The 56,455-nt window shown below is 62.0% G+C and carries 52 protein-coding genes and 1 tRNA gene (2 of these 53 only partly in view); 33 read left to right on the forward strand and 20 right to left on the reverse strand.

What is annotated here, in order from left to right:
* Both A4A58_RS06635 and A4A58_RS06640 read right to left on the reverse strand, forming a co-directional pair.
* Positions 1-906 carry the 5' portion of a polysaccharide deacetylase family protein gene (locus A4A58_RS06635; protein ID WP_068730662.1) on the reverse strand. The gene continues 393 nt to the left of window position 1, outside the view, so 906 of the gene's 1,299 nt are visible here — the first part of the coding sequence; its start codon is at positions 904-906; its stop codon lies beyond the left edge, outside the window.
* Positions 907-1,023: 117 nt separating this feature from the next.
* Entirely contained in the window at positions 1,024-1,836 is an 813-nt protein-coding gene (locus A4A58_RS06640) for a polysaccharide deacetylase family protein (RefSeq protein ID WP_433993612.1), read from the reverse strand.
* A 136-nt stretch (positions 1,837-1,972) separates the two neighbouring features.
* Here A4A58_RS06640 and mgtE point away from each other — a divergent pair, with 136 nt between their 5' ends.
* Together mgtE and A4A58_RS06650 are read left to right on the forward strand one after the other, a co-directional pair.
* A complete protein-coding gene (mgtE, locus tag A4A58_RS06645; protein WP_068730663.1) occupies positions 1,973-3,403 on the forward strand; it encodes a magnesium transporter in 1,431 nt (476 codons plus the stop codon).
* 247 nt (positions 3,404-3,650) lie between these two features.
* Positions 3,651-4,874 (forward strand): CaiB/BaiF CoA transferase family protein, encoded by a 1,224-nt coding sequence (locus A4A58_RS06650; RefSeq protein ID WP_068730664.1) that lies wholly within the window; start codon positions 3,651-3,653, stop codon positions 4,872-4,874.
* An 89-nt stretch (positions 4,875-4,963) separates the two neighbouring features.
* On the opposite strand, the gene A4A58_RS06655 is transcribed toward A4A58_RS06650, so the two are convergent.
* Positions 4,964-5,359, reverse strand: a complete 396-nt coding sequence (locus tag A4A58_RS06655) for a hypothetical protein (RefSeq protein WP_068730665.1) — start codon at positions 5,357-5,359, stop codon at positions 4,964-4,966.
* 562 nt (positions 5,360-5,921) lie between these two features.
* Here A4A58_RS06655 and A4A58_RS06660 point away from each other — a divergent pair.
* The 5 genes from A4A58_RS06660 (at position 5,922) to A4A58_RS06680 (ending at position 9,676) form a co-directional block, all read left to right on the forward strand.
* On the forward strand, positions 5,922-6,407 hold the full coding sequence (locus A4A58_RS06660) for a lysozyme inhibitor LprI family protein (RefSeq protein WP_068730666.1): 486 nt from the start codon (positions 5,922-5,924) through the stop codon (positions 6,405-6,407).
* A 245-nt stretch (positions 6,408-6,652) separates the two neighbouring features.
* Positions 6,653-7,258 carry a hypothetical protein gene (locus A4A58_RS30200; protein WP_139069793.1) on the forward strand — a complete coding sequence of 202 codons (606 nt, stop codon included), beginning with the start codon at positions 6,653-6,655 and terminating at the stop codon, positions 7,256-7,258.
* Between the two features lie 292 nt (positions 7,259-7,550).
* Complete coding sequence (locus tag A4A58_RS06670; protein WP_081421759.1) at positions 7,551-7,871, forward strand: helix-turn-helix domain-containing protein; 321 nt, start codon at positions 7,551-7,553, stop codon at positions 7,869-7,871.
* A 96-nt stretch (positions 7,872-7,967) separates the two neighbouring features.
* A complete protein-coding gene (locus A4A58_RS06675) occupies positions 7,968-8,786 on the forward strand; it encodes an aldo/keto reductase (protein ID WP_068730743.1) in 819 nt (272 codons plus the stop codon).
* Between the two features lie 86 nt (positions 8,787-8,872).
* Positions 8,873-9,676 (forward strand): YdcF family protein, encoded by an 804-nt coding sequence (locus A4A58_RS06680; RefSeq protein WP_068730669.1) that lies wholly within the window; start codon positions 8,873-8,875, stop codon positions 9,674-9,676.
* Between the two features lie 4 nt (positions 9,677-9,680).
* On the opposite strand, the gene A4A58_RS06685 is transcribed toward A4A58_RS06680, so the two are convergent.
* The gene (locus A4A58_RS06685) at positions 9,681-9,995 is read right to left on the reverse strand and encodes a DUF3253 domain-containing protein (RefSeq protein ID WP_081421760.1); all 315 of its coding nucleotides are present in this window, start codon (positions 9,993-9,995) and stop codon (positions 9,681-9,683) included.
* A gap of 116 nt (positions 9,996-10,111) precedes the next feature.
* Between A4A58_RS06685 and A4A58_RS06690 the strand changes: the two genes are divergently transcribed.
* Complete coding sequence (locus tag A4A58_RS06690; protein ID WP_068730670.1) at positions 10,112-11,047, forward strand: hypothetical protein; 936 nt, start codon at positions 10,112-10,114, stop codon at positions 11,045-11,047.
* On the opposite strand, the gene A4A58_RS06695 is transcribed toward A4A58_RS06690, so the two are convergent.
* Complete coding sequence (locus A4A58_RS06695; RefSeq protein ID WP_081421764.1) at positions 11,022-11,738, reverse strand: DUF599 domain-containing protein; 717 nt, start codon at positions 11,736-11,738, stop codon at positions 11,022-11,024. The genes A4A58_RS06690 and A4A58_RS06695 overlap by 26 nt on opposite strands.
* A 128-nt stretch (positions 11,739-11,866) precedes the next feature.
* Here A4A58_RS06695 and A4A58_RS06700 point away from each other — a divergent pair, with 128 nt between their 5' ends.
* The 9 genes from A4A58_RS06700 to A4A58_RS06740 all read left to right on the forward strand — a co-directional run bounded on the left by A4A58_RS06700 (position 11,867) and on the right by A4A58_RS06740 (position 20,913).
* Positions 11,867-12,523 (forward strand): glutathione S-transferase family protein, encoded by a 657-nt coding sequence (locus tag A4A58_RS06700; protein WP_068730672.1) that lies wholly within the window; start codon positions 11,867-11,869, stop codon positions 12,521-12,523.
* 178 nt (positions 12,524-12,701) lie between these two features.
* Positions 12,702-13,655: a hypothetical protein gene (locus A4A58_RS06705; RefSeq protein WP_068730673.1), complete on the forward strand. Its 954-nt coding sequence runs from the start codon at positions 12,702-12,704 to the stop codon at positions 13,653-13,655.
* A 50-nt stretch (positions 13,656-13,705) separates the two neighbouring features.
* Entirely contained in the window at positions 13,706-14,143 is a 438-nt protein-coding gene (locus tag A4A58_RS06710) for a DUF1489 family protein (protein WP_068730674.1), read from the forward strand.
* Positions 14,144-15,201: 1,058 nt separating this feature from the next.
* Positions 15,202-16,350: a thiolase domain-containing protein gene (locus A4A58_RS06715; RefSeq protein WP_068730675.1), complete on the forward strand. Its 1,149-nt coding sequence runs from the start codon at positions 15,202-15,204 to the stop codon at positions 16,348-16,350.
* Complete coding sequence (locus A4A58_RS06720) at positions 16,350-16,739, forward strand: Zn-ribbon domain-containing OB-fold protein (protein WP_068730676.1); 390 nt, start codon at positions 16,350-16,352, stop codon at positions 16,737-16,739. Before A4A58_RS06715 ends, A4A58_RS06720 begins: the two co-directional genes overlap by 1 nt.
* A gap of 236 nt (positions 16,740-16,975) precedes the next feature.
* Positions 16,976-17,836, forward strand: a complete 861-nt coding sequence (locus tag A4A58_RS06725) for a MaoC/PaaZ C-terminal domain-containing protein (protein ID WP_068730677.1) — start codon at positions 16,976-16,978, stop codon at positions 17,834-17,836.
* 200 nt (positions 17,837-18,036) lie between these two features.
* Positions 18,037-18,915, forward strand: a complete 879-nt coding sequence (locus A4A58_RS06730; protein WP_068730678.1) for an SDR family oxidoreductase — start codon at positions 18,037-18,039, stop codon at positions 18,913-18,915.
* Between the two features lie 79 nt (positions 18,916-18,994).
* On the forward strand, positions 18,995-19,951 hold the full coding sequence (locus A4A58_RS06735) for a dihydrodipicolinate synthase family protein (RefSeq protein ID WP_068730745.1): 957 nt from the start codon (positions 18,995-18,997) through the stop codon (positions 19,949-19,951).
* A 161-nt stretch (positions 19,952-20,112) separates the two neighbouring features.
* Positions 20,113-20,913, forward strand: coding sequence for an NUDIX hydrolase (locus A4A58_RS06740; protein WP_068730679.1), 801 nt, complete (start codon positions 20,113-20,115; stop codon positions 20,911-20,913).
* 9 nt (positions 20,914-20,922) lie between these two features.
* Here the strand turns inward: A4A58_RS06740 and A4A58_RS06745 are convergent, their stop codons facing one another.
* Positions 20,923-22,491 (reverse strand): long-chain-fatty-acid--CoA ligase, encoded by a 1,569-nt coding sequence (locus A4A58_RS06745; RefSeq protein ID WP_068730680.1) that lies wholly within the window; start codon positions 22,489-22,491, stop codon positions 20,923-20,925.
* A 363-nt stretch (positions 22,492-22,854) separates the two neighbouring features.
* Here A4A58_RS06745 and A4A58_RS06750 point away from each other — a divergent pair, with 363 nt between their 5' ends.
* Complete coding sequence (locus A4A58_RS06750; protein ID WP_433993613.1) at positions 22,855-24,915, forward strand: PQQ-dependent dehydrogenase, methanol/ethanol family; 2,061 nt, start codon at positions 22,855-22,857, stop codon at positions 24,913-24,915.
* Between the two features lie 102 nt (positions 24,916-25,017).
* The gene (locus A4A58_RS06755) at positions 25,018-27,699 is read left to right on the forward strand and encodes a PAS domain S-box protein (protein ID WP_068730682.1); all 2,682 of its coding nucleotides are present in this window, start codon (positions 25,018-25,020) and stop codon (positions 27,697-27,699) included.
* Between the two features lie 9 nt (positions 27,700-27,708).
* Here A4A58_RS06755 and A4A58_RS06760 read toward each other — a convergent pair whose 3' ends face one another.
* Entirely contained in the window at positions 27,709-28,068 is a 360-nt protein-coding gene (locus A4A58_RS06760; RefSeq protein WP_068730683.1) for a GrlR family regulatory protein, read from the reverse strand.
* 402 nt (positions 28,069-28,470) lie between these two features.
* Between A4A58_RS06760 and A4A58_RS06765 the strand changes: the two genes are divergently transcribed.
* Positions 28,471-28,923, forward strand: coding sequence for a hypothetical protein (locus A4A58_RS06765; protein ID WP_068730684.1), 453 nt, complete (start codon positions 28,471-28,473; stop codon positions 28,921-28,923).
* Positions 28,924-28,927: 4 nt separating this feature from the next.
* Here A4A58_RS06765 and A4A58_RS06770 read toward each other — a convergent pair whose 3' ends face one another.
* On the reverse strand, positions 28,928-30,091 hold the full coding sequence (locus A4A58_RS06770; RefSeq protein ID WP_068730746.1) for an MFS transporter: 1,164 nt from the start codon (positions 30,089-30,091) through the stop codon (positions 28,928-28,930).
* A gap of 534 nt (positions 30,092-30,625) precedes the next feature.
* Between A4A58_RS06770 and A4A58_RS06775 the strand changes: the two genes are divergently transcribed.
* On the forward strand, positions 30,626-30,865 hold the full coding sequence (locus tag A4A58_RS06775; RefSeq protein WP_068730685.1) for a hypothetical protein: 240 nt from the start codon (positions 30,626-30,628) through the stop codon (positions 30,863-30,865).
* On the opposite strand, the gene A4A58_RS06780 is transcribed toward A4A58_RS06775, so the two are convergent.
* The 3 genes from A4A58_RS06780 to A4A58_RS06790 form a co-directional block, all read right to left on the reverse strand.
* A complete protein-coding gene (locus tag A4A58_RS06780; RefSeq protein ID WP_068730686.1) occupies positions 30,834-31,112 on the reverse strand; it encodes a hypothetical protein in 279 nt (92 codons plus the stop codon). The two genes, A4A58_RS06775 and A4A58_RS06780, sit on opposite strands and share 32 nt — an antisense overlap.
* Before the next feature lie 104 nt (positions 31,113-31,216).
* Positions 31,217-31,387 carry a hypothetical protein gene (locus A4A58_RS06785; RefSeq protein WP_410001792.1) on the reverse strand — a complete coding sequence of 57 codons (171 nt, stop codon included), beginning with the start codon at positions 31,385-31,387 and terminating at the stop codon, positions 31,217-31,219.
* 203 nt (positions 31,388-31,590) lie between these two features.
* Positions 31,591-31,902, reverse strand: coding sequence for a pilus assembly protein PilZ (locus A4A58_RS06790; RefSeq protein WP_068730688.1), 312 nt, complete (start codon positions 31,900-31,902; stop codon positions 31,591-31,593).
* A 275-nt stretch (positions 31,903-32,177) separates the two neighbouring features.
* Here A4A58_RS06790 and A4A58_RS06795 point away from each other — a divergent pair, with 275 nt between their 5' ends.
* Positions 32,178-33,101 carry a hypothetical protein gene (locus A4A58_RS06795; RefSeq protein WP_068730689.1) on the forward strand — a complete coding sequence of 308 codons (924 nt, stop codon included), beginning with the start codon at positions 32,178-32,180 and terminating at the stop codon, positions 33,099-33,101.
* A 46-nt stretch (positions 33,102-33,147) separates the two neighbouring features.
* On the opposite strand, the gene A4A58_RS06800 is transcribed toward A4A58_RS06795, so the two are convergent.
* Positions 33,148-33,224 (reverse strand) — tRNA-Arg (locus A4A58_RS06800).
* 104 nt (positions 33,225-33,328) lie between these two features.
* On the opposite strand from A4A58_RS06800, the gene A4A58_RS06805 reads away from it, so the two are divergent.
* Positions 33,329-34,759, forward strand: a complete 1,431-nt coding sequence (locus A4A58_RS06805) for an O-antigen ligase family protein (RefSeq protein WP_068730690.1) — start codon at positions 33,329-33,331, stop codon at positions 34,757-34,759.
* Here the strand turns inward: A4A58_RS06805 and A4A58_RS06810 are convergent.
* Entirely contained in the window at positions 34,756-35,829 is a 1,074-nt protein-coding gene (locus A4A58_RS06810) for an acyltransferase family protein (RefSeq protein ID WP_068730691.1), read from the reverse strand. The genes A4A58_RS06805 and A4A58_RS06810 overlap by 4 nt on opposite strands.
* A gap of 226 nt (positions 35,830-36,055) precedes the next feature.
* Here A4A58_RS06810 and ilvA point away from each other — a divergent pair, with 226 nt between their 5' ends.
* On the forward strand, positions 36,056-37,573 hold the full coding sequence (gene ilvA, locus A4A58_RS06815; RefSeq protein WP_068730692.1) for a threonine ammonia-lyase, biosynthetic: 1,518 nt from the start codon (positions 36,056-36,058) through the stop codon (positions 37,571-37,573).
* 148 nt (positions 37,574-37,721) lie between these two features.
* Positions 37,722-38,174 (forward strand): hypothetical protein, encoded by a 453-nt coding sequence (locus A4A58_RS06820; RefSeq protein WP_068730693.1) that lies wholly within the window; start codon positions 37,722-37,724, stop codon positions 38,172-38,174.
* A gap of 35 nt (positions 38,175-38,209) precedes the next feature.
* On the opposite strand, the gene A4A58_RS06825 is transcribed toward A4A58_RS06820, so the two are convergent.
* From A4A58_RS06825 to A4A58_RS06835, 3 genes are all read right to left on the reverse strand, one after another.
* A complete protein-coding gene (locus tag A4A58_RS06825; RefSeq protein WP_068730694.1) occupies positions 38,210-40,414 on the reverse strand; it encodes a TRAP transporter permease in 2,205 nt (734 codons plus the stop codon).
* A 45-nt stretch (positions 40,415-40,459) separates the two neighbouring features.
* Positions 40,460-41,611, reverse strand: coding sequence for a TAXI family TRAP transporter solute-binding subunit (locus A4A58_RS06830; protein WP_068730695.1), 1,152 nt, complete (start codon positions 41,609-41,611; stop codon positions 40,460-40,462).
* 178 nt (positions 41,612-41,789) lie between these two features.
* Positions 41,790-42,011, reverse strand: coding sequence for an acetyl-CoA carboxylase biotin carboxyl carrier protein subunit (locus A4A58_RS06835; RefSeq protein ID WP_068730696.1), 222 nt, complete (start codon positions 42,009-42,011; stop codon positions 41,790-41,792).
* A gap of 238 nt (positions 42,012-42,249) precedes the next feature.
* Here A4A58_RS06835 and A4A58_RS06840 point away from each other — a divergent pair, with 238 nt between their 5' ends.
* Positions 42,250-43,218: an IclR family transcriptional regulator gene (locus tag A4A58_RS06840; protein WP_068730697.1), complete on the forward strand. Its 969-nt coding sequence runs from the start codon at positions 42,250-42,252 to the stop codon at positions 43,216-43,218.
* Positions 43,148-44,704 carry an acyl-CoA carboxylase subunit beta gene (locus tag A4A58_RS06845; protein WP_068730698.1) on the forward strand — a complete coding sequence of 519 codons (1,557 nt, stop codon included), beginning with the start codon at positions 43,148-43,150 and terminating at the stop codon, positions 44,702-44,704. Before A4A58_RS06840 ends, A4A58_RS06845 begins: the two co-directional genes overlap by 71 nt.
* Position 44,705: 1 nt before the next feature.
* Here A4A58_RS06845 and fabF read toward each other — a convergent pair whose 3' ends face one another.
* From fabF to A4A58_RS06865, 4 genes are all read right to left on the reverse strand, one after another.
* A complete protein-coding gene (gene fabF / locus A4A58_RS06850) occupies positions 44,706-45,968 on the reverse strand; it encodes a beta-ketoacyl-ACP synthase II (RefSeq protein WP_068730699.1) in 1,263 nt (420 codons plus the stop codon).
* Between the two features lie 51 nt (positions 45,969-46,019).
* Positions 46,020-47,303 (reverse strand): MFS transporter, encoded by a 1,284-nt coding sequence (locus tag A4A58_RS06855; protein WP_068730700.1) that lies wholly within the window; start codon positions 47,301-47,303, stop codon positions 46,020-46,022.
* Positions 47,304-47,377: 74 nt separating this feature from the next.
* Positions 47,378-48,574 (reverse strand): acetyl-CoA C-acyltransferase, encoded by a 1,197-nt coding sequence (locus A4A58_RS06860; protein WP_068730747.1) that lies wholly within the window; start codon positions 48,572-48,574, stop codon positions 47,378-47,380.
* Positions 48,575-48,683: 109 nt separating this feature from the next.
* Positions 48,684-49,454, reverse strand: coding sequence for an enoyl-CoA hydratase (locus A4A58_RS06865; protein ID WP_068730701.1), 771 nt, complete (start codon positions 49,452-49,454; stop codon positions 48,684-48,686).
* 175 nt (positions 49,455-49,629) lie between these two features.
* Between A4A58_RS06865 and A4A58_RS06870 the strand changes: the two genes are divergently transcribed.
* The 6 genes from A4A58_RS06870 to A4A58_RS06895 all read left to right on the forward strand — a co-directional run.
* Entirely contained in the window at positions 49,630-50,325 is a 696-nt protein-coding gene (locus tag A4A58_RS06870; RefSeq protein WP_068730702.1) for a TetR/AcrR family transcriptional regulator, read from the forward strand.
* 162 nt (positions 50,326-50,487) lie between these two features.
* Entirely contained in the window at positions 50,488-51,984 is a 1,497-nt protein-coding gene (locus A4A58_RS06875) for a CoA-acylating methylmalonate-semialdehyde dehydrogenase (RefSeq protein WP_068730703.1), read from the forward strand.
* Positions 51,985-52,071: 87 nt separating this feature from the next.
* On the forward strand, positions 52,072-53,217 hold the full coding sequence (locus A4A58_RS06880) for an isobutyryl-CoA dehydrogenase (RefSeq protein WP_068730704.1): 1,146 nt from the start codon (positions 52,072-52,074) through the stop codon (positions 53,215-53,217).
* Positions 53,214-54,284 carry an enoyl-CoA hydratase/isomerase family protein gene (locus A4A58_RS06885; protein WP_068730705.1) on the forward strand — a complete coding sequence of 357 codons (1,071 nt, stop codon included), beginning with the start codon at positions 53,214-53,216 and terminating at the stop codon, positions 54,282-54,284. Before A4A58_RS06880 ends, A4A58_RS06885 begins: the two co-directional genes overlap by 4 nt.
* 66 nt (positions 54,285-54,350) lie before the next feature.
* Positions 54,351-55,238 (forward strand): 3-hydroxyisobutyrate dehydrogenase, encoded by an 888-nt coding sequence (mmsB, locus tag A4A58_RS06890; RefSeq protein WP_068730706.1) that lies wholly within the window; start codon positions 54,351-54,353, stop codon positions 55,236-55,238.
* 14 nt (positions 55,239-55,252) lie between these two features.
* Positions 55,253-56,455: the 5' portion of an AMP-binding protein gene (locus A4A58_RS06895; protein ID WP_068730707.1), read on the forward strand. 540 nt of this gene lie beyond the right edge of the window; the window shows 1,203 of its 1,743 coding nt (coding positions 1-1,203); the start codon lies at positions 55,253-55,255; its stop codon lies off the right edge, out of view.

Here is a 56,455-nt window from a genome sequence, read left to right on the forward strand (position 1 = left end):
GGCAAAGGCGAATGTCGGCACCTTGTGCCAGCGCGTGACGGCCACGGTCTCCGACACCGGATGCAACTGCCACTGCTGCGGCTCGGTCGGCGTCTTCGGTTTGTCGGGCGTCGCCGCCTCGACATGGACGATGCGATAGCCGCCGGCCTTGAGGTCGCGCAGGATGCCGGGCAGGGCGGCCACGGTGCGCGGCTGGATATCATGCAGCAACAGGATGCCCTTGCCCTTGGCGGCGATGCGCGAGATCGCGAGGTCATGGACCTTCTGCGGCGACACATGGCGCCAGTCGTCGGCCGGGAAATCGGCGCTCCAGGTCTGGATCCCGCGCGAGGCCAGATAGTCCTCGACGACGCTCGCGCGCAGCAGGCCGGGAATGCGGAAGAACGGCGACAGCAGCGCGGGATCGCCGAGCGCTGCGGTGGTGTTGGCGATGCCGTCCTCGATTTCCTGCTGCGCCTTCTCGATCGGCATGCGGTTCATGCTGAGCGGATGGTTCTGGCTATGGGTGCCGACGGTGTGGCCGAGCGCGATCAGCTTGCGCACGCCTTCGGGATGCTCCTTCGCCATCCGGCCGATGATGAAGAACGTCGCCTTCACGCATTCGGAGGCCAGGATATCCAGGATCGCGTTGGAGTGTTTCGGGATTGGGCCGTCGTCGAAGGTCAGCACGACCTCCTTGTCCTGGAGCGGCAACGTCTCGGCATATTGCATGGTGCCGATCTTGGGATGTTCGCGGGGATCGACCACGATGGTGCGCGAGGTGCCGAGCGCGCCGGGATTGCCCGGGCACGCCTCGGCCGACAAGGCACTGGTGGTGGAGGCTGCGGCGGCGGTGAACAGGGTCAGGCCGGTGAGCAGGCTCAGGCACAGAAGGCGTCGTGCCCGGTCAGTCGTCGCCTTGTTCATTGATCGATCCGTCACTCGCTTTGATGTCGGCTGTAAAGTTACCGGGGCGGCTGTGAACGCAATGTTAATCATGTCGGCCCGCCGACGGTATTTTCCGCATCCTGATGATCGCGAGTTCTACTGGGAACTGGGGCGGGCGGAGGAGCCGGCGGCCGGTGGCACGATATGCACGACCCGGTAGCGGTTCTCCCGGAGATAGCGCAGGAAATCGGGCAGCATCGCGGCAGTCTGCGCCTTGGTGTCGTGAAACAGGATGATTCCCCGTCCGGCGGCCTTGAGCCGGCCGGTAATCAGCTCCAGTTGCTGCTGCGGGGTCATGGGATTCCAGTCGCTGGCCCAGAAATCCGCGCCGAACACCGCGATCCGGCGGGACTGCAGCAGGTCGAGCAAGGCCGGCGTCGACTCGAAATAGGGGAATCGAAAGAATGGTGTGGTCGGCACGGTGGTGGCCTTGCCATTCAGCGCCATTTCGTCGGCGCTGATGCCGCGGTCGATCTGTTCGACGGCAGCCGCATTGCTGATCTTCTTGAGGTCGGCATGGGCGAGGGTGTGATGTCCAATGGTATGGCCCTCGGCGGCCATGCGCTTCACCAGCGCCGCATTGGCCGTCGCGCTGTTGCCGATCAGGAAGAAGGTCGCGCGAACACATTCGCGCGAGAGTGCTGTGAGAATCTTCGCCGTGGTCGGCGCATGCGGGCCATCGTCGAAGGTCAGCACGACCTCGCGGTCTTCCAGCGGCAGCGTATCCGGAAAACTCTGCGTTCCGACCCGCGGGTAGGTCTTGGGATCCACAGTCAGAATGCGCGCGGTGCCCAGCGTATCCTTGCGCGGGCAGTCTTCGGCATGTGCGACGATGGTGGAAGCAATCAAGGCAAAGATGGCGGCCTTCAACACGATCACGACACTTTCCCGGCCGCTGATTTCGCGCACCGCATTTTTCCGATTGCATCAGGCATTGCGCATTGGGTAATGCCTGATGCGAGCTTCCGTTCACAGATGGATTAGCGCATTTCTTCAGGAATCGCGCTAGCTCCGTCACCCCCCAAACAAGCAGGCGAGGTGCGGCATGGCCGATGACGTCGATCTCGCCCAACCGGTCGCTCCCGAGGAATTGTCGGCGCTCGACAAGATGCCGATGCGCGACGATGCAGGCGACATTCGCCCCGAATTTGTCGAGGCGATCTCGCACGCGGTTCAGGTTGCCGATACCGCATTCCTCAAGGAGATCGTCGGCGAGCTCCACGAGGCCGATCTTGGCGACCTGATCGAAGCGCTCGATGCCGACGAGCGCGCGCCCTTGATCGAACTGACCGGCGCCGATTTCGACTTCTCGGCGCTCAACGAAGTCGACGACACCGTCCGTGAGGAACTGCTCGAGGAGCTGGAGCCCGAGACCGTCGCCGAGGGCGTTCGCGAACTCGATTCCGACGATGCCGTCGAACTGCTCGAAGGCGTCGACGAGGAGGTCCAGGACGAGATCCTCGAGAAGCTGCCGCTCTCAGAGCGCGTGGCGCTCGAGCGCAGCCTGGATTATCCGGAAAACTCTGCCGGCCGGCGCATGCAGACCGAATTCATCTCGGTGCCGCAGGATTGGACCGTCGGCCAGGCCATCGACTACATGCGCGAGACGCCGGACCTGCCGGAACGCTTCTACGAGATCTATGCCGTGGACCAGTGGCAGCGCTGGCAGGGCGCGATATCGCTCGACGCGCTGTTGCGGGCGCGCCGTCCAGTGTCGCTGGCCGATCTGGTCGACGAAGACCGCCGCCGTGTCTCCGTGGTCGATGATCAGGAGGAAGTGGCGCGGATGTTCGGCAAGTACAACCTTGTCGCGGCACCCGTGGTGGATATCGACAACCGCCTGGTGGGCGTCATCACCATCGATGACGTCGTCGATGTCATCGAGGAGGAGGCCGACGAGGACCTCAAGGCGCTCGGCGGCGTCACGTCAGACGAAGAACTGTCGGATAATTTCTGGACCATCGCCAAGGGCCGTTTCGCCTGGCTGCTCGTCAATCTCGCCACCGCTTTCATCGCGTCGTCGGTGCTGGGCCTGTTCGAGGACCAGTTGCAGCAGATGGTGGCGCTCGCGGTGCTGGCGCCCATTGTCGCTAGCCAGGGCGGCAATGCCGCAACCCAGACCATGACGGTCGCGGTGCGCGCATTGGCGACGCGGCAGCTCAACCCCAACAACGCCCTGCGCATCGTGATCCGCGAAGGCCTTGTCGGGTTGATCAATGGTCTGGCCTTTGCCGTGATCACCGGCATCGCAGCCTATGCCTGGTTCAAGACGCCCGGTCTCGGCATCGTCATCGGCCTTGCAATGATCTGCAATCTGATCGCCGGCGCACTCGGTGGCATCCTGATCCCGATGGTGCTCGAACGCGTCAAGGCCGATCCGGCCGTCGCCTCCGGTACCTTCGTGACCACGGTGACCGACGTGGTCGGCTTCTTCGCTTTCTTGGGGATCGCGACGCTGTGGTTCGGGCTGAAGTAGGGATCATTCGCGACGTTTCAGCCGTCTTGATTCATCTTATGCTCAATTGCCCTTTGCGACTGCCGTGCCATCGGGCTGCGCAAGCCCGATGTCCAGATAAGCCTCTATCTGCTTCACGAGCTGTGCCCTCTTGAATGGGATAGCCCTCATGCTCACAAAGCGGTGCACTCGGGGTGATTTTCCTGTAAGCGCTCGCTTCACACGTTCTCCGTGGCCGACGTGACGAACCAACATACAGGAGGAATACATGCCGGCTCTGCCGCTCTCGGGCATCAAGGTTATCGATATGACGCGGGTGCTTGCCGGCCCGATAGCAGGTCAGATGCTCGGCGATCTCGGCGCGGAAGTCATCAAGATCGAACGCCCTGGAACTGGCGACGATTCCCGCGCGTTCGGCCCTCCCTATCTGAACGATCCGGACGGTAGCAGGCGAGACAACTCCTTCTATCTTTGCGCCAATCGCAACAAGAAATCGGTCACCGTCAATGTGGCCAAGCCTGAAGGCCAGGAGATCGTTCGCGAACTCGTCAAGACCGCCGACGTGTTGTTGGAAAACTACAAGGTCGGCGACCTCAAGCGTTATGGCCTCGACTACGACGCGATCAAAGCCATCAACCCGCGCATCGTTTACTGCTCGGTGACGGGCTTCGGACAAACCGGTCCCTACGCCACACGCGCCGGCTATGATGCGATCCTGCAGGCGATGGGTGGTCTCATGAGCGTGACGGGCCATCTCGATGGCGAGCCGGGCGAGGGCCCCATGAAGGTCGGTCCCTCGATCGTGGACTATATGACCGGCTTGAATGCCACCATCGGCGTGATGTCGGCGCTCTATCATCGCGATGCCGGCGGCGGCGAGGGACAGCAAATCGATGCTTGTCTGTTCGATACGGTGATCGCCTCCCTTTCACATTGGCTCCAACCCTATCTCATCAGCGGAAAAGTCCCGCCGCGGCGCGGAACCTGGGGCAATGGCGGCATGCCTGCCGGTGTCTTCCGTTGCACCGATGGCGAGTTGATGCTCGTGAATGGTAATGACGGCCAGTTCCAGCGGACATGCGAAGTGCTCGGAGAGCCGGACCTGGCCAAGGATCCGCGCTTCCTGAAGAACAACGATCGTGTCCAGCATGGCAAGGAGATCATGGCCATCTTCGCCGGTCTTTTCCTGAAGCAGCCCGTCGCCTACTGGCTGGAGCGTCTGGAGGCGGTCGGCGTACCGTCCGGCCCGATCAACGACTTCGATCAGGTTTTCGCGGACCCTCATGTGAAGTCCCGCGGTATGCGCGTGAGCTCAAACCATCCCTTCGAGGCGGCGCTTTCGCTCGTACGAAATCCGCTGATGTTTTCGGGCACGCCGATCACCGAATATCACGCGCCGCCACTTCTCGGCTCCAACACGGACGAAATCCTGTCCACCATCGGCTACGACGGCGAACGGATCGCCGCGCTGAGGACGAAGGGCATCGTCTAGGCCGGTCGGGGCAGGCGATCGATGGCGTCACACCTGTATTCGCTCTCATCTCCGACCGACCGCAAGTCGGTCGGAGAGCCAATTAAACTTTAGCTGTTCGCTCGCGCGCTCATGCTTAACGTTCGGCCATCGGATAGCCACGAACACACCGCGGCTGGTAGTCCTCCGACGAGCCCAACCATCAAGATTGGCCATAAGTCGTTTGATCCTCCCCACATGAAAAGCATGATCAAGACTGCAGGGAGTGCTGCCGTCACCGCCGTTCCCATAACTCGGAGTGGCTTTGCAGAAAGCATCCAATCGACCCAAGCCAGCAGCAAGGCCGGGATAACCGCGATTGCGTAGGACTCAACCATCCAATCGAGAAGATTCTTAAACCCATCAGGCGCCGTGAATACGACCAACGCAAGAGGCGGAAAGAGAGCCGGGAAAATCAGAAAGCGTTTCATGCCACCTTCGTCAGTCTTCGTGGCGATCTTGTTCAATTTTGAAGTCTCATAGTGTTGCCAGCGGCGTAGCCGGTGGGTGCCCCAAACCGGTCCTGCCGTCGTTATCCGTCAACGTAGCAGCGTGCTCAACGCAACAATTGCAGCACCAAGGCCGGGCTTGCGGCGACAACGGCACTCAAAGCGAAGCTGACAGAGCCTAGGGCGAGAGCGCCAACAAATCCGTGCTGCTGCCAGCCATAAGGAGCACTGAAAATGTGGCCGCTCCAACTACAGATATCGTCCATACAACTTGAATTGCGATCTTCAGAGTCGCCACGTCGGCGCTCCTATTCCACATTCAGATGAACCAATGCTGGGCCTTCGATGACCAAAGTTGCATGCGTCACTTATTGTCTGAAAATCTCGTGAGCCAGGTCAAGGCATATTCAAAGGCATTGATTGAAGAGAGCGTAGCGAAAGCCGCGTACCCGCTCGTTTCGCTTTCCCACTCGACGTCCGGCCCTTCCGCCACACCCGCCGGTGTACCGGCTCGCGGGGCTTCATTTGCTCACAGTGGTATTGCGTTCCATATTTTCGATGCGCCGAACGGAGATCTCAAATGAAGCTCAAACTTTCCGCCGCGCTGCTCGCCGCAAGCCTCCCGCTCTCATCGATAGCTTTCGCCCAGGGCACCGCGCCCGCCGACGTTGCAGTGATCAATGCTTGCCTGAAGACCGCGGAGGAAACCGGCGGTTTCGGCGGCGCGTGTGTCGGGCTCGTCGCCGACCCCTGCATCAAAAAGGCGGAGGGCGTGAATGACGATGTCGCCAAATGGAAAGCCTGCGCGGCGCGCGAACTCGCCATTTGGACGCAGAAAACCAATGAGGCGCTAAAGAAGGTTGAGGCCGGCGGGTTCGCCGACAAGATCAAGGCGGTCAAGGACTCGCAGAAAACCTTCGCCGCGTCGCGTGATCGCTTCTGCGCGGTCTTCGACAAAGTCGAGTCCGGCATGTACCGGGGCGACGCGAACTACTGCCGCCTGCGCGAGACCGCGAACCGCGCGCTGAGCTTGATCAAGCTCAGCGCTGCGGTCAACGAGCACTGAGACCTCTTAGTCCCACTCTCAATTGTCTCTCGCATAGGCGTATCGTCGATGTGGGGGCAGAGCGCGAGAGCTTTCCGCTGTTTTTGCAAACGACGTGACAGCCCTTCGAACAAAACCTGAAGTATTCCTCTTTCGTCACGATTTTATTTGGTTCGACCATCCTTGTTAAACGAGAGAAGCTATTGCAGATGCGCTCAATTTCTAATGTAAGCTAATACAGAGTTGATGGTCGAAAGTCGCTCTTCTTGCTCCTGCTTTTATTTGCGATCCCCTCGGATGACTGCTCCGCGCAGACACCGCCGCCCCCAATCAACGAACGTGCGTTCGAGCGCGTGCCGCCGACAGTCGTAACGAGGTTGGCGACCCGCTTTTCGCTAGGCTCATTTGCGGGCCGCTTCGAGGAGACGCGGCTCGACGCGGTTCGCGAAGCCTTGGGCGAAGGGACCATCCAACACCGAGGGGACGCTGGAGATAGTATCTATTGGCTGTGTTATCGGCGCGCGCAGCATCGATTGTGGGTCGTGTCCGGCGGGGAGATAGGCGGCCCGGATCATCTCGTCATGGAAATCGTTGAAGAGCTCACCGAGAAAGACGCCGGGGCTTCGACCGATTGCGGCATTATCCCGGAAAAATTCTCGCCCGTCATCTTCGACGGCAAGCTGCATTTAGGTATGTCGCGTCAGGAGGTAATCACGGCGTTGGGACCGCCGTCGAAGTCGGAAGCTGCTCAGATCGTGTATTCGCACGAGGGAAAGCTCGCAGACGGTTTCGATGAGACCGCTTGGCTCATTCTCCGATTTCGTGAAAACAAGCTTGTGTCCATGCGCGGCGGCAAGACCGCAACGAATTGAAGTGGCTGTGAGCAGCGTTCGTGCTTTGCGACGGATGGGAGCGAGCCATGCCCGCTCCCGCACGACCTGCATCACATACCCGAGCCGAATGCCTATCGATGCCCGGATGGCGGCTCATGGTTCAAAGCGGCCTCGCTCGCCGAAGCATGTTTCACGCGGTTTCAGCAACAAGGGTGCCCGGCCATCCCGCATCTCTTGGGGCCGACGATCGCCAACACCGGGATCGCCGGCTCACTTGTCTTCACGGCTCCTTAACGGTAATCGACGACCATCACGCGCAATGAGGTCGAACATGCGCTTGCGGTTGAAGGCTGACGGACGGATCGTCGAATTGCGGGACGGGCACGAGGTGCCGCTGGTGCCCGATATGCCTGTCGTGCCGGAACCGGTCGCGGTGCGACCCGGCGAAGCAGAAGTTCGCGATCTGCGCCGCCGCGCGCAGCTGACCCAGATGGAATTTGCCGCGCGTCTTGGCGTTCCCGTCGAGACCATCCGCAATTGGGAGCAGGGCAAGCGCATGCCGCGCGGTCCAGCCCGTGCCTTGCTGGCGGTGATCGCACACGCACCGGAGACAGTGTTCGCGGCGCTCGCACCGGTTGCTGCGGACGCCTGAACCATCGTTGTGGATCATCGCCTGTGCTGACGCGCCGGCCATGTCCAGGAGAAGCTGGTCGGCATTCGTATCGTTCCTCTGTCAGAGGAGAAGATGATGCAGTTCGTGGAAGCAAACGGCGCCCGCATCCCGGCCATTGGCCTCGGGACATGGGAATTGCGCGGCCGCATTTGTTCACGTGTCGTCGAGCAGGCGATCCGGCTCGGCTATCGCCACATCGACACCGCACAGGTCTATGAGAACGAGCGCGATGTCGGCGAGGGCATCCATGCCGCGCGCATTCGCCGTGACGAGATGTTCGTCACCACCAAGGTCTGGACCACGCATTTCGCGCCTCACAATCTCGAACGCTCCGTGAAGGAGAGCCTGACGCGGCTGCGGATGACCGAGGTCGATCTGCTGTTGCTGCACTGGCCGAACCCGCAGGTGCCGCTGGAGGAAACGCTCGGCGCGCTGGCGCATGCCAAACAGATGGGCCTGACCAGACATATCGGCCTGTCGAATTTCACCGTGGCGCTGATCGAACAGGCGGTCGCTGCGTGTCCCGAGCCGCTGGTCTGCGATCAGGTCGAATACCACCCCTATCTCGACCAGACGAAGGTGCAGGGCGCCTGCCGGCAGAATGGTCTGGCCACGGTCGCCTACAGCCCCATCGCCCAGGGCAATGTCCGCGGCGATGAAACGCTTTCTGACATCGGCAAGGCACATGGCAAGAGCGCAGCACAGGTTTGCCTGCGCTGGTTGGTCCAGCAGGGCGCGGTGGCGATCCCGCGCACCTCCAAGGTCGAACGTCTGTCGGAAAATATCGACGTGTTCGATTTCATGCTGTCCGAAACCGAGATGTCCCGGATTTCGCATCTGGCGCATCCGAAGGGGCGGCTGACCGACTACGGCTTCGCGCCGAAATGGGATTGATCCATCAGGCCGACCGGCATTTGCCGCCTTGATCTTGCAAACGGGATGGCTCATGCAGTGACACCGTCCGGCAAGCCAAGGGCCTCATGTTCTTCATATTCTCCAAGATGCTCGGCTTCTTCACGGAGCCGTCCAATGCGATCGCCATAATCTGCGTGATCGGCATTGTGCTGGTGCTGCTGCAGCGCCAGCGTGTCGGAACATTGCTGGTCACCTTTGGCATCCTGTTGCTGCTGCTGTTCGGCTATTCGCCTGTTGGCAATGTGCTGATGCTGTCGCTGACCGAGCGTTTTCCGAAATGGCAGGACGATGGCCGTGCACCCGATGGCATCATCGTGCTCGGCGGCGCTATCGATTCGGATTCGTCCGCGGCACGCGGCTCGCTGGAGATCAATTCGGCCGGCGAGCGGATAACGGCGATGCTGGAGCTGGCGCGCCGCTATCCGCAGGCGCGTATCGTCTTCAGCGGCGGCGCCGGCAGCCTGATTGAAAAGTCGCTGTCCGAAGCGCCCGTTGCTGGCGAGCTGCTGCAGCGTTTCGGCGTGGCCCCCGAACGTGTCACGCTTGAGATCGCTTCCCGCACCACCGACGAAAATGCCGCTTTCACCGCGGGCCTGGTGACGCCGAAGCCCGGCGAGCGCTGGCTGCTGGTGACATCCGCCTGGCACATGCCGCGCGCGATCGGCGCGTTCCGCAGGGTCGGATTCGATGTTGAAGCCTATCCGGTGGACTGGCGCACGCGCGGCTGGATCGACGCCACCGAGACCTTCGATTCCGCCGGCGCCGGCCTCAGCCGGAGCGACATCGCGGTTCACGAATGGGTGGGGCTGGTGACCTACTGGCTCGCTGGCCGCAGCAGCGAGTTGCTGCCGGCGCCGAAGAAGCGGTGATGCGTCACTCCGCCTTCGGCAGCCCCAGCCGATACACGCCGCGGAAATCGTTGGGATCCTCGACCGGCTTGCCCTTGCGATAGATCACGAGGCGGTCGGCGAGCGCTAGCGTCACGGCGGCGCGGCGGATCGGCATCAGCAGCGCGTGCCAGTCGCCCTCCGGCTCGATCACATGCGCGATCTCAGGCGGGCTCAGCGTGCCCGCGCCGTTGCGGGTGAGCGCGTCGAGAATCGCCTCGTCGAGCGGCAGGGGCTTGGGCTTCGGGGCGGCCGGTTTGGCGGCTGCCGGCTTCGGTGGCTTCGAACTGGGTTTGGACATGCTCTGCCATGACCCATCGTACCGCATGACGCAAGCTGTGGCTTGGCGGACATGGCGCGGGCGAGGGCACGACGCTATGATCGCGCCAGTCGGCGTATAGAAGTCTCATTAGCCCCATGGAACCAAGGCACCTCATCCGCGCAGCGATTGCCGTCTCGGTGGTCGGCCACCTCGCTTTGGCGGCCGGGGTCTATTTCGCCGATGCGCGTCCGATGGAGCAGCATGAGGAGAGCGTTGCCGTCGATCTGGTAACGCCGCAGCAGCTCGCAGAGGCGGAGAAGAAGGCCGAGGAGACGCCGCCGGAGCCAGAGAAAAAGCCCGAACCGGAAAAGCCGGAATTTCGGCTGCCTGATTTGACCAACAAGCCGACCCTGGAAGAGCAGAAGACGCAGGCCGTCGCCGCCAAACCGCAGTCGTCGGCGCAAAACACCCCGCCGCAGCCGCAAAAGACGTCGCCGCAGCAACCCGCACCGTCACCGCAGCAACAGGCCGCCCAGCAACCGCCGCCGCCTCAGCAGCAAGCCCAGCAACAGCCGCAGGCCACTCCCGCAACGCCGCCTCAGTCACTGCCGCCCGCGGCGCAGCCTTCGCTGCAGCAGCAGGCCGCCTTGCAGGCTCAGCCGCCGGCATCGCAGCCCAGCCCACAGCAGGTGCCGCCGCAGCCCGAGGCCGATATCACCGTGAAATACGGCGTCATGCTGGGCTTACCGGAAGGCTTTGGCGGCGGGGCCGCGTCAGAGCAGGCGGATCTGTCGAAGCTGGATATCGCCGCGTTCCGGCGTCATCTGCGGAGCTGTTCGAAATTGCCCACCACCGTCGCGCGCGGCGATGACGCCAAGGTCAAGCTGCGCGCCGTGTTCTCGCCGGATGGCCGGCTGGTTGCCGAGCCCACGGTGATCGAGGTGCGGCGGCCGGCCAAGGCCGCGCTCTTGATGCAGGCAGCCAAACAGGCGCTGGAAGCCTGCCAGCCCTATGCGATGCTGCCAGCCGACAAATACGACGAGTGGAAAGTGCTCGATCTCGATTTTACGCCGCAGGATTTCGCGGGGTAACCCTGATTTCGGCATCCGGTGCCATGGCCTGCCAGGCATTGGAGGCGAACTGCCGGCGCCAGGTCACGATCACCACTGCTGCCGTCGAGACCAGAAACACCCAGGGGCTGACGAACCAGCCGAGATAGCCGAGCGCGAAGAAGAAAGCGCGCTGCCCGCGGTTGAAGTGCCGGGCCGCCGCGCCGAACATCCGCGTCGTGCGCACCACATGCGCTTCGGCCTCCGGCGTGTCGCGCTTCGAGGCCAGCGGCATCGCGCCGATCAGGATCGCGACGTAGTTGAACAACCGGTATGACCAGGCGAATTTGAAGAACGCGTAGACGAAAATCAAAATCAGCCCGAAGCACTTGATCTCCCACATGCCGGGCGTCGTGTTGAAGCCGAGCGGCAGGTTCTGCATCATCGGCATCACTTCGTTGGTGGCGCGCAGCAGCGCCAGCGAGCCGCCGATGGCGATCAGCGTCGTGGAGGCGAACCACGCGGTGCCGTTCTGCAGCGATGTCATGATATGGGTGTCGACGATGCGCGCCTCGCGCTCCAGCAGGCGGCGCATCCAGACCTCGCGATAGGCGTGCATGCGCGCCGACAGGCTGTCGCGGCCGTATTTTGTGTGCTCCAGCGTGATCGCATAGGTCGTCCACTCCAGGATGAAGAAGCCCAGCGCGAAGACGTCGACCCAGGAATAGTTGATCATGAAGCACCCATTGTATCAGTTGGCACTTCTGCCACGCATGCCGTGATGCAGCAACAAGCCTGTGCACGCGGCTTGCTTGCAGAGGCGCATGCGTGGCAATTTACCGGTCTCGCAAGGAGTGGTTGATGTCGCTGTCGCTGGTGATCGGAAACAAGAATTATTCGTCGTGGTCGATGCGGCCATGGGTTGCGCTGAAGGCTGCCGGCATCCCCTTCGCGGAGGTGTTTGTCCCGCTGTACACGGATGCTGCCGACAAGCAGCGCATTCTCGATGTGACCCCGTCCGGTAAGGTGCCGGCGCTCGTCGATGGCGAGATCACGGTGTGGGATTCGCTGGCGATCATCGAATATGCCGCCGAGCGTTTTCCGGATGCAAAGCTCTGGCCGGAAGACCAAGCTGCGCGCGCCCATGCGCGTTCGGTATCCGCCGAGATGCATTCCGGCTTCATGCCGCTGCGCAACGAATGCGGTATGAACCTGCACCGGCCGGTCCGGGCGAAGGCGCTGTCCGACGATGCCAAGGCCAATATCCGGCGCATCCAGCAGATCTGGGCCGATTGCCGCGCGCGTTATGGCAAGTATGGACCGTATCTGTTCGGCGCCTTCAGCGGTGCAGATGCCATGTATGCACCGGTGGTGCACCGGTTCCTGACCTACGACATCGATGTCGCGCCGGAAGCCCGTGCGTATATGGATACGATGCAGGCGCTGCCGGCGTTCCGGCAATGGACCGACGAGGGCCTTGCCGAAACCATCGTCATCCCGCGCTTCGAGGACGACTAAAGCGTTTTCGGTTGGAACGGGTCCCGGTTCGCGCCGCCACGATTTCGTCATGACCGGGGCCGTGCCATAACAACCGCATATTGCGGGTTCATGGCAGCCCGACTTTCTTTGGAAGCATTTTCTTCGGAAGCAGGGCTTTCTTTGGAAAATTGGCTTCCACATCTGCGGGGACGACTCGATGAACGGGGTATGGGCGAATTCGCTCGATCAAATCTGGCGCGCGCCGACGCTTCCGATGTGGCTCGCGCTGGCTGCCTCCATCTTCTTCGCCCTGATCGTGCTAGCGACGCTGCTGCGCGCCGAGAAGTCCGTCGCCAATGGCGCGTTGACCGTGATCACGCTGTTGGCGATCGGCGTTGCCGCTGCGGCGACACTGCGCAAATCCGAAACCGCAGGGCAGGACGCCTCGCACGCCGCCGTTGCGGCGCCTCAGGTGAATGCCTCGCTGCCGGCGCTGTCCTGTCTCGACGATCTCGCCGGCGATATGGTGCTCGCGGGCTGCGAGAAGGTGCTGTTCGGCTCGGCGGATTCGGTGGCGGCTGCCGTATCGGCCTCGGCTGCGCAGATCAATCGTTTGACGTCGTATGGCGATGTCGCCGCAGCGAATAAATCCATGATGCCTGAACTGGCGGGGCTGCGCCGCGCGGTCGAGCGCGATCGCTACGGTCTGATTGCCTATGTGTTGCAATCGCGCGATCGCTGCATGCCGGAGAGCTGCGCTGCCTATGCCGCGCTGACCGATCACAAGCGGATTGCTGCGAATATGGAAGAGCGGACCTATGAGGGTCTCGTGACGCGCTATGCGCCCGGCTGGAACGCGCCGCCTGCGGCTGCAGCCGCTGCGACGGGCGCGCTGGCCGGATTGCCGGCGTCGGTTCCGACCGGCAAGCCGACCACGGCCGATTTTCCGTCCTCGTCCTCGATCCCGCCGATCTCGATCATGACGGAAACGCCCGTGAAGCCACCGGCGGCCGCCAATGCGCAGGCGCCTGCGCCGCGCGCCGCGACGGCAACGCCGCCGCCTGCTGCCGCGAAGAAGCAGCCCGCGCCGAAGACCGCCGCTCGTCCACAGGCGCCTGCCGCCCCAGCGCCCGTGCAGCTTGCACCGGAGGCTCCGCCGGCCGATAACTGAGCGGTGGATAACGCCTTGTAAAACCGCGTCGCACTGCCGATTTCTGACCCATGCCCCTGCATCTCATCAAGCTCGCCGTCGGCTGCGAATCCATCGCGGATTTCAAGAGCTATCTCTCCGAACGCATGCGTGCCGCGAAAGCGCGCGGCGCACCCCAGCATCACATCCACATCACCCGCATGGTGCCGAAACGCGATGTCGAACTGCTCGACGGCGGTTCGCTCTACTGGGTGATCAAGGGCGAGATCGCGCTGCGCGAAAAGATTCTTGCGATCGAACCGTTCCGCGATAGCGACGGTATCAATCGCTGTCGCCTGGTGATGCAGCCGAAACCCGTCACCGTCGCGCCGCGCCCGCTGCGTCCGTTCCAGGGCTGGCGCTATCTCACCGACAAGGACGCCCCGCCGGATCTCGGCAAGGCTGCCGCGAGTATCGAGGCAATGCCGGAGCCGATGCGGCGCGAGCTGCGGGAACTGGGGCTGCTGTAGGGCAGGGCTCGCTCGTCATCATTGCTCCAGCCTCGTCATTCCGGGGCGTGCGTCGCCGGCGAAGCCGGCAGAGCGCGAACCCGGAATCTTGAAGTGTTTTGCGCTGAACAGGTCGAGATTCCGGGCTCGGTCCCGTCGCCTCCGGCGCCGGTCCCGCCCCGGAATGACGGGGGTGGGGCGGCAAGACAGCGCCCAAACATTTTTTCCTATTCTCCGTTGACAACATCCCCATAAGGTTTATATTCCCTTTCGTCCTGCCCCACCGAGAGGGGCGATCGCGATCGTCACGTTCGCGGGGCAGGATGCGGTGGACGCCGGAGATGCGGCGTCACGCGGTTCATGGGTGACGTCTGTCTTCGGGCAGGACGGATCTGCGCCAGCACTGCCAGTGGCAAGGAGACGGCCGGCCTTCGGATGGACAACCCCCTGGACAGTGTGACGGACGACCAAGTCAAAACGCGTTCGGCTTACTCGCTTGAGGCACCCTGTCCCTTCGCCTTGGGACTGTATTTTGGTGATCGGATCGTTCGCCATGGCGAAGCGCAAGCAACCGAAAAAACACCGCATGCGGAACGTCGGGCACTTGCTCGGCGCCTCCGAAAGTCCTGATGCACTCACCTGCGGAGTACCGCATTCGCATCAGGCCCAAGGGTGCAACGGGCACCTGGCGTTCCGCACGCCCTCTCACAGGGGGCAGGGAATGCAGGAGACGACGGCGCCCCCGCGCCGCAAACAATGGGGGTGATGACGCATGTCTGAAGGGCAGTGGCTGTTTGACAGTTGAATCCGCATCGAATGTCGCGGCCCGCGCGTAACGCGCACGGTCGTCGGCGCCGTTCAGCCCACCACTTCCGGAAATCCAGACCACCGCTTTTGTGAGAGCTCACAGGCAGTCACCACGAAGTCGCTACCGCATCAGCAAAAACCGTGGCGATCCAGCCCCATCCATTCCGCTCTGTGAAATTCACGTCCGCAGCGTGAAATGTTGTCGCTTGCCAAGGCTGCCGTGAAAGGTCACAAAAAACTGAACTGGGACGAAACACCAATCGGAGAGACGTTTGAGCATCAAGGGCAAGGCATATATCGCCGGCATCTACGAACACCCGACCCGGCATGCGCCGGACAAATCCATTGCGCAGTTGCATGCCGAAGTCGCCAAGGGCGCGCTTGAGGATGCAGGTCTCACGCATAAGGATGTCGACGGCTATTTCTGTGCGGGCGATGCGCAGGGAGGCCTGTGGCCGATGGTCGATTATCTTGGCCTCAAGCCGCGTCACGTCGACTCCACCGAGACCGGCGGCTGCTCCTACATCATCCATCTCGGCCATGCCGCGCAGGCGATTGCCGCCGGCAAGTGCTCGATCGCACTCGTCACACTGGCCGGCAAGCCGCGCACCGGCGTGATGCCGCCGCGTCTGCAGGGCGCTGAAGCCGATTTCGAGACTGCTTATGGCGCCACCACGCACAATGCCTATGGCATGTGTGCCATGCGTCACATGCACGACTACGGTACGACCAGCGAACAACTCGCCTGGATCAAGGTCGCGGCCTCGCATCACGCGCAATACAACCCGCACGCGATGCTCAAGGACGTGGTCACCGTCGAGGACGTGCTGAACTCGCCGATGATCTCCGATCCGCTGCACCGCATGGATTGCTGCGTCGTCAGTGACGGCGGCGGCGCGATGATCGTGACCACGCCCGAAATCGCCAAGAGCCTGAAGAAGCCGCTGGTGCGTCTGATCGGCCACGGCGAAGCGATGAAGGGTCCGCGCGGCGGCAAGGATCTCGACCTCACTTATTCCGCGGGTGTGTGGTCCGGTCCGCGCGCGTTCGAGGAAGCGGGCGTGACTCCGCAGGACATGAAGTACGCGTCGATCTATGACAGCTTCACCATCACCGTTCTGATGCAGCTCGAAGACCTCGGCTTCTGCAAGAAGGGCGATGGCGGCAAGTTCGTCTCCGACGGCAACCTGATCTCGGGTGTCGGCAAGCTGCCGTTCAACACCGATGGCGGCGGTCTCTGCAGCAACCATCCCGTCAATCGCGGCGGCATGACCAAGATCCTCGAAGCCGTGCGCCAGCTGCGCGGCGAAGCCCATCCCAAGGTGCAGGTGCCGAATTGCGATCTCGCGATTGCGCATGGCACCGGAGGCCTGCTCGGCGTGCGCCACGCCGCATCGACCGCTATTCTGGAGCGCGTGTAATGACTGAAGCCAAGAAGTATCCGACCCCCGTGGGCAACCCTGAATCGCAGCCGTTCTGGGATGCGGCCAAGGATGGCAAGTTCATGATCAAGCGCTGCACGACCTGCGGCGAAGCGCATTTCTTCCCGCGCGCGATCTGTCCGTTCTGCTTCTCCGACAAGACCGAATGGGAGCAGTCGTCGGGCGAGGGCGAGATCTACACCTACAGCCACATGCGCAAGTCGGCGACCGGCCCTTACGTGATCGCCTATGTGACGCTGAAGGAAGGCCCCTCGGTGCAGACCAACATCGTGGATTGCGATCCGGGCAGTCTGAAGATCGGCCAGAAGGTGAAACTGGTGTGGAAGCCCACCGACGGCGCGCCGCTGCCGTTCTTCACGCCGGCGTAGCTCTTACTTCCCCTCTCCCCCAGCGCAGCGAAGCTGCGCGCCGCGGGAGAGGGTGGATCGAACCGCGGAGCGGTTCGAGACGGGAGAGGGCGGTGCTTGCGGCTACCCCTCTCCCTGCAAAGTGTGGAGTGGGCTTCCGCGTAGCCCTCTCCCACCTAGCGAAGCTTCGCTTCGCACTGGGGAGAGGGCGCTGCGACTGGCGCCCGAAACAACAATAACAAGGGAGTCATCCATCAATGCCCATCAACTACGAAGCCCTGATGGCGATGAAGAACATCGGCCAGAAGTATGCCTGGACCGATCGCGAAGTGATGCTCTACGCCTACGGCATCGGCATGGGCGCCGATCCGATGGACGAAAAGGAACTCGCTTTCGTCAACGAGGGCACCTACACGCCGCGTCCGCTGAAAGTCGTGCCGACCTACGCCTCGGTCGCGGCATGGGGTTCGGGCCCGGGCGAGATGAATCTCAACAAATTGCTCGTGGTCGACGGCGAGCGCGACATCACCTTCCACAAGCCGCTGCCGGTGGCTGCGAAGATCACCGCCGATAGCAGCGTGCTCGGCGTGTTCGACAAGGGCGCCGACAAGGGCGCGGTGATCCTGCATCAGACGATCCTGCGCGATGAAGCCGGCGAGGCGCTGGCGACGTTGGTGGCGTCGCGTTTCGCCCGCGGCGATGGCGGCTTCGGCGGCAAGTCCGAAGGCCAGCCCGAACCGCATGCGATGCCGAAGCGCGCGCCGGACCAGACCGTGGATATCACCACGCGGCCGGACCAGGCGCTGATCTATCGCCTGTGCGGCGACCGCAATCCGCTGCATTCCGATCCCGAATTCGCCAAGCGCGCCGGCTTCCCGCGGCCGATCCTGCATGGCATGTGCACCTACGGCCTGACCTGCCGCGGCGTGCTGCAGACCTACGCCGATTACGATCCCTCGGCCTTCAAGCAGCATGCGGTCAGGTTCTCGTCGCCGGTGTTTCCGGGCGAGACCGTCAGCATGGATCTGTGGAAGGACGGCAAGGTCGTGTCGTTCGAAGCCAAGGTGAAAGAACGCAACGTCACCGTGATCAAGAGCGGCAAGACGGTGCTGGCGTAGCTACGTACTGTCGTTCCGGGGCGCGCGCATCTTCGCGCGCGAACCCGGAACCTCGAAATGCTCATCACCTGTCTCCGCCCGGGACGTATGAGGTGATGAACATGTCGGGATTCCGGGCTCGGTCCCGTCGCCTGCGGCGTCGGTCCCGCCCCGGAATGACGAAGCTGAATAACAAAAAACAAAAACACAGGGAGAACGTCATGGGTCTTCTCGACGGCAAGGTCGCCATCATCACAGGCGCCGGTGGCGGCCTCGGTGAAGCCTATGCCAAATTGTTCGCGCGCGAGGGCGCATCCGTGGTGGTCAACGATCTCGGCGGCCCGCGCGATGGCTCCGGCTCCGACCTCTCCATGGCGCAGCAGGTGGTTGACGCCATCAAGAAGGAAGGCGGCAAGGCGGTCGCCAACGGCTCGGACATCTCGACCATATCAGGCGGCCAGTCGGTGTTCGACGATGCCATCAAGGCGTTCGGCAAGGTCGACATCCTTGTCAACAATGCCGGCATCCTGCTCGACCAGACCTTCGCCAAGGCGTCTGAGGCGGCGTGGGACAAGGTGATGAAGGTGCATCTCAAGGGCACGTTCTGCGTCACCCAGCCGGCCTTCAAATGGATGAAGGAAAACGGCGGCGGCGTCATCGTCAACACGTCCTCGACCTCTGGCCTGATCGGCAATTTCGGCCAGAGCAATTACGGCGCAGCCAAAGGCGGCATCTGGGGCCTGTCCAATGTGCTGGCCATCGAGGGCCGCAAATACAACATCCGCGTCTGGACGCTGGCGCCGGGCGCGCTGACCCGCATGACCGCGGATCTGCCGCGCTATATCGAAAATCCTGGTGCAGCGCTGGGGCCGGACGGTATCGCGCCGGCGGTGCTCTACATGGTCAGCGATCTCTCAGGCAGCCAGACCGGCAAGGTTCTCGGCGTGTCCGGCCCGCGTGGCGTCCGCGAGATGAAGATGATGGAAATGGAGGGCTGGAAACCGCCCCATGACGGCTGGAGCGCGCAGGACGTGGTGACCCATGCCGGCGAGATCTTTTTCTCGGAGGAAGCCAGCCAGCACGGGGCACGGCGTTTTTGAGGGGCATCTAGGCCCGGTTCGGGCGGACAGACCCGATATTTCCCGGTAGACTGCCTGCATCCATTCACAGAGGCCCATGATGAAACTGACCGCCAAAGCCGCCGGCACCTTCGCCATCGCACCGACCCCGTTCCTCGACGACGGCCGCATCGACGACAAATCGATCGATGGCCTGACGGATTTCTACGCCCAGGTCGGCTGCAACGGCGTGACCGTGCTCGGCATCATGGGCGAGGCGCCGAAGCTGGAGGGGGCCGAGTCCGAGGCCGTGGCCACCCGCTTCATCAAGCGCGCCGGCGACAAGATGCAGATCATCGTCGGCGTTTCCGCCCCCGGTTTCGCCGCCATGCGTTCGCTGGCGCTGAAGTCGATGGATGCCGGCGCTGCCGGCGTCATGATCGCCCCGCCGCCGCATCTGCGTACCGACGACCAGATCACCAACTATTTCAAGCAGGCGGTGGACGCTATCGGCGACGACGTGCCGTGGGTGCTGCAGGATTATCCGCTAACCCTCACCGTGGTGATGACACCTGCGGTGATCCGCAAGATCATCATGGACTCCAAGTCCTGCGTGATGCTGAAGCACGAGGACTGGCCGGGCCTGGAGAAGATCACCGCGCTGTGCAACTTCCAGAAGGACGGCAGCTTGCGCGAAACCTCGATCCTGACCGGCAATGGCGGCGTGTTCCTGGATTTCGAAATGGAACGCGGCGCTGATGGCGCGATGACGGGTTATGCCTTCCCTGAACTGCTGATCGACGTCGTCAATCTCTCGAAGAAGGGCGAGCGCGACAAGGCACACGATTTGTTCGATGCTCATCTGCCGCTGATCCGCTACGAGCAGCAGCTCGGCATCGGCCTCGCGGTCCGGAAATATGTGCTGCAGAAGCGCGGCGTTATTGCATCAAGCGCGCAGCGCAAGCCGGGTGTGGCGATCACGGCGCAGGCGAAGGCAGAGGTCGATTATCTCCTCTCGCGCGTCGCGCGCTACGACAAACGCGCGAACATCGCGCCGCAGTCGAGCGCTGCGGGTTAACAACTCCCCAGAAGTGTCATGGCCGGGCTTGACCCGGCCATCCATCTTCAGGGTTGCCAAGTAAAAGATGGATGCCCGGATCAAGTCCGGGCATGACAAACGAGAGGTCGGCGATCGCCGGCACAACAGGCATCAAAGAATGCCGATCAGGGAGAAACTGAATGCCAAGCGAGCCCGGCGTTGTGCGTCCTGCTTCCACCATCCTCCTGCTGCGCAAGGGTGCAACCGACGCCATCGACGTCTTCATGATGGTGCGGCACTATCAGATCGAATTCGCATCGGGCGCACTGGTGTTTCCCGGCGGCAGCGTCGATGCCGGAGATCGCGAGATCGGTACGCAGCCGAACCTATATAGCGGCGGTGACGGCCTCGATCCCGATGCGCTGGCTTTCAAGATCGCCGCGATCCGCGAGACTTTCGAGGAAAGCCGCATCCTGCTGGCGCGACCGCGCGGCTCTAACGACCTGATCGCCGCGACGAAGGCGAGCGCCATCGCCGATCAGCATCGCGACGCGCTGAACGAGGGCAAGGTCAAATTCGCCGATATCATCGCCGAGAACGATCTCGAACTCGCGCTCGATCTGCTCGTGCCCTATGCGCACTGGATCACGCCGGAGGGCATGAAGAAGCGGTTCGACACATGGTTCTTCCTCGCCGAGGCGCCGCCCGAGCAGGTCGGCATGCATGACGGCAAGGAATCCACAGACTCGATCTGGCTGTCGCCGCGCGAAGCATTGGAGGGCGGGGCGTCCGGCCGTTTCACCTTGCCGTTCCCGACCACGCGCAATCTGATCAAGCTCGGCAAGCAACCCAGCGTCGCGGGGGCACTCGACGATGCCAACCGCAGCACCATCGTCAGCGTCACGCCCATCGTTACGCGCGATGGTGACAAGCGCCAGCTGCGAATCCCGCTTGAGGCGGGCTACGACGGCGAGGTGTTCGAACTCACCGGCGCGCCGTAGCGCTCAGGTCTATCCCGCCCTGGCTTGCGGCGCTGCTGCGGCATTCTCCCAGAATGGCCGTCGCAGCTCGCGCTTCAGCACCTTGCCGGCACCCGACAGCGGGAAGGGCTCGCTGCGCACGTCCACGCTGCGTGGGCACTTGTAACCGGCGATCTTCTCCTTGCAGAAGGCGATGATCTCGGCGGCATTGACACTCGCACCGGGCTTCGGAATGACGAGCGCATGCACGGTCTCGCCCCACTGCGGGTCGGGAATGCCGATCACGGCGCATTGCGCTACGGCGGGATGTTGAGCAACGACATTCTCGACTTCGGTAGAGTAGACGTTCTCGCCGCCGGAGATGATCATGTCCTTCATCCGGTCGACGAGATAAATATAGCCTTCATCGTCCATGTAGCCGCCGTCGCCGGTGTGCATCCAGCCGTCGATGATCGCCTTGGCTGTTTCCTCCGGCCGCTCCCAATATCCCATCATCACGTTCTGGCCGCGCACGGCGACCTCGCCGACTTCACCATTCGGCACAGGCTTGCGATTGGCGTCGACGATACGCGCCTCGCAGCCGATTGCCGCGCGGCCGCAGGCGCGCTGTCGGTTCTTCGCAGCAGCCTGCTCGCCGAAATGCTGATCCCACGGCAGGTGCGTCGCCAGCGGCGACAATTCGGTCATGCCGTAGAGCTGATGGAATTCGGTCCCGGGCATGCCGGCCATCGCGCGCTTCAGGAGCGCTTCGTTGATTGGCGAGGCGCCGTACATCATCAGCTTGAGCGAGGAGAAATCGGCCGATGCGAATGTGGGGTGATCGACCAGCATCTGGATCATGGTCGGAACGATCAACGTCGCCGATACTTTCTCGCGGGCGATGGTCTGCATCACCAGCTCCGGATTGAACATCCGGACGATGACATTGGTGCCGCCAGAGGCCAGTGAGGTGAACATCACGCCGCCATTGGCGACGTGAAACATCGGTGCGGCGTTGAGATAGACCGAGCCGTAAGGCAGCAGGCCTTCGCTCATCATGTGCAGCGAGTTGCTCATGATATTGCCGTGGCTCAGCATCACGCCCTTGGAGCGGCCTGTCGTTCCGCCGGTGTAAAAGATACCTGCTAGATCCTCGCGTGTCCGCATCGCATCCGGCACCGGCTCTGTCGACTTGACGAGTTCATCGTAATTATGCGCTTCCGCGGGACCCTTTTCGTCGTCCGCATAGACCAGCGTGAGCGGCATGGCCTTGGCGAGTTCGACGCCCATGGCGGCGAAGGCACTGTCGACGACCAGCGCGCTGGCGCGGCAGTCGAGCAGGGAGTCGAGAATTTCGGCCTGACTCCAGCGCACATTGGTCGGCACGATCACAGCGCCGGCCCAAGCGATACCCAGATAGAGTTCGAGATAGCGGTCGGAGTTCAGCATCAGCACCGCCACGCGGTCGCCGTGCTTGACTCCAAGCTTTTGCAGCGCACCGGCGAGCCGCGCAACGCGATCTCCAACCTCGCGCCATGTCCGGCGGCGATCGCCATCGATGGTCGCTATCGTCTGCGGGCTGGTTTGCAGCGCACGGCGCAAGCCCTGCGTGATGTTCATGGCGTTTCCCCTCGATACTGCGGATGCTGTGCGCATCTCTGTCGCGCGATCATAACGATAGGTGAGGGGCGGGCAAGCGTAGCCGATCGCTTATATCTCACCAGATGGTTCAAAGGATTTGCACGAGCTTTGCGATGCAAAACGCGTCAGAGAAAAATCTGGAACTGTTCTCATCTGTTGACGATTCAACTCTTGCGCGTAACATCGTGACAGGCCCGCCAGAGGCCATTGGGAGTGAAATGCATGAGACAGCTTGCTCGTCGGGGCGCGTCTTCGCGTCCATTTTTCAACGGGACACTCAACTCACATATCATACCGCACCGTTGGCTCCGAACATCCATCGCAGTCGCATTTAGTGCAACGTTGTTGGGCGGTGCTGCCAACGCGCAGTCCAAGGGCACACCGGATCATATCAAGGCGGTTACATCGGCAATCGATAGTGCAGCGATCACGGCCAATACGGCGACGTCCAAGGACTGGCCGACTTACGGCCTCGATTATGCCGAGACACGTTTCAGCAAGCTCAATCAGATCACGGCCGAGAATGTCAAAGATATCGGCCTGATGTGGACCTACAATCTGGAGTCCATCCGCGGCGTCGAGGCGACGCCGCTGGTCGTGGACGGCATCATGTATGTATCTGCGCCCTGGAGCGTCGTGCATGCAGTCGATACCCGCACCGGCAAGCGGCTATGGACCTTCGATCCCGGCGTAGATCGCGAGAAGGGCTATCGCGGGTGCTGCGATGTCGTGAACCGCGGTGTCGCGCTCTACAAGGGTAAGGTCTTCGTAGGCGCCTATGACGGACGGCTGGTCGCGCTGGATGCTGCGACGGGCACGAAAGTCTGGGAGAAGGACACCGTCATCGATCGCAAGATGTCCTACACGATCACCGGCGCGCCGCGCGTGTTCAACGGCAAGGTGGTGATCGGCAATGGTGGCGCCGAATATGGCGTGCGCGGTTACGTGACGGCCTATGACGCCGAGACCGGCAACCAGGCATGGCGCTGGTTCACGGTGCCCGGCGATCCGGCCAAGCCGTTCGAGGACGACTCGATGGCTGCCGCGGCGAAGACCTGGGATCCGGCCGGCAAATACTGGGTCAATGGCGGCGGCGGCTCGGCTTGGGATACGATCACCTTCGATCCCGATCTGAACATGGTCTATATCGGCACCGGCAACGGCTCGCCGTGGAACCGCAATCTGCGCAGTCCGGGAGGCGGCGATAATCTCTATCTCGGCTCGATTGTCGCGCTGAATGCCGATACCGGGAAATATCTCTGGCACTATCAGGAAACGCCCGGCGACAACTGGGACTACACCTCGACGCAGCCGATGATCCTCGCCGATCTCACGATCGACGGCGCGCCGCGCAAGGTGGTGCTGCATGCGCCGAAGAATGGCTTCTTCTTCGTCATCGACCGCACCAACGGCAAGTTCATCTCTGCCAAGAACTTTGTCGATGTAAACTGGGCCACCGGCTACGATGCCAGCGGAAGACCCATCGAGGTGCCGGAAGCCCGCTCGCCGGACAAATCCTTCGACAGCATTCCCGGACCGTTCGGTGCCCATAACTGGCATCCGATGTCGTTCAATCCGCAAACCGGGCTGGTCTATCTGCCGGCGCAGGGTGTGCCTTTGAACCTCACGGGCGAGAAGACGCTGGTGCAGAATGCGCCGGCGGAGAACAAGTTCGGCGGCACCACCGGCTGGAATGTCGGCTTCTCGCTCAACGCCGAGCCGCCGAAGAACCCACCATTCGGTCGCCTGATCGCGTGGGATCCGGTGAAGCAGAAAGAAGCATGGCGCGCCGAATACATCGCGCCCTGGAATGGCGGTACGCTGACGACGGCCGGCAATCTCGTGTTCCAAGGGACCGCGGACGGCCGCTTCATCGCCTATAACGCCAAGACAGGCGAGAAGCTCTGGGAAACGCCGGTCGGCACCGGCGTGGTGGCCGCACCTGCGACCTATATGGTCGATGGCGTACAATACGTCTCGGTGGCGGTCGGGTGGGGCGGCGTGTTCGGCATCACCCAGCGCGCGACGGATCGTGAGGCGCCCGGCACGGTCTACACCTTTGCCATTGGTGGCAAGGCGCCGTTGCCGGCCTTCACCAAGTACCAGATCGGCAATCTGCTGACCGGGGTCAAATACGATCCCGCTCACGTGCCGGAGGGGACTTCGATCTACGTCAACGCCTGTGCGACCTGCCACGGCGTGCCCGGCGTGGACAAGGGCGGCAATGTGCCCAACCTGGGCTATGTCTCCACCGAGACCATCACCAACCTGAAGGACATCGTGTTCAACGGGCCATTCAAGGGCAAGGGCATGCCTGATTTTACCGGCAAGCTCACGGAAGCGGACGTGGTCAAGATCCAGGCCTTCATCCAGGGCACGGCCGACGCGATTAGGCCGAAATAAACACCATGCTGGACGGTTCGGCCCGATCGCGCCGTCCAGCATGTTCCCCCGGCGGCTGAAGTCAGGATATATTGGGACGCTCTGAAGTCCGGTCCCACAACCATGTCCTCTGCCATTACGGCATTCTTTCAGCGGGTCCGATCGTCCTCGCTCTCGATCGGCCAGCTGACCTTCAGCGGGTTCCTGCTGGTGCTGACGGTGATCCTGATCACCAGCATCGCCAGCGTGGTTGCGATCCGTCATATCGACAACACCTTCGCCGAGCTTGAGCGGCTGCAGACCGTTGGTGATCTGGCCGAGGATATCGACCGCCGCCTGACCAAGCTGCGGCTGGCGGCACGCGACTTCGTCACCGATCCCGATACGCAACCTGAGAAGGTCTCGCAGGCTGCCACGGCGCTCGGCGATCTCCTGAAGAAGACCCGGATCGAACTTGCGCCCGAGCAGCGCGACATGATCGACGGTGTCGATGCGCGGCTGACCAAGTATCGCGAAGGGATCGAGCGCGTCTCATCGCTGATCGCACGTCGCTCCGCTATGCTGGCGACGCTCCCGCCGCTCCGCGAGCAATTCGAGAACGCCGTTCCGGATGTGACGAATTCAAATGCCGCCAAGGCCATGTTCCGGGCGCAGAACGAGATCGCGGCTGCTTTGCTGGCACGCGATCCGATCGGAGCCGAGCAGGCCGCACAGCGCATGCGCGCGCTGCCGGTCAGCACGCCCGCGCTTCGTACGGCCGCCGATGCCTACACCGATGCAATCATTTCGATCTCGGAAACCGAGAGCGAGATCGCCGATCTCGACAGGGATGTGCTTGGCGCTGAAGGCCGATTAATCGGGCGGGTGACTGAACTATTGCGCGAGCTCAGCGCCCGTCGTGGCCGGGTGCTGTCGCGTGAGTTCGCGCGCACACTGACCGAGGCAAGATGGCAAAGCATCATCCTTGGCACGGCGGGCGTTCTGGTCGGGTTGCTGGCGGCGCTGTTCGTCGTTCGGCGGATCGTGAAGCCGCTGAAGGCGATTGCTAGGTCGATCCGTGCGCTAGCCGGTGGCGCCAAGCACACGCCGATCCCGGCCATGGATCTGGAGAATGAAATCGGTGACATCGCGCGCGCCGCGGAGGTGTTCCGCAAGACGCTGGTCGATGCCGATGCCGCGCGCGAGGCGGCCTTGCATGCGTTGGCCGAGCAGAGGCTGGCGGAAGAAAGTTATCGGAAGCTGTTTGAAGGATCCGTCGACGGCATCTATGTGACGACGCCGGCAGGCGCGCTGCTCAATGCCAATCCGGCACTGGCGCGGATGATGGGGTATGATTCACCGGAAGGCCTGATCCGTGCCACGCTGGATATCTCGCGCAACATCTATGTCGATCCCGCGGCGCGCGCCGAGTATCAGCAGCGCATGGAAAGCGACGGCATGGTGCGCGAATTCGAGTACCAGGTCCGTCAACGGCACGACACGGTCCTCTGGCTGTCCGACAGCGCCACGGCGGTCCGCGACGAGAATGGCGAGGTTGTGCGCTATGAGGGCACGGTCCGCGACATCACCAACCAGAAACATGCCGAAGCGGCGATCAGGGAAGGTCGCAGGTTGCTGCAGCAGGTCATCGATACCGTTCCTGCCGTCATCAACGTAAAAGACACCGATCTGCGATACGTCCTGATGAACCGCTATATGGCGGGGATTTTCGGCATCGACCCCGGTGAGGCGATCGGGAAAACCACCGGCGAGTTGATGATGCGCTTTGGTGCGTCAAAGACCGACTCGCCTGACAAGATGGTGCTGGCGACTAGAAAGGGGCTCGGTTTCTACGAAGAGGAATACAAGGATGCTGCCGGCGTGATGCGGCAGTGGCTGGTCAACAAGCTGCCTTTGCTGACGGCCGATGGTGATATCCAGAACATCGTGACCGTGGCGCTCGATATCGGCCAGCGCAAGCGCAGCGAGCAGGAGATGCTCAAGGCCAAGGATGCCGCTGAGACGGCGCTACGCAATCTGCGTGAGACGCAGAATTCCTTGATCGAGGCGGAGAAGCTCGCGGCGCTTGGGCGGCTGGTTGCCGGTGTGGCCCATGAGGTCAACAATCCCGTGGGCATCAGCCTGACCGTCGCATCATCGCTGGAACGCAAGATCGCGCTGTTCGGCGAGGAGGTTGCGCGCGGCGAGCTGCGCCGCTCGACCCTGACCGAATTCATCGAGTCCAACCGCGATGCGGCGGCACAATTGGTCGCCAATCTCAATCGCGCGGCTGAGTTGATCCAGTCGTTCAAGCAGGTTTCCGCCGACCGCAATTACTCCGACCAACGCGTCTTTGATCTCGCCGATCTCACCGAGCAGGTGGTGATGAGTTTGAAGCCGGGATTACGAAAACAGAAGCTGGCGCTTTCGGTCGACTGCAAGCCGGGACTGACGATGAACAGCTATCCGGGCCCGTATGGTCAGGTGCTGACCAATCTGTTCCTCAATTCCGTCGCTCATGCATTTCCCGATGGCAATGGTGGCTCGGTCGAGATCAAGGTGCAGGAAGCCGGCAACGATCACGTGGAAATTCTTTTCGCGGATAACGGCGTCGGCATGAGTCCGGAGGTCCGGCGGCGCGCTTTCGACCCGTTCTTCACGACGCGCCGGGATCAGGGTGGCACGGGCCTGGGTCTACACATCGTCTACAGCATCGTCACCAGCCGCCTCGGTGGTCGTCTGCATCTGCAGTCCGACCCGGGGCAGGGAACGCGCATCCAGATCATTCTACCGCGAGTCGCGCCGCTGGAGATGGCTGCGGAATAGTAGACGCTGCTACTGCTGAAACTCCGCAAGCCGGCGCAGTGTCGCGCGAAATATCTGGCTGTGCTTGCCGACGAGCGCTGTGCCGTTCATCGTCGCCGACGTATCCGTGAAAGTACCCGACAGACCGATGCCGACCGGTTGGCTCTGGCCGCCGAACAGTGGGCTCATGTCAGGACTGGGCGTATGCTGCATGACAGAAACCTCGCCCTTGAAGGTGCCGGCTTCCTTATTGAGAACATAGGTACCGACGTAGAACAGGTACGCGTCGCCGCCGAGCAGTTCGCCTTCGCGAAAGGTCACAACACCGCTGCCCTTGCCTGAACGCCCGTCGAGAAGTTCGACATGGATCGAGTAGAGTCCGTTCTTCATAATAGCCCGATGGCGCGAACCCATCCCTTGGTTGCGCAATTAGAAGTATTGCAAAGACAGCATACCAACGTCAACGCATTCGCGGGCGCTGTTGGTGCACGAGCGAAAGACCGAGTGACGCAGGCACGCTCGCTTGCCGCCTTGGCACTTCGCGACGAGGGCGTTCTTAAATACCTCTGCCATTGAAGTTATCACCACAAATTCGCTGCAGTGCGAAGAGAGCCTGCCGGTGCTAATGGAGAATCGCCTATCGTTTGATTGGGCGTCTGTCGCGAAGTTGAAGCGCAGCCGTTCTTCGATAGTCGTATGATGCGCTTTGCGTGAGTGACTACGGAAGAGGCGGGTACTTTGCCCGCGACAAACCTGAACATCATTGTGCCGGCCGGGGGCTGGAGCAAGCAAATGAGCGACTGGATGACTTCCGGCGCCGACGCGCCGTGTTCGCCAACTACTATCTCTCACGATCGACGCGTCCGGCGTCGTGCAGGCTGGCTGAAGCTGGGAGCGCCGACCTTGTGTATTGCGGTTCTGTTATCAGTGCCGCTGATGCAATCGGTCGCTGCGCGCGATCGCGGACAATTCGCCAATACCAGCCCCGATTTGAAAGCCTGGTTCGATAGTCTGCGCAGCGGCAAAGGTCCGTGTTGTTCCGATGCCGATGGCAGTGCGGTCAGCGATGTGGATTGGGAATCCAACAGCGGGCACTACAAGGTGCGGATCGACGGGACGTGGCTCGATGTACCTGATGAGGCTGTCATCACGGTGCCGAACCGCGTCGGTCGCACCATGGTGTGGCCGATACAGGGTTCGTCCGGCACACTGATCCGTTGTTTCATGCCAGGTAGCATGACGTAGCTGGTCACGACGCCTGGCGGACCGATGCGAGCGCGGCGATCAGCGAGATCGTCGCGAGGACAATGACCGCCGCGCCATAGATATCGAGCGTGAGCGGCAGGCCGAGCGTCGGGATTGCCAAGCCTGCGACAATAGTCGGCAGGCTGAAGGCGAGATAGCAGATGATGAAGATCACGGAGAGCAATCCGGCGCGCTCGTGTGCAGGCACGAGCGGCACGACGGTCCGGATACTGCCGAAGAAGCCTGCGCCGAAGCCGAAACCGGCAATGACGGTGCCGATCAATAGTTGCGGGATGCTCTGTGTGTAGACTCCACCCAGCGTGATCAGCACGCCGAGGATGAGGCAGGCCATGCTGCGGATCAGGATGGTGGTGCCGGGCCATTTACGCGCCACCAGCATCGAAGCGGCACCGCTCAAGGTCAGCGCCGTCACGGCAAGTCCGCCGAGGAGAGGCGAATTCGATCCCGTGATGAGCCGGAGCAGCGAGGGCATCAGCGACAAATAGAACCCGCCCAACGCCCAGACGGCAACGTTGCCCGGCGATACCAGGGTTAGGGGTTGTCGCACGTGAGGCGGTACGATCACGATCGGTCGCAGCGACGCCCACGCACCGGGACGACGGGCGACCGTTTCCGGCATCCACCACAGCAGAACGGCCTGTATGAGCGTTGCCACGAGGAGCAGCAGATAGACCAGTTGCGTCGGCATTGGCGCGTAGCTGACGAGCACGCCGGATAGCAACGCGCCGATGCCTGTGCCCGTTACGGGCGTCAGGCTGTTCATCAGCGATCCATGCGCGCGGTTCAGGTCGAGCATGGCTGCACCGATGGTGCCGAAGGCAATGCCGGTTGCAAATCCCTGAATGGTACGGGCAGTGATCAGTGCAACGACGGAATCCGCAGTGATGAAAACCAGCAGCGCCACAACATTGAGGATCAGCGCGGAGAACATCACGGGGCGGCGGCCGATGTAATCCGACAGTCCACCGACCGTCAGCAGTGCCACCAGCAGACTGAGCGCATAGGCGGAGAATACGGTCGTGACCATCACCGGCGAGAGATTCCAGTGATCCTGATAGATCCGGTACAGCGGTGTCGGCGCGCTCGCGAACATGGCGACAGTGCCGAGTGTTGCGATCTGAAAGATGATGGAAGCGCGACGCGTCATCACGCCTTTCGGATGGGCGTCGAGACTGCTGCACATGGACGAAGGGTGCCTATTGGACGATGTGGGACAAGCCCAATGGTCGCTTCCGTCCTTGATTGATTTTACCGCTGTCCGATGCTCGCCCAGGTGATGCGAGCAGCAACAGCGGACAAAGATGATGCATGCACGGCCGGGCCTTCACAACGGCGGCTGGCTCGCGCGCCCTGTGCGAGATTGCATGGCTCGTCTGGATCGCGCCCCTTAACACGGCGCGAATCTTTCCTATACTCAGGGTGTCACGAACAATGAAAGGAGGTGGTCCAGTGTCTAATTCCAAGCGCTGTCACCTCGCTGAGGCCGCCCGCTAGGCTCACTCTTTGAGCTTCGCAAGGGCGCCTCGGCGCCCGGTTCAGCGAGAACAGGGAAAGGGCGCGTCGAGCGATCGGTGCGCCCTTTCTTCTGAGCGCAAACCTGGCGCGTCGTGAAACATGACGCTTGATCTGCCGGTCATCCGTGACAATCTATCAGACGTTGCTTGTGTCCGGAGTAGTGGCAATGCCGGGATCACCGCGCGATCTCGCGGAGAGAATGGCCGCGCGCCAGCAGCGGCGTGCCATCGATGATGGCTATGTGCGCGAGAGCTTCACACAGCCACGCGAAAACGCCCGCAAGACGGCGCGGGCGTTTCTGGATCGGTTCCCGAAGCAAGCTTACATGAGTGAAGTTGAGCGCTGGCGCGAGCTACCAGACGGCGACATCGAATTTACGATGCGGCGGCTGCGGACCGCTGATTGAGCTGACAAGCGGCAATCATCTGGCTCATGTCGTGCTCGCTCATCCCCGTAGCGTCTGATCCCTCAACCGTGTCGGCGGCACATGCGTGTATCGCATACCCCATATCGAGAATACGACGAGGGGGATCTTCTTCGCCGAGGCCGACCTCAATCACCAAACCACTCTCGGCGGCGTGCTGCCAGACATCCGATTTACTGGGGAAGGCCTTGCTGACTTTGACCGAATTTGAAAACAGTGCGTAGGGCATGCTGCAACCTCCGTGATGAGGCGATAACGCGGAATATGGCATCTGGTTGCACTGCAGCAAGCCCGACTTTCGTTATCCACGAGATCGTGAAGATTGACCGGTCGTCAGTCCCTTTGGGTGATCTGCAATTCCAGCAGCGCCATGGTCTGGAGCATCGTCGGATCGCGTTCACCCTCGCTTGTGGTGCGCAGGATGCTTTCGGCGATGGATTGCACGTGAGCGGAGTTGACGGGATGCGGCAGCGTTGAAACAGCCCCGTCCAGCGCCTGTTTCATCACTGAAATCGTGTCTGGCGGAAACGCGGCATGTGAAAAATTCTTCACGGTGGCTCCCGGGTTCAAACGGATAAACGCACCCAACTGTCAATGGACAAGAGTTGGCGCGCGCGAACGTTCCTGCCGCAAAGTTGGGCAGATCCGCGCAGCGGCGTCGGCTGCTGCGTGTCGGGTGCCAGGTTCCGGAAGCGGTCGCTGGGATGTCAGGATTCGGTGTCAGCCGGCCGGGCGGCTTTCTTCTTGGCACCCTGTCGCAGGAATGTCGCGCCGATCTCCTCGCCATTGACCCAGGCCAGCTCGCAGCGACGGAACGCCAGTCCTGTGGACGATAACAGCAGGAAGAACTCCTTGAGATTGATACCCTCGATCGAACTCTCGACGATAAGGCGCGCGCCCGTCTCGGACACGTCCATGATGCGGCAACTGCGGCGCCATGTGCCGTCAATGGCCATGAGCCAGACAGGGAAACCGCGCTCGAACGCGACGCGGCTAGCATTTGGTTTTTCAGGGGTCATCGACGCTTCCTTGGCGCCGGGATTTTAAATTGGATGGTGGTAACGGCTGGTAAATGCCGCTGACGGCAGGCCTTTGCTGTTTGGCACGCCATCGAGATGTTGTTTTGAAAGGACGCCGCGGCGCACAGCCTCATTCGGTTGAATGATGCAACCGCAACGACGGGTTTCAGACGCGGCGGCTGTGGAGGTGCGCGTTAACGGAATGGTTACAAGCTGGTGCAATGTAAAGTGGAATCCATGGCTTGTTGAAGGGCCTCGGCGGAGCACGTTACTGTATGAACACGCCAGCTGCCCTGATATCCGCCGGCGTGGGTGCAGCGTTTTTTGCGGCCGCATCCGTGTTTTATTATCAGCCGTCCTTCATTCGGCCTGACTACGCGCTGGATTCCATCCTGACGACCAATCATTCGAAGGCCCGTGCTGCGGTTACGCGACTCTTGCTTAATCCGTCATCTGCGCAATTCGATGTCTTGCGGTCGGTCCAGGTCGATGCCGGGAAGTATGTTTGCGGCACCGTGAACGCCAAGGACAGATCGGAGACTTACCGCGGGCATCGCGCCTTCGTCTACGCGGTTGCCATCGACTTTGCGCGTATCGACGACGACGGAGAGATTGCGCAACGGCACGATGCGTACAAGGCCTGTCCGGTCTCTGAAGAAGAAGAGAAGCTGGCTCAACAGAAGATCGGAATATCACCCGGTGCGCTCCAGGCGATCAAGCTGGTTCAAAAGACGCTGCCGACAGCCAATCCGTCAGTGCTCACGGACATGGCGTCGCAGCTATCACCTGCGGGCAGTAGACCGGTCGGGACGACCGAGCAGCAACTCGGCCGTCTGGCAGGCCAACCCGGTTCGGGCGGGCAGCAATCGGGAAACCAGACATTCAATCGCACGCCCGGCCCCGAAACCGACTGGCGTGCCGACAAGCCGCCGACCGCCTGGCCAGTCTTTCCGCCGGACCACGTGTTGGCAAAGCCTGTCCAGAAACGAACGAATGCCGAGGCGTTCTTGCTGGCAAAATCGGTTGAAGATCTCTGGGTGAAGTCCAAAGCGGGAACCTCATCTCAGCGGCTTTCGCGGGACGAAATTCGAGAGGCCCTTCGGGCTCTGATGGCTATCGATGCCAAGAGTGCCGAGTTTCCTCAAGCCTGGGCGGCGTTCGTGCGGTTGCGGATGATCGAGCGCGAAGCTAGCGCCTAGTCCCTGGAAAAGCCGAATGGACACAGGCGTTTAAGGGCACCTGTAATGGTGCACTCGGAGCGATTCGAACGCCCGACCCTCGGAATCGAAATCCGATGCTCTATCCAGCTGAGCTACGAGTGCGACGGCGGCACCATAGCGGCGAAAGTCGCAAAAGCTAGCCCCGCGATGAGGAGCGCAGCGGTTTTGCCTAACGTCAGGGGGGCTGCTCGCTATAGTCTGCCTTTATGAATCAAGGCCGACTCAAATCCGGTCCGGCGGATTTCGTCCTGTCCGGGTGGCTACCGACTGCGCTGCTTCTGATCGTGACCTTGGTGGTCGGTCCCGCGCTGGGCGGATTGTCGCGTCCGCTCTTCGTGGTCGGCTGCGCCGCTGCTGGCTGGCTGGCCTGGCAACGCAGCACCGCGGCCCATATCCAGTCGGCCATCCTGCTGTTTGCCTTCGCGCCATTCGTGCGGCGCGTGGTCGATGTGTCGGTCGGCTACGACGCGGCCAGCATCATGCTGATCGGGCCGCTGTTGTTCATCCTGACGCCGTTACCGAGCCTGTGGACGTTGCTGTCGTCCCGCGAGCAGTTGCGCGATCCCTGGCTGATCGCGCCGGCTATCGTGCTGGCCTGCATCGCTTACGGTGCCATGCTGTCGGTTTTTCAGAATGACTGGATGAGCGCGGCGACAGGTGCGTTAAAGTGGGCGGCACCTGTGCTTTATGGCATCGCTCTGCAGCAGCGCGCAAAGTCTGATGGTGAACTCGTCAATGCCATGGCGCGTATCTTTCTGGTGGTGCTGCCGCTGACGGGTCTCTACGGCATATGGCAATATGTCGATCCGCCGAGTTGGGATCGGTTCTGGATGAACTACGCCTCGATCCTGTCGGCAGGGTATCCGCTGCCCTATATGGTGCGCGTCTTCAGCACGATGAACGGGCCCGCCACTTACGCGACCTTCACCGCAACGGGACTGCTGTTGCTGGGCTTCCTGAGACCGGGATGGCAGTCACTGATTGCCTTGGCGCCCGCGGCACTGGGCCTGTTGCTGTCGCTGTATCGGACCGGCTGGATTGCGCTCGCGCTGGCCGTGGTGTTCTGCATGGTGTTTCAATCCACACGGCGGCGGGCGCTTGCGACCGGACTTGGCATCGTCGGCGCAGCCATGGCGGCGGTCCTGTTCACGCCCTTCGGCGATGTGATCACCGAGCGGCTGCAGTCGCTCGGCAGCGGTTCCGAGGATGGCAGCGGCAACGAGCGTCTCGAAGAATTCGTGACGCTGTGGAATACACCTGACAGCATGGTGGTGGGATCTGGTTTCAGCTTCACCGATATCGGTGTCGCGGGCACCATGCCGGTCGATGGCCAGATCATTGCGAGCTGGCTCACGCTCGGCATTCCCGTCGGGCTGCTTTGTTTGGCAGCCTATATCTGGGTCGGGGTCTGGAGCACGTCTGCGGCATGGCGGATGCGGACCAAAGAAGGCGTGGTGCTCGGCGCTCTGTCGCTCGGCGGCATCCTGATTCACTTGCCACTGACCAGTATCTCGTCAGGTGAGATATCCGCTCTGTTCTGGATGATTTTCGCGATGGCCTGTCCGCGCGACCAGACTGTCAGACCTGCCGAGGATGCCGTGATGCCCCTGGAGCAGGCGCGGACCGGCAGAGTTTAGTCCGATCGGGCCGCTTGGCTGACAAGCGGAGCAGGTGCAGGTTTGCGCTTCGGCAGTGGCGCAAGCCCGAGTGGTGCGAGCAGGTTCAGCCGCTGCAACACGACATGGGCTACCATGGGCAAGATCACGCCGGCCGCGGTGCCTGCGAGGAGATAGATCCACGGCATTGGCTGCACGTGCAGCATCTGCATGATGATCCGCGTGCCGGATCCCGCCATGATGTGCAGCACATAGATCGTCATGGACATCACGCCGACCAGCGCCAGCCAGCGATGCCGCGTCTCGTTCAGCAATTTGCAAAGCAGCACCACGCTGGTGATGCCGAGAATGCATGCCGGAAGCGATGCTATGCTATTTGCGTCGGAGCCGGAGAGCTGTCCTCCAACGGCAACCGCCGCAGCGAAAGCGGTGACGGTTACGATCAGCAGCGTCCAGCCGGTTCGCCCGTGAGGCTGCCACGCCATCACGATGCGGGTTGCATAGAGTCCCGCGACATAAAACGGCAGGTGATGCATGGTGAGCGCAAGATCGGGGCGGATCGGCAACAGCATGAACACGATCAGGCCAGCGAGTGCGACGACAATCATGATGATGCGATTGGGAATGAGCACTGCCAGTACGTGGCAAATCATCAGGGCATATAAAAACCAGAATTGCGCCATCGGCCGATACCAGATCGCCCCGAGGTCGCTGGCGGTGATGGGAATATTGGCATTGCGCGATATCAGCATGATCACGCCGCCCTGGATCAGCGACCACAGCACATAAGGGTAGGCGATCGTCCATGCCTTGCTGGCAAGGAACGGTCGAGCGCCGCGTGCGAGGCTGTGCTGCACGTTCAGGCCCGCGAGAAAGAAGAACAACGGCATGTGGAACGTATAAAGCGTATAGCTCATCCACTGCGCGAGCGGTCCGTCAGGAAACAGATGCGGCGGTATCAAGCCGCCGAGTACGTGGCCATAGACCACGAGAATGACGCCTATACCGCGCGCGAAATCGATCCAGATCTGGCGCGTGCGATCGGTCTGCGCTCTTGGTGCTTCTGCTTGTTCGGCTGGCGATAGTTGCATCGTGAGGCATCGCTGGTTCTGAATATCTGGATCAGCAAGACAACATACGCCGAGAGCCGTACACCATCGTTAACGCCGATCCATGAAATGGCGGCCGGGCGTTCATAGGCGCTTTTCTGGAAAACAGGCTTGATTTCTCGGTCATTTCGGTGCCCATCTGCCCTGACAAGCTGCCGGCAAGCAGTTCTGTGCTCCATTGGTGCGCTGACACGTTCAAGGACCTCTCGTGACTGACTATGTTCGCAAAATCCTGGATAGCCGCGTCTATGACGTCGCGATCCAGACGCCGCTGGACCCGATGGTCCGGCTGACCGCGCGCATGGGGAGCCCCGTGCTGCTCAAGCGCGAGGATTTGCAGCCGGTCTTCTCGTTCAAGATTCGCGGCGCGTACAACCGTATTGCGGGGCTGTCCGCGGAGCAGCGCGCGGCCGGCGTGATTTGCGCGTCGGCTGGCAATCATGCACAGGGCGTGGCGCTGTCAGCGCAGCGGCTCGGGATCAAGGCAACCATCGTGATGCCGGTGACCACACCGCCGATCAAGATCGATGCTGTCAGATATTGGGGCGGCAATGCAGTGCTGTTCGGCGACACGTTCGACGAAGCAGCAGCGCATGCGCGCAAGCTCGAGGCCGAGCAGAAGCTGACTTTCGTGCATCCCTATGACGATCCCGACGTGATCGCGGGGCAGGGCACCATCGGCATGGAAATTCTGCAGCAGCATCCCGATCCGATCGAGGCGGTGTTCGTGCCGATCGGCGGCGGCGGGCTTGCGGCTGGCGTGGCGTCCTTCATCAAATTTCTGCGCCCGGAGACCAAGGTCATCGGTGTCGAGCCAGTCGATGCTGCATCGATGAAAGCCGCGATAGATGCCGGCGAGCGCGTCGTCCTCAATCGCGTCGGTTTGTTTGCCGACGGCGTCGCTGTGCGCCAGGCCGGCGTCGAAACATTCCGTCTCTGCCGCGAGTTGCTCGATGATGTGATCACGGCCGACACAGACGAGATGTGCGCTGCCATCAAGGATATTTTCGAGGATATGCGCGTGATCGCGGAGCCGGCCGGCGCCTTGGCGCTGGCGGGATTGAAGAGCTATGCCGCGAACAATCCCACGCGCACCGGCGCGCTGGTTGCCATCAACAGCGGCGCCAACATGAATTTCGATCGCCTGCGCCACGTCGCGGAGCGTGCCGAGGTCGGTGAGGCGCGCGAGATCCTGCTGGGCGTGACCATTCCGGAGCAGCCTGGCAGCTACCGCCGCTTCATTCAGACCATCGGCAATCACAACATCACCGAGTTCAACTATCGCTACGCCGACGCCAAGGAAGCCAATGTCTTCGTTGGGCTGAAGCTGAGCGGCGCAAAGAACGACAAGGGCGAGCTGATCGGGCAGTTGCAGGCGCTCGGTTACAAGGTGCTGGACATCAGCGCGGACGAAACCGCCAAGCTGCACATCCGCTATATGGTTGGCGGGCGAGCACCGCCGGCTTTGCGGGACGAGGTCATCCTGCGCTTCGAGTTTCCGGAGCGTCCGGGCGCCTTGCTGAAATTCCTCGACCAGATGGGCGCGGACTGGAACATCACGCTGTTCCACTACCGTAACCACGGCGCGGATTACGGCCGGGTGCTGGTTGGGATTGAAGTCCCGCAGGCCGACCGGCCGACCTTGACGCAGCGGCTGACCTCCCTCGGCTATCCCTATGAGGACGAAACGCAAAATCCGGTCTACCGGATGTTCCTGAACGGCTAGGCGAGAGTGAGGCAGGGCCGGTTTCTGCCTTTTTTTCGCTCAAAGGCGATGCTTAACGGAATACTAGCACTGTCCGGCCAGAGTCGGGCGGTGTGCTGATGCCGGAAAAGGGCGTTGGCTTGGGGTCCCTTACCGGTTTCATCACGCGATGCGTCTTTCGCTGCTGCCTGTCCTGATGTCCCTGCTGGCGCTGTCTGTAGCCCCGGCACGGGCAGATTTGCGCATCACCCGGGACCACGGCGGCTATGTCGAGGAATACAAGGCCAAGTATGAGCGCATCCGCGACCGCAAGGAGCGGGTGATTATCGACGGCATCTGCAATTCGGCCTGCACGCTGGTGTTCGGAATCGTGCCGATGAACAAGGTCTGCGTGACGCCGCGCGCCAGCTTGGGCTTCCATCAGGCCTATTACGACAAGGCCTTCACCTTCGGCATGAAGGTGATCAGCTACGAGGGCACCTCGGACCTGATGGCCTATTATCCGCCGCCGGTGAAAGACTGGCTTGCGCGTAACGGCGGTCTCACGCCGGAAATGAAGAAGATCAAGAACGGCATGGATCTCTGGAAAATCGTCGATCCCTGCCCGGAAGAGTTTTTCTAGTTTTCAATCTTCAATCGACCTGAATGCCTTCACGGTTATGACACCGCGAGCCGCGCATCGCCGCGCCTGATCAGCGCCAGCGCGATCAGCACCGTCGGCGCGAGAATGCAGGTGGCGAGGGCAATGATCTGCCACTGCGACAGTGGATTGATGCCGCCGCCGGGCGTCGCCATCACAAAGCCGCCGATCACCAGCAGCACACGTAGCGGCCATTCCATCGCGCCCGCTCGCCGGAGGTCGCCGACATAGGCCTGATAGCCCTGAATGCCGCCGCAGATGAAGACAATGCCGAGACAGGCAAGGCCGGTGAGGCCGAACGCTTCGAGGTAAGGGCTGTCGCCCTGCAATAGCAGCGCAGGATTCAGCACGAAGAAGAACGGGATGAAATAGATGATGCTGCCGACCCACATCGACTCCCAGCCGGTCTTCATCGCCGGTGCGCCGGCGATGCCGGCGGCGGCAAAGGATGCGATGGCGACCGGTGGCGTGATCGACGACAGCATGCCCCAATAGAAGATGAACATGTGTACGGCCATCTTGTTGAGGCCGAGCTTCTCCAGCGCCGGTGCGACAAGAATAGCGAGGAAGATGTAGCAGGACGTCGTCGTCAGGCCGAGGCCGAGGATCAGGCTGGTGAAGGCACACATGATCAGCAGCAGGAAGACGTTGCCGCCGGCGATAGCCAGAAGGTCGTTGGCCAGGCTCGAGATTACGCCGGTGAGCGAGAAGGCACCGATCAGCAACCCGCAGCCGGCGAGGATAGCGATCAGTTCGACGAAGGTCTTGCCGTTGAGTTCGAGGAAGTGGATCCAGCGCGCGCCGCCCCAATTCTTGCCAGGGAAGAATTCATTGAGCGCAGCGAGGATGCACATTCCCCATAGATAGGCGTTCTGCAGATCGAGCCAGACCATAAGCCCAGTCAGCATGATCGAGAGTGCCAGGACGGCAGTGTTGCCCTTCTTCCACGGTGCCGGGCCTGACCATTGATGCAGGATGACCAGCAAAGCGGTGGCATAGAACGGCGCGTGGCTCTCGCGTTTGAAGTAGAGCAGCATCACGACAAGGATCGCGATGACAAAGAGATAGTACCAGCCCTCCTTAAGCGCATCCATGAAGCGCGGCAATTCCTCGCGCGGGATGCCTTCGAGCTTGTGACGCGCTGCATAGCTGTCGACCTGCGCGAACAGGCCGAAGTAATACAGGATCGACGGAATGGTGGCGGCGAGGGCAACGTCGGCATAGCTCGTGTTCATGAACTGCGCCATGACGAAGGCCGTCGCGCCAAGGACCGGCGGCGCCAGCACGGCGCCGGTGGACGCGCAGGCTTCGATCGCTCCTGAGTAAGACGGCGTGAAGCCGGTTTTCTTCATCGCGGGGATCGTCATCGTTCCGGCGGTGAGCACATTGGACACGATGCTGCCACCGACGGTGCCGAGCAGGCCGGATGCAAAGATGCACACCTTTGCCGCGCCACCACGGAAGGTACCGCACATCGCGAAGGCAATGTTGATGAAGAACTTGCCGGCGCCGGTCATCATCAGCGCAGTGCCAAACACCAGGAAGCCGATCACGGTGTCGGCGAAGGCTTGGATCGGAATGCCGAGCAGGCTCTCGCCCGACAGCACGTGATAGGCCGTGGTTTGCTCTAGCGTCGACTGGGTGCCGCGGAACGGTCCGAGCCATTTGGCGTCAGCAAACAGCGGATACAGCGTGAATGGGAAGACGCTGAGCAATAGACTCCAGCCGCCGGTGCGGCGCAGCGCCTCCATCAGCACGAACCACATCACGAGGCCTGCGGCGATCACGGGTTTAGGTGCGCCGTCGAATTCCCAGCCAAATTGGGCAGCCTTGCGAATGTTCATCATCAGAAAGATCGCCGCCGCGAAAGTGGCGACGAACAATACGACGTCGTACCACGGCACACGGTCGAGATCGGCCTTTGGCGTTCCCGGAAAGATCAGGAATGTGAACGGCAACATCAACGCGATCAGCAGATAGAAATATTCGGTGTTGAGCTGCGTGACATCGACGAAGAAGCGCAGCGAAAATTGCTGGTTGATGCAGAGCAGGATGGTCGCGAGGGTGGCCAGTATGAGCGCCCAGCGCCACACGCCGTGCAAGGCGCGGACGCGCGAGACCTCGGATTCCTGGAGCTCGGCGACCCCATGGGGATCGTCGAGCTCCATTTTTACGGGAATGTCGGATGCGGACCGCACATGATCGGGTGACGAAATTGACATAATGACCCCGATTATTATTCGCGGTTGCAGCTAAAAATGACGACGTTATTCGAAGCCGTTCGGCATGCCGGCCTTCTTGAGCGCAGCCGCGCGGGCCGTCATCCAGCCGTCGAGAAATTCCTTTTCGCCGGTTGATGCATTTGCCTTGGCGTATTCGCTCCATGCCGCCTTCAAGACGTCCTGCCGCTTCAGCAGTCCGTCATTGTGTGTCTGGTCTTCTGGCGTCCAGTTGCCGGCTTCCTTGAGGGCTTTCACGGCACCGGGATGAAACGGAACGACCCACTTCATGGACTGCGCTTTTACGGCGAGGCCTAACGCGCCTGGTGCGTTGTCCTTGTAGGCGTCGAAGTTGACGATCATTGCCTTGGTGATCGCGTAGATCTGATCTTCCGCCTGCGAGCCGTAGACGGTCGCGACGGGGTAGGGGTAGGTGCTCATGTTGACGGGCGCTGATGCCGTGATGCCCGCGCCGCAGGTTGCGACATGCGGATTGAAGAACGGTGCCACACGCTTGACGCGCTCCCAGCCGGCCTTGTCTTCCGCTGGGAGCGGCGGCCAGATGATGCCGCGCGGCGATGTCTCGACCTCTTTGGCCGGGCCAGTGATGGTGGTAGCAAAGGCTGCATCGACGTCGTTGTTCACCATGCCTTTCCACATTGCGCCGTAGCTTGCGAACTCGATCGGCTTGATGTCTGCCTTTGTGAGACCGGCGAACGCCATGATCGCAAGCGAGTTCTGGTTCAGGGCAGGTGAGCCGACGACGAAGCCGACGCGTTTGCCGCGTAGATCCTTGATCTCCTTCACGCCGATATCGCGAGCGACGCCGAGCGAGGCGCCATTACAGTCGATGGTCGACAGCGTGACCTGCGCTGGCTGTGGACCCCATTCCTTGACGCCGAATTCGAACACGCCTTCCTGCGCGAAGTAGATGCCCGAGCCCATCCAGGCGATCGTGGCGCGACCGGCGCGCAATGGCGCCAGCCGCGCGACATCATTGCCGGCAGGCAGCACACGCACGTCGGTGGAATATTTGTCCTTCATCATCTTGCCGACGGCGACGGCGATGTTGAAGCCGGCAGTGCCGGTGTCATAGGCGGTGACCGCCATGGTCGGTGGAAGCTTGATTTCCTGTGCGCATACAGCGCCGGTCGTAGTGAGCACGGCAACGGACGCCAGCGCGATGAGCCGGTGAAGCATTTTCCCTCCAGATGCATTCGCTTTGCGAATTGCTTTTTATTGTTCGGCGATCATGTCATCGCCGTCCGGCGCTGGCAATGTCCTGAGGCCGTTCGCTGCATGATGGGAGCGGTCACCATCTCAGACAGAATGCCGCAGCACATTGGTACGGCAGTCTAGGCCGTCACTGCATGTCTGCTCACGTCTCGACTGTGCCGAGCAACTGTCCTTCCGCGACCACGTCATCGACCGCGACGATCATCGATTTGATTTTACCTGCGGCAGGAGAGGCGACCGGAATTTCCATCTTCATGGCTTCGACAAATGCCACTTCGTCTCCTTCATTCACGGAATCGCCGGTTGCGAGCGGCAGTGAGCAGATACGGCCGGCGACTTCGCTGAGGATCTTGATCTCTGGCATGGTGTTCTCCGCGATCACGCGGGCGGCTGCTCGCTATAGGTGTAGCGCCGACGCGACCGGACAATCCCTAAGAATGAGAAGAAACGAGCAGCTTGGTGTTGTCGCCGCAGATTGCCTGAGGTAGCGTAGCCCGCAAGTGGAATATAATTCCGCAGAGTGGAACGGGACGGCGGCGCACATCGGGGCAATCCAACGGATTGGCTCCCCGCGAGATGCGTCGTTTTAAGGGAAACGCATCATGGGACGACGTTCGGAACGGCTCAGCAAACAAGGCATGCTCGCCAGCGATCTGGCAGGCGACGGCGATGTGATCCAGGTGGTTTCGCGCGCCTTTGATATTCTTCGCTGCTTCGAGGGCCATGACGCCCGGCTGGGTAATCTCGAAATTTCCAATCGCTGTGGCCTGCCGCGCTCCACCGTATCGCGCCTGACGCATACGCTGACGCGCATGGGCCAGCTCGCCTATCTGCCTGCAGATCAGAAGTACCGCATCGGATCGAGTGCGGTCGCGATGAGTGCTTCGATGATGCGGGGACTTCAGGTGCGCAACCTGATCCGCTTGCGTCTGCAGGAAGTTGCAGAACAGGTACCTGGCACGATCGGCTTCACGATCCCCGATCGTTTCCACATGGTCTATCTCGAATATGCCCGCGCCGATCACGCGCTCGGATTGCATTCGACCACCGGCAGCCGCATTGCCATGGGTCGGACTGCAGCCGGTCATGCCTACACCGCAGCGCTCGACGAAGACGTCGGCAATGCCCTGATCAACGATATCGCCCGCGAAATGCCCGAGGACGCCAAGATCCTGCGCGGCAAGATAGCAGGGAATCGTGAATGTCTGCGTGACAACGGCTACGTTCTCGCAGGCGGACTTTGGACGCCGCATATCACCGGCATTGCGACGCCGATCTGGTCACCGCAGTATCAGACCTATGTGGTCGTCACCATCGGTCTGCTTGCCGCCATGTATGACGAGCAACGCCTGCAGGACGAGATCGCTCCGATCCTGCGTCAGCTCAGCGGCACGATCAGCATGATGGTTCAGAACGCAGACAGCGGCCTGACCAGTGCGCCTGTTCCAGATGCGCCTCCCGCGCCAACAGCTCAGAAAAAAATGCTCCCGGAGGGAATGAATGAACTGGAAGCCGGAACTCGACGACCTCGCCCGGCGCGAAGCCTTCGCGCGGGAGATGGGGGGCGCTGACAAGGTCAAGCGACAGCATGACCAGGGCCGGCTCACGGTTCGTGAGCGTATCGACAGGCTGATCGACGCAAAAAGTTTTCACGAAGTCGGGGCTGTCTCCGGCATCGGTGAATATGATGCGTCTGGCGAGCTGAAGCATCTGACGCCGGCGAATTGTGTGTTCGGTCGCGGCAAGATCGACGGCCGTCCCGTTGTCGTTGTTGGCGACGACTTCACCGTGCGCGGCGGTTCGGCAGACGCCTCGATCTCGGCCAAGCCGCTGATGGCTGAGGAAATGGCGCATGACTTCCGGCTGCCGATCATTCGCGTGATCGAAGGCTCCGGCGGCGGCGGCTCGGTCAAGACCATCGAGACCAAGGGCGCCGCCAATCTGCCGGGCGGCGTCGGCGGCACGCGCTGGTACTGGTACACGACGTCCAATCTGGCGCAGGTGCCGGTCGTGGGCCTTGGCCTTGGTTCCGTCGCCGGCCTCGGTGCGGCGCGGCTCGCAGCCAGCCATTATTCTGTGATGACGAAGAATTCGGCGATGTTCGTCGCCGGACCTCCCGTGGTCGCCCGCCTAGGCCAATCGCTTGAGAAGAAGGAGCTCGGCGGCGCCGATATCCAGACGCGCGCTGGCGGCGTCGATCATGCCGTGGAGACTGAAGAGGAGGCCTTCGCCTGTGCGCGGCGCTTCCTGTCCTATCTGCCATCGTCTGTCTATGACCTGCCGCCGACGATCGCCTGCAATGACGATCCCGAACGTGCGGAAGAAACTCTGCTGAACGCCGTGCCGCGCAATCGCCGGCAGGTCTACAAGATGCGCCCGATCATCGATGCCGTCGTCGACAAGGGCTCGTTCTTCGAGATGGCCGCGAATTTCGGCCGGCCGATCATCACTGGTTTTGCGCGTCTCGAAGGCCGCGCGGTGCTGTTGCTCGCGAGCGATCCGTTTCATTACGGCGGCTCGTGGACCGCGGAAGCCTGCCAGAAGGTCGTGCGTTTCGTCGACCTTGCCGAGACTTTCCATCTGCCTGTTGTCTATCTCATGGATTGCCCGGGCTTCATGATCGGGCTCGATGCGGAGAAGGCGGCGACCATCCGACACGGTGTTCGCGCCATGGCAGCGGTCAATCAGACCACGGTGCCGTGGTGCACGATCATCATTCGCAATGCGTTCGGTGTCGCTGGCGTGGTGCATCAGCCGGCCAACCGGTTCTCGATGCGTTACGCATGGCCTTCGGCCTATTGGGGCTCGCTCCCGCTGGAAGGTGGCATCGAGGCTGCCTATCGCGCCGAGATCGACGCGGCGGACGATCCAAAGCTCAAGCAGCAGGAGATCGAGGATCGCCTCAACAAGCTGCGCTCGCCATTCCGTTCGGCCGAGAAGTTCTGGGTCGAGGAAGTCATCAATCCCACGAAGACGCGTTCGCTGCTGTGCGAGTTTGCGCGTCTTGCTGAACCGCTCCGCACGGCAGGCCCGTCACGGCTGGCCATGCGGCCGTAAGCTATATTCGCCGCAGTACCACGCTGGCATTGACGCCGCCGAACCCGAAGCCATTCGAGAGCACGTGCGCAATGGCCATCGGCCGCGCCTTGCCGCGGATCAGATCGATGCCTTCGGCAGCGGGGTCGGGGTTTTCGAGGTTGAGCGTGGCCGGCGCGATCTGGTCGCGCAGCGCAAGGATCGCGTAGACCGCCTCAAGCCCTCCGGCTGCACCGAGCAGGTGGCCCGTAGCGGATTTGGTCGAACTCACAGCGACCCCGCCAGTCGTGCCGAATATCGACTTGATCGCTTCGAGCTCGCCATGATCGCCGACCGGTGTCGATGTCGCGTGGGCATTCAGATGCTGGATATCGGCAGGCGTGATGTTCGCCTGGGCCAGGGCGATATCCATCGCGCGTTTGGCGCCATCGCCGTCCTCGCGACCGGCCGTCATATGGAACGCATCGGAGGTCGTGCCGTAGCCGATCAGTTCGGCAATCGGCTTCGCGCCGCGTGCCAGTGCATGATCCAGTTCCTCGAGCACCACGACGCCGGCGCCTTCGCCCATCACAAAGCCATCGCGGTCGCGATCGAACGGACGCGAGGCGCGCTCCGGATTGGCGACGAAGTCGGTGGAGAGCGCGCGAGCGGCGGCGAAGCCGCCGAGGCTGACGCGGTCGATACAGGCCTCGGCACCTCCGGCGATGGCGACATCCGCTTCGCCGGAGCGAATGAGACGTGCTGCATCGCCGATCGCCTGCACGCCGGCGGCGCAGGCCGTTACGGGGGCGCCGAGCGCGCCTTCGAAGCCGTAGCGGATCGAGATATGACCGGCCGCGAGATTGACCAGGAACGAGGGCACGGTGAACGGCGACAGCCGGCGGATGCCCTTGGTATCTGTCGTGCGGACGGCGTCGGCAATGGCTGGAAAGCCACCGATACCGGAGGCGATGATCGTGGCCGTGCGCTGACGCTCCCGTGCATCCTTCGGCTGCCAGCCGGCCTGCGCGATGGCCTCATCGGCAGCCATTAGCGCAAACAGGATAAAGCGATCCATCTTCTTCTGATCCTTGCGCGGCGCCGCCTTGTCAGGATCGAAACCGCCTTCCGGATCATTGGCGATGTCGGGTACCTGGCCGCCGACCTTGGCAGCAAGGTCGGCAGTCATGGCCTCCGGTAACAGGCGGATACCGGATTGACCGGCGAGCAACCGAGACCAGTTGATCTCGACGCCGCAACCGAGCGGCGACACCGCTCCCATCCCCGTAATTACAACGCGGCGCATGATGATTCCAGTTCCGATGATATGAGCGATGGGCCTGATATCGCGATCCGATCAGGCCGCTGCAACCTTCTTGTCGTTAGAAATCATCAACACGATGGCCGCCGCCACGATGCAGAGCGCACCTGCCGCGAAGAAAGCTGGCAGATAGCTGAGCAGTACGGTGCGCGACAGGCCCGCGCCGAACGCCGCTGTTGCCGCGCCGAGTTGATGACCAGCGAAAATCCAGCCGAACACCAAACCCGCGCGCTCTGGCCCGAACTTGGATGCGGTGAGGCGCACGGTCGGCGGCACGGTGGCGATCCAGTCAAGGCCGTAGAACAACGCGAAGAGCGACAGACCATAGAACGAGAAGTCGGTGAACGGCAACGCCAGCAGCGAGAGGCCACGCAGGCCGTAATACCAGAACAGCAGGTAACGATTGTCATACCGGTCAGACAGCCAACCTGACGCGATGGTACCGACGAAATCGAACACGCCCATGGCCGCAAGCAGTCCGGCCGCCTGAATCTGCGGGATGCCGAAGTCGAGGCACATCGGGATCAGGTGAACCTGAACCAGTCCGTTGGTGCTGGCACCGCAGATAAAGAACGTCGCGAACAGGATCCAGAATACTTTGGTCTGGGCAGCATCGCGCAGGGCACCGAGTGCTGCCGCCATGATCGGCGAGGTGTTCGGTGCCGGAGCCACCAGCGGTTCGGTGCTGGTGTCGCCATAGGGGCGAATGCCAATGTCGCTGGGACGGTCCCGCATCACCAGCAGCACCCCGAGCGCGGCTATGGCCAGCATCACGCACATCAGCGCCAGTGCCCAGCGCCAGTTGCTGTGCTCGGTGATGCTGGCGAGGATCGGCAGGAAGATCAGCTGGCCGGTCGCAGCGCTCGCTGTGAGGATGCCAACGACGAGGCCACGGCGTGCGCTGAACCAGCGCGCTGCGACGGTGGCGCCGAGCACCAGCGCCGTCATGCCGGTGCCAATACCAACGGCGACGCCCCAGAGCGCCATCAGCTGCCAGACCTGCGTCATCCCGAGCGACAAGATGAGGCTTGCAGCAACGACGAGCAGGGCAATCAGCGTGACGTTGCGCAACCCATAGCGGTTCATCAGTGCCGCCGCAAACGGCGCCATCAGGCCGAACAACACGAAGCGGATCGACATGGCCGAGGAAATCTCTGCGGTGCTCCAGCCGAACTCCTTCTGCAGTGGCACGATGAACACGCCGGGCGCGCCAACCGCTGCAGCGCTGACCAGCGCTGTCACGAAGGTTACGGCGATCATCGCCCATCCGTAGTGGATATTGCGGCGAGCAAGGGCAGTGGAGAGCCATCCGGAAATCATCTGGTTTCCTGCAATCAATGAGAAGTGACGTCGCGACGACTACCGCCGCGACGATCATATCTGGGAAAGGCGGTTCAGCGAACGATGCGTTCGATGGCAATCGCCGTCGCTTCACCGCCGCCGATGCATAGCGCCGCGACGCCGCGTTTCTGGCCTCTGGCTTCCAGCGCATGCAGCAGCGTCACGATCAGCCGCGCGCCGGTCGCGCCGATGGGGTGGCCGAGCGCGCAGGCGCCGCCATTGACGTTGAGCTTCTCACGAGGGATGCCAAGGTCGCGTTGCGCGGCCATCGGCACCACGGCGAAGGCCTCATTGATCTCGAACAGATCAACATCTCCGACGCTCCAGCCAACCTTGTCGAGCAATTTGCGGATTGCCGGAATGGGCGCAGTCGTGAACCATTGCGGTTCCTGGCTGTGCGTGGCGTGGCCATGGATCACGGCCAGCGCGGGCAGGCCCTCACGATCCACGAGGGAACGCTTGGCCAGCACCAGGGCAGCAGCGCCATCGGCGTTGGCGGACGAAGCTGCGGGCGTGATGGTGCCGTTGCTGCGGAAGGCTGGTTTGAGGTTCGGGATCTTGGCGGGATCGACCTTCAGCGGATGTTCGTCATTGGCGATCTCGCGCGGTCCAGACTTCTCGACAATGGTCAGTGGTGTGATCTCTGCCTTGAAGGTGCCGCTCTCCACCGCCTTGCGCGCGCGGGTCAGCGTTTCGATCGCATAGGCGTCCTGATCTCCACGCGTGAACTGATAGGCCTCAGCGGTGGCTTCGCCGAAGTCACCCATCGAGCGACCGACCTCATAGGCATCCTCAAGCCCATCCATCAGCATGTGATCGATGATGCGATCATGGCCGACGCGGTAACCGCCGCGTGCCTTCTGCAGCAAATAGGGCGCATTGGTCATGCTTTCCATGCCGCCGGAGACGACGATCTCCGCCGAGCCGGCATGGATGATGTCGTGGGCAAGCATGGTCGCCTTCATGCCGGAGCCGCAGACCTTGTTGATCGTCGTGGCCCCGGTGGCATCCGGCAGCTTGGCACCTCGGGCGGCCTGGCGGGCGGGCGCCTGACCCTGGCCTGCGGGAAGCACGCAGCCCATGAAGACTTCGTCGATGCGCTCGGGTGTCAGTTTCGCGCGTGCCACGGCGGCACCGATGACGTGGCTGCCGAGCTTGTGGCCGGAGAAGGGCGACAGTTCGCCCTGGAAACGGCCGAGCGGGGTGCGGGTGGCCGAGACGATGACGACCGGATCTGAAGCTGCGGACATGATGGAGGCTCCTTCGCGCAAGCGCGGGTCATTTGGATGACATTCATCATATGATGCGCCGCAAGATACGCAATGCCGGCCTGCGCAAAATTCTCGTGAGGTAGAGCTGCTAGCGTTTGCGGTTGATGAAACCCTGCATCAGTCGCTGTGGCTCGCCGGTCAGATAGGCCTCGCCGAACACGCCGACGCTGAGATTGACGGATTCTTTCAGCGGCAGCTCTTCCCACTGTTTCAGCAGGGCTTTTTGCGACCGCATGGCTTCCGGTCCACACTCGAGTATGGCTTCGATCGTCTTTTCAACTTCGGCATCGAGCGCGCCTTCGGCTGCAACCACATCGACCAGACCCCAATTAAGCGCGGTCGGCGCATCGATGGTGGCGGCAGTCATGATCAGCCAACGGGCACGGCCCCAACCGATCAGGCGCGGCAAGAGGGCAGCGTGAATCACCGAGGGGATACCGACCCTGACCTCGGGCATGGCGTATTTGGAATCGTGCGAAGCGATACGGAAATCGCAGGCGGCAGCAAATTCGAGGCCGCCGCCAAGGCACCAGCCCGGGATGCGGGCAATCACGGGCGCGGGAAAAGCGCGGGCGGCTTCGCAGAGATCGCGCAAGCCGGAAATGAACTTCTCGGCGGAGGCCTGATCCAGCGTTGCCATTTCCTTGATGTCGGCGCCGCCGATCATGCTTTTTTCGCTCTGTCCAGCAATGACCAGCGCGCGAATAGTGCGTTCCGTGGCCAATACCTCGATGCCCTCGCGAACGCCCTTGATTGCGGCTGAATTGAGAATATTGAGTGAGCCGGCGTTGCAGATCGTCAGCCGAACTATACCTCGCGGGTCACGTTCGACACCGCAGTGGGGATTGAGCATATGCATGAAATCGTCTCGTCCCTTGGCATTCCCTTGGGCCGGCGCGGATCACCGGTCTTGTCCTATCAATTCCGCGTCAAACTGCGTTGTTGTCAAGGCCTGCGGCCAAGCACGCGTTGCGCGCGCGAGGCGGTGCGGGTAATATGATTGACATCATCTATTTGTCTTGAATGGACCGCTGATGCGCTATTCCAAGGAACACAAGCTCGAGACGCATGCGCGGATCGTGAAGAAGGCTTCGGTGCGTCTGCGCGAAAAGGGCGCGCATGGCATCGGCGTGGCGGACCTCATGAAGGACGCGGGTCTCACCCATGGCGGCTTCTACGCGCATTTCGATTCACGCGAGGCACTGGTGATCGAAGCTTTTGCCCATGCAATGGATCGATCGACCGATCGCTGGCGCCAACTGGCCGGGCAGGCGGCGCCGGATCAGCGCCTGGCCACGATCGTGGATTCTTACCTGTCGCCGCAGCACCGCGACAATCCGGGCCATGGTTGCGCCGTCCCGGCGCTGGGCGCTGAAATCGCGCGCGAGAGCCCCAAGACGCGCAAGGTGTTTGCTGCCAAGCTCGATCAGATGATCGAGATGATGTCCGAGCAGTTTCACGGCGGACCGAGCAAATCGGCGCGCAAACAGGCGATGGCGGCGCTTGCCACCATGATGGGCACCATCGTGCTCGCCCGCGCCGCCGGCAATGGCGAGTTGTCCGAAGAGCTCTTGAGCGCTGGCCGTGAGGCTGTTCTGGGACGTGCTGCAGCGCCGAAGCCTGCTGCGTCCAACCCTGCTGTGTCCAAGGCTGTGGCTCCCAAGAGCACGGCAAGAAAGCCGACTGCGAAAAAGGCGGCGGCCAAGGCTATGTCGCCCGCCAAGAACTGATAATCGGCGCGCTGCCTGCGACATTGTCGCGGCGGTGACATTCTGACAGGGCGAAACTGCAGCGAGCCTGCAATTTCGCAAATCCGCCGCGCGCGCAGGGCCTTTCCAAACGCCAAAAAGCCTGATCAACATCGGGCCAAATTTGGCTCCCAGGAGGAACGCATGCGCACGATTGGACATTTCATCGGCGGCCGTGAGGTCGAAGGCAAGTCGGGGCGTTTCGCCGACGTTTTCGAGCCGATGACCGGCGAAGTTCAGGCCAAGGTTGCGCTGGCCAGCAAGGCCGAGATGCGCGCCGCGGTGCTCAATGCCGCCGAGGCGCAGGTCGCCTGGGGCAACACCAATCCGCAGCGCCGCGCGCGCGTGCTGATGAAGTTCCTCGAACTCGCAAACCGCGACTACGACAAGCTGGCCGATTGCTTGGCGCGTGAGCATGGCAAGACCGTGCCGGACGCCAAGGGCGATATCCAGCGCGGCCTGGAAGTGATCGAATTCGCCTGCGGCATTCCGCATCTGATGAAGGGCGAATATACCGAAGGCGCAGGCCCCGGCATCGATATCTATTCGATGCGCCAGGCGCTCGGTGTCGTCGCGGGCATCACGCCGTTCAACTTCCCGGCGATGATCCCCATGTGGAAATTCGGTCCGGCAATCGCCTGCGGCAATGCGTTTATCCTGAAGCCCTCGGAGCGCGATCCGGGCGTGCCGATGATGCTCGCCGCATTGATGATCGAAGCCGGCCTGCCGCCGGGCATCCTCAACGTCGTCAATGGCGACAAGGAAGCCGTCGACGCCATCCTCGACGACGAAGACATCAAGGCTGTCGGCTTCGTCGGCTCGTCGCCGATCGCCCAGTATATTTATGAGCGCGCTGCGGCGACCGGCAAGCGTGCGCAATGCTTCGGCGGCGCCAAGAACCACGCCATCATCATGCCTGATGCGGATATGGACCAGACCGTCGATGCGCTGATCGGTGCCGGCTACGGCTCGGCCGGCGAGCGCTGCATGGCGATTTCGGTGGCCGTGCCTGTCGGCAAGACCACGGCCGACCGCCTGATGGAAAAACTCATCCCGCGCGTCGAGAGCCTGAAGATCGGCACCTCCGTGGATCCGTCGGCCGATTTCGGTCCGCTGGTGACCAAGGAAGCCGTCGACCGCGTCAAGAACTACGTCGATATCGGCATCAAGGAAGGCGCCACGCTGGCCGTCGATGGTCGCGGCTTCAAGATGCAGGGCTACGAGAACGGCTTCTATATGGGTGGCTGTCTGTTCGACAATGTCACCAAGGACATGCGCATCTACAAGGAAGAGATCTTCGGGCCCGTGCTGTCGGTGGTGCGTGCCCACGATTACGAAGAAGCTCTCGCGCTGCCGTCGGATCATGACTACGGCAATGGCGTTGCGATCTTCACCCGCGATGGCGATGCAGCCCGCGACTTCGCCGCCAAGGTCAATGTTGGCATGGTTGGCATCAACGTGCCGATCCCGGTGCCGATCGCCTATTACACCTTCGGTGGCTGGAAGAAGTCCGGCTTCGGTGATCTCAACCAGCATGGTCCGGATTCGATCCGCTTCTACACCAAGACCAAGACGGTGACCGCGCGCTGGCCATCGGGCGTCAAGGAAGGTGCCGAGTTCTCGATCCCGTTGATGAAGTAAGAACACGCAAATGGCCCGGTGCTCCCAAAGGTGGTGCATCGGGCCGTTTCATCTCCCGGCTGATCAACAATCAACAAGAAGGGCGTGATGCAATTCGCTCTCGATGAGGAACAGACCGCCGTTCGCGACATGGCGCGCGAATTTGCTGCGGAAAAGATCGCTCCCTTTGCGCTCAAATGGGACGAGGACAAGCATTTCCCGAAAGAGGTGATGCGCGAGGCTGCGCAGCTCGGCATGGGCGGCATCTACATCCGTGACGATGTCGGCGGTTCCGCACTGACGCGTTTCGACGCCGCGCTGATCTTCGAGGCGCTGGCGACCGGTTGCCCGACCACCTCGGCCTTCATTTCGATCCATAACATGGCGTCGTGGATGATTGATTCATATGGCAGCGAAGCGCAGCGCCGGAAGTGGCTGCCGCGGCTCTGCACCATGGAGCTGCTGGCGAGCTATTGCCTGACTGAGCCGGGTTCGGGATCGGATGCGGCGGCGCTCCGCACCCGCGCCGTCGTCGATGGCGATCATTACGTCCTCAATGGCCAGAAGCAGTTCATCTCCGGCGCTGGCGATACCGACGTCTATGTCGTGATGGTGCGCACCGGTGGCGAAGGGGCGGGCGGCGTTTCCACCATCGTGGTGGAGGCAGGCACGCCCGGTCTCTCTTTTGGCAATAACGAACGCAAGATGGGCTGGAATGCGCAGTCGACACGCGCGGTGATCTTCGAAAATTGCCGCGTGCCGATCGCCAACCGGCTCGGCGATGAAGGCATAGGCTTCAAGATCGCCATGGCCGGCCTCGACGGTGGTCGTCTCAACATCGCTGCGTGCTCGCTCGGTGGCGCGCAGTCTGCGCTCGACAAGTCGCTGAGCTACATGAAAGAGCGGAAGGCGTTCGGCAAGCGACTCGACGAATTCCAGGCGCTGCAGTTCCGCGTCGCCGATATGGCGACCGAACTGGAAGCCGCACGCACCTTCCTGTGGCGAGCGGCGGCGGCACTCGACCGCAAGGATGCCGATGCCGGCATGCTCTGTGCTATGGCCAAGCGCTTCGGCACCGATATCAGTTTCGAGGTCGCCAACGACGCGCTGCAGCTGCATGGCGGCTATGGCTATCTCGCCGAATACGGTGTCGAGAAGATCGTCAGGGATTTGCGGGTGCACCAGATCCTCGAAGGCACCAATGAAATCATGCGGCTGATCGTGTCGCGCAAATTGATCGAGGGCGCGCGATGAGTTCGGACGTAGCGACCGAGGCCGGCGAGCTGATCGTTGCACGCGAAGGCGCAGCCGGTGTTATCAGGCTGAACCGGCCGAAGGCGCTGAACGCGCTGACGCTGGAGATGACCCGCGAGATTGCCACGGCGCTCGATGCCTTCGAAGCCGATCCGAAAGTTGCGCTGATCATTCTGGAAGGTGCTGGCGAGCGTGGACTGTGCGCGGGTGGTGATATCCGTGGCCTCTATGAGAGCGCCAAGGCCAAAGGCGATCTCGGCAAGATCTTCTGGCGCGAGGAATATATCGTCAACGCGCGGATCGCGCAATTCCCGAAGCCCTATGTGGCCTATATGGACGGCTTCGTGATGGGCGGCGGCGTCGGTCTGGCCGGCCATGCCAGCCATCGCATCGTCACCGAGAAGACCAGGATGGCAATGCCCGAAGTGGGCCTCGGCTTCTTCCCCGACGTCGGTGGCACATGGCTGTTGTCGCGCGCGCCGGGCGAACTCGGGACGTATTTCGGTCTGACCGGACTGACGGCAAATGGTGCTGATGCGCTTGCTGCACATATGGCGGACGTCCTGATTGACACCGTCAATTGGCCGGCATTGCGCGAGGCGCTGACAAAGCTGTCGGCGGGTACCGATGCAACGGCGCTGATGACGACACTCAAGAAGTTTGCAGCTCCGGAACAAACCGGTCCAGTCACGGCGCAGCGTGCGCAGATCAATCGCGCTTTCGCCCATGACAGCGTCGAGGAGATCGTGGCTGCGCTTGAGCAGGACGGTTCAGATTTCGCGCTGGCGGCGTTCAAGGCCATGTCCGACAAATCACCGCGGGGGCTCAAGGTTACCCTGAAGCTGCTGCGGCTCGCGCGCGCGTCGAAGTCGCTCGAGGAATGTCTGTCGCGCGAATATCTCGCGGCGCTGGAGGTGTTTGATAGCGCCGATTTCGTCGAGGGCGTGCGTGCGGCCATCATCGACAAGGATCGCAATCCGAAATGGCAGCCGCCGGATCTCAAGGGCGTGACGCCGGAGATCGTGGCGCGCTATCTCGCGCCGCGCGACGTTGCGCTTACCTTCTGAACGAAAGTTGGATTTCGCCGTTTTCATCACGCCTTAAAAACAAACAAACGATCACGAGGGCAGGACATGACCAGCATTGCATTCATCGGTCTCGGCAATATGGGTGGCCCGATGGCCGCCAACCTGGTCAAGGCGGGCCACAAGGTGACGGGCTTCGATCTCGTCGAGGCGCCCCGCGCGCAGGCGAGGGCGGATGGCGTGACCATTGCTGACAAGGCGGTCGATGCCGTGAAGGGCGCCGAGGTCATCATCACCATGCTGCCGGCCGGCAAACACGTGGTGTCGGTCTGGAGCGAGGTCATTCCCGTTGCCGCCAAGGGGGCGCTGATGATCGATTGCTCGACCATCGACGTGGAAAGCGCACGCAAGGCGCATGAACTGGCGGCTGCGCAGAAGCTGCCGTCGGTCGATGCGCCGGTCTCGGGCGGCACTGGCGGCGCCAAGGGCGCGACGCTGACCTTCATGGCTGGCGGCGATGCCAAGGCGTTCGCGTCGGCCAAGCCGGTCCTGGAAGCCATGGGCAAGAAGATTGTCCATTGCGGCGATGCCGGTGCGGGGCAGGCGGCCAAGATCTGCAACAACATGATCCTCGGCATTTCCATGATCGGCGTCAGCGAAGCCTTCGTGCTCGCCGAGAAACTCGGCCTGTCGCATCAGGCGCTGTTCGATGTGGCCTCGACCTCGTCGGGCCAGTGCTGGTCGCTGACCACCTATTGCCCGGTGCCGGGACCGGTGCCGACATCGCCGGCCAACAATGAATACAAGCCGGGTTTTGCCGCAGCACTGATGCTCAAGGATCTCAGGCTATCACAGGAAGCCGCCAAGGCCGCCGGCGCCAGGACGCCGCTCGGCGCTCATGCCGAGAGCATCTATGAGACCTATGAGAAGGAAGGTCACGGCGGTGATGACTTCTCGGGGATCATTCATCACCTTAGGCATTTGATGCCGAAATAGCGGAGCGCGTCGGCATGACCACGTTCAAGCAGGCCCGCGCCTTCCTCCTCGAACACCGCACCGACTACGCCGCCGCCGTTGCCGGCTTTCGCTGGCCCGATCCGGTCGACTTCAACTGGGCGCTCGACTGGTTCGACGCCGAACTCGCCCATGATCCCGTCAGCAAGGACCGGACCGCGCTCTGGATCGTCGATGTGGCCGGCAGCCGCGAGACGAAGCTGTCGTTCGAGGTGCTGTCGCGGCGCTCCAATCAGGTTGCCAATTTTCTGCGCGCGCAGGGATTGAAGCGCGGCGATCATCTGCTGCTGCTGCTCGGCAATGTGGTGCCGCTTTGGGAGACGATGCTCGCCGCCATCAAGCTCGGCGTCGTCATCATTCCTGCCACCACGCTGCTGACCCCGGATGAATTGCAGGACCGGCTCGACCGCGGGCGTGCAAAGCTCGTCGTGGCGGCCGAGGACCAGGTCGCCAAGTTCGGCAGCTTGAATACCGCGGGCATTGGTCAGATCGTCGTCAACGCCACGTCGCCACATGACGGCTGGCTCGCCTTCGAAAGCTCCGCGGATTTCCCCGATACATTCACACCGGATGGCTCGACCAGGGCTGACGATCCGATGTTGCTCTATTTCACCTCGGGCACCACGGCGAAGCCGAAGCTCGTGCGGCACAGCCAGCGCAGCTATCCCGTCGGCGGACTCTCGACCATGTTCTGGATCGGACTGCAGCCGGGCGACATCCATCTGAATATCTCCTCGCCGGGCTGGGCCAAGCATGCCTGGAGCTGCTTCTTTGCGCCATGGAATGCCGGCGCCACCGTGTTTGTCGTCAATCAACCGCGCTTCGATGCCAAGGGTCTGCTCGCCACCATCGGCCGCTGCGGCGTGACGACACTGTGCGCACCGCCGACAGTGTGGCGGCTCTTCATTCAGGAGAAGCTTGCCACCTTCAAGGTCGCGCTGCGCGAGGTTTGCGGCGCCGGCGAGCCGCTCAATCCGGAAGTGATCGATCAGGTCAAGGCAGCCTGGGGACTCACCATTCGGGATGGCTACGGCCAGACCGAGACCACGGCGCTGGCCGGCAATTCGCCGGGCCAGACGGTCAAGGTCGGCTCCATGGGCCGGCCGCTGCCGGGCTACGAGGTGCGCGTCGTCGATGTTGACGGCAATCCGGCCAGGGAAGGCGAGGTCAGCCTGCTGCTCGGCGCCGATCGTCCAGCA

Origin of the sequence: Tardiphaga robiniae (assembly GCF_001618955.1) — a bacterium.
Taxonomy (GTDB): Bacteria; Pseudomonadota; Alphaproteobacteria; order Rhizobiales; family Xanthobacteraceae; genus Tardiphaga; species Tardiphaga robiniae_A.

What these genes read in the sequence shown, in the direction of transcription:
- A4A58_RS06680 (WP_068730669.1), top strand. Translation starts at nt 8,873, where the DNA reads ATGTTCTTCATATTCTCCAAGATGCTCGGCTTCTTCACGGAGCCGTCC.
- A4A58_RS06755 (WP_068730682.1), top strand. Translation starts at nt 25,018, where the DNA reads ATGTCCTCTGCCATTACGGCATTCTTTCAGCGGGTCCGATCGTCCTCG.
- A4A58_RS06865 (WP_068730701.1), bottom strand. Translation starts at nt 49,454, where the DNA reads ATGCATATGCTCAATCCCCACTGCGGTGTCGAACGTGACCCGCGAGGT.
- A4A58_RS06840 (WP_068730697.1), top strand. Translation starts at nt 42,250, where the DNA reads ATGGGACGACGTTCGGAACGGCTCAGCAAACAAGGCATGCTCGCCAGC.
- mmsB (WP_068730706.1), top strand. Translation starts at nt 54,351, where the DNA reads ATGACCAGCATTGCATTCATCGGTCTCGGCAATATGGGTGGCCCGATG.
- A4A58_RS06770 (WP_068730746.1), bottom strand. Translation starts at nt 30,091, where the DNA reads ATGACGCGTCGCGCTTCCATCATCTTTCAGATCGCAACACTCGGCACT.
- A4A58_RS06685 (WP_081421760.1), bottom strand. Translation starts at nt 9,995, where the DNA reads ATGTCCAAACCCAGTTCGAAGCCACCGAAGCCGGCAGCCGCCAAACCG.
- A4A58_RS06845 (WP_068730698.1), top strand. Translation starts at nt 43,148, where the DNA reads ATGAACTGGAAGCCGGAACTCGACGACCTCGCCCGGCGCGAAGCCTTC.
- A4A58_RS06835 (WP_068730696.1), bottom strand. Translation starts at nt 42,011, where the DNA reads ATGCCAGAGATCAAGATCCTCAGCGAAGTCGCCGGCCGTATCTGCTCA.
- A4A58_RS06885 (WP_068730705.1), top strand. Translation starts at nt 53,214, where the DNA reads ATGAGTTCGGACGTAGCGACCGAGGCCGGCGAGCTGATCGTTGCACGC.
- A4A58_RS06745 (WP_068730680.1), bottom strand. Translation starts at nt 22,491, where the DNA reads ATGAACATCACGCAGGGCTTGCGCCGTGCGCTGCAAACCAGCCCGCAG.
- A4A58_RS06650 (WP_068730664.1), top strand. Translation starts at nt 3,651, where the DNA reads ATGCCGGCTCTGCCGCTCTCGGGCATCAAGGTTATCGATATGACGCGG.
- A4A58_RS06730 (WP_068730678.1), top strand. Translation starts at nt 18,037, where the DNA reads ATGGGTCTTCTCGACGGCAAGGTCGCCATCATCACAGGCGCCGGTGGC.
- A4A58_RS06760 (WP_068730683.1), bottom strand. Translation starts at nt 28,068, where the DNA reads ATGAAGAACGGACTCTACTCGATCCATGTCGAACTTCTCGACGGGCGT.
- A4A58_RS06860 (WP_068730747.1), bottom strand. Translation starts at nt 48,574, where the DNA reads ATGTCCGCAGCTTCAGATCCGGTCGTCATCGTCTCGGCCACCCGCACC.
- A4A58_RS06690 (WP_068730670.1), top strand. Translation starts at nt 10,112, where the DNA reads ATGGAACCAAGGCACCTCATCCGCGCAGCGATTGCCGTCTCGGTGGTC.
- A4A58_RS06880 (WP_068730704.1), top strand. Translation starts at nt 52,072, where the DNA reads ATGCAATTCGCTCTCGATGAGGAACAGACCGCCGTTCGCGACATGGCG.
- A4A58_RS06785 (WP_410001792.1), bottom strand. Translation starts at nt 31,387, where the DNA reads ATGAAACAGGCGCTGGACGGGGCTGTTTCAACGCTGCCGCATCCCGTC.
- A4A58_RS06870 (WP_068730702.1), top strand. Translation starts at nt 49,630, where the DNA reads ATGCGCTATTCCAAGGAACACAAGCTCGAGACGCATGCGCGGATCGTG.
- A4A58_RS06810 (WP_068730691.1), bottom strand. Translation starts at nt 35,829, where the DNA reads ATGCAACTATCGCCAGCCGAACAAGCAGAAGCACCAAGAGCGCAGACC.
- A4A58_RS06740 (WP_068730679.1), top strand. Translation starts at nt 20,113, where the DNA reads ATGCCAAGCGAGCCCGGCGTTGTGCGTCCTGCTTCCACCATCCTCCTG.
- A4A58_RS06855 (WP_068730700.1), bottom strand. Translation starts at nt 47,303, where the DNA reads ATGATTTCCGGATGGCTCTCCACTGCCCTTGCTCGCCGCAATATCCAC.
- A4A58_RS06700 (WP_068730672.1), top strand. Translation starts at nt 11,867, where the DNA reads ATGTCGCTGTCGCTGGTGATCGGAAACAAGAATTATTCGTCGTGGTCG.
- A4A58_RS06795 (WP_068730689.1), top strand. Translation starts at nt 32,178, where the DNA reads ATGAACACGCCAGCTGCCCTGATATCCGCCGGCGTGGGTGCAGCGTTT.
- A4A58_RS06805 (WP_068730690.1), top strand. Translation starts at nt 33,329, where the DNA reads ATGAATCAAGGCCGACTCAAATCCGGTCCGGCGGATTTCGTCCTGTCC.
- A4A58_RS06670 (WP_081421759.1), top strand. Translation starts at nt 7,551, where the DNA reads ATGCGCTTGCGGTTGAAGGCTGACGGACGGATCGTCGAATTGCGGGAC.
- A4A58_RS06725 (WP_068730677.1), top strand. Translation starts at nt 16,976, where the DNA reads ATGCCCATCAACTACGAAGCCCTGATGGCGATGAAGAACATCGGCCAG.
- A4A58_RS06780 (WP_068730686.1), bottom strand. Translation starts at nt 31,112, where the DNA reads ATGCCCTACGCACTGTTTTCAAATTCGGTCAAAGTCAGCAAGGCCTTC.
- A4A58_RS06675 (WP_068730743.1), top strand. Translation starts at nt 7,968, where the DNA reads ATGCAGTTCGTGGAAGCAAACGGCGCCCGCATCCCGGCCATTGGCCTC.
- A4A58_RS06820 (WP_068730693.1), top strand. Translation starts at nt 37,722, where the DNA reads ATGCGTCTTTCGCTGCTGCCTGTCCTGATGTCCCTGCTGGCGCTGTCT.
- A4A58_RS06825 (WP_068730694.1), bottom strand. Translation starts at nt 40,414, where the DNA reads ATGTCAATTTCGTCACCCGATCATGTGCGGTCCGCATCCGACATTCCC.
- A4A58_RS06720 (WP_068730676.1), top strand. Translation starts at nt 16,350, where the DNA reads ATGACTGAAGCCAAGAAGTATCCGACCCCCGTGGGCAACCCTGAATCG.
- A4A58_RS06705 (WP_068730673.1), top strand. Translation starts at nt 12,702, where the DNA reads ATGAACGGGGTATGGGCGAATTCGCTCGATCAAATCTGGCGCGCGCCG.
- A4A58_RS06660 (WP_068730666.1), top strand. Translation starts at nt 5,922, where the DNA reads ATGAAGCTCAAACTTTCCGCCGCGCTGCTCGCCGCAAGCCTCCCGCTC.
- A4A58_RS06710 (WP_068730674.1), top strand. Translation starts at nt 13,706, where the DNA reads ATGCCCCTGCATCTCATCAAGCTCGCCGTCGGCTGCGAATCCATCGCG.
- A4A58_RS06830 (WP_068730695.1), bottom strand. Translation starts at nt 41,611, where the DNA reads ATGCTTCACCGGCTCATCGCGCTGGCGTCCGTTGCCGTGCTCACTACG.
- A4A58_RS06875 (WP_068730703.1), top strand. Translation starts at nt 50,488, where the DNA reads ATGCGCACGATTGGACATTTCATCGGCGGCCGTGAGGTCGAAGGCAAG.
- A4A58_RS06765 (WP_068730684.1), top strand. Translation starts at nt 28,471, where the DNA reads ATGAGCGACTGGATGACTTCCGGCGCCGACGCGCCGTGTTCGCCAACT.
- A4A58_RS06775 (WP_068730685.1), top strand. Translation starts at nt 30,626, where the DNA reads ATGCCGGGATCACCGCGCGATCTCGCGGAGAGAATGGCCGCGCGCCAG.
- mgtE (WP_068730663.1), top strand. Translation starts at nt 1,973, where the DNA reads ATGGCCGATGACGTCGATCTCGCCCAACCGGTCGCTCCCGAGGAATTG.
- A4A58_RS06790 (WP_068730688.1), bottom strand. Translation starts at nt 31,902, where the DNA reads ATGACCCCTGAAAAACCAAATGCTAGCCGCGTCGCGTTCGAGCGCGGT.
- A4A58_RS06735 (WP_068730745.1), top strand. Translation starts at nt 18,995, where the DNA reads ATGAAACTGACCGCCAAAGCCGCCGGCACCTTCGCCATCGCACCGACC.
- fabF (WP_068730699.1), bottom strand. Translation starts at nt 45,968, where the DNA reads ATGCGCCGCGTTGTAATTACGGGGATGGGAGCGGTGTCGCCGCTCGGT.